Origin of the sequence: Arthrobacter sp. 'calajunan' (assembly GCF_046940185.1) — a bacterium.
Classification (GTDB): Bacteria; Actinomycetota; Actinomycetes; order Actinomycetales; family Micrococcaceae; genus Glutamicibacter; species Glutamicibacter soli.
Genome location: NZ_JBKZDY010000007.1, coordinates 1 through 56515 on the forward strand (window position 1 = coordinate 1; position 56515 = coordinate 56515).

At 66.0% G+C, this 56515-nt stretch carries 53 protein-coding genes and 4 tRNA genes; 36 read left to right on the forward strand and 21 right to left on the reverse strand.

The annotated features are described in order from the left end of the window. Window positions 1-307: 307 nt before the first annotated feature. From RF641_RS11875 to RF641_RS11890, 4 genes are read left to right on the forward strand one after another with little or no spacing between them, the layout of a single operon-like run. The gene (locus tag RF641_RS11875) at window positions 308-1177 is read left to right on the forward strand and encodes a glycerophosphodiester phosphodiesterase (protein WP_047118193.1); all 870 of its coding nucleotides are present in this window, start codon (window positions 308-310) and stop codon (window positions 1175-1177) included. Window positions 1178-1182: 5 nt separating this feature from the next. Further along, a complete protein-coding gene (locus tag RF641_RS11880; protein WP_113607554.1) occupies window positions 1183-1866 on the forward strand; it encodes a hypothetical protein in 684 nt (227 codons plus the stop codon). Then, window positions 1847-2578, forward strand: coding sequence for an AzlC family ABC transporter permease (locus RF641_RS11885; RefSeq protein WP_286163629.1), 732 nt, complete (start codon window positions 1847-1849; stop codon window positions 2576-2578). Before RF641_RS11880 ends, RF641_RS11885 begins: the two co-directional genes overlap by 20 nt. Further along, a complete protein-coding gene (locus RF641_RS11890; RefSeq protein WP_047118190.1) occupies window positions 2575-2892 on the forward strand; it encodes an AzlD domain-containing protein in 318 nt (105 codons plus the stop codon). Before RF641_RS11885 ends, RF641_RS11890 begins: the two co-directional genes overlap by 4 nt. A gap of 36 nt (window positions 2893-2928) precedes the next feature. Here RF641_RS11890 and RF641_RS11895 read toward each other — a convergent pair whose 3' ends face one another. Beyond that, entirely contained in the window at window positions 2929-3135 is a 207-nt protein-coding gene (locus RF641_RS11895) for a hypothetical protein (RefSeq protein ID WP_047118189.1), read from the reverse strand. Between the two features lie 190 nt (window positions 3136-3325). On the opposite strand from RF641_RS11895, the gene RF641_RS11900 reads away from it, so the two are divergent. Together RF641_RS11900 and RF641_RS11905 are read left to right on the forward strand one after the other, a co-directional pair. Further along, window positions 3326-3634, forward strand: a complete 309-nt coding sequence (locus RF641_RS11900) for a thiamine-binding protein (RefSeq protein WP_047118188.1) — start codon at window positions 3326-3328, stop codon at window positions 3632-3634. A 289-nt stretch (window positions 3635-3923) separates the two neighbouring features. Continuing rightward, on the forward strand, window positions 3924-4613 hold the full coding sequence (locus tag RF641_RS11905; RefSeq protein WP_424573262.1) for an O-methyltransferase: 690 nt from the start codon (window positions 3924-3926) through the stop codon (window positions 4611-4613). A gap of 9 nt (window positions 4614-4622) precedes the next feature. On the opposite strand, the gene RF641_RS11910 is transcribed toward RF641_RS11905, so the two are convergent. Further along, window positions 4623-5015, reverse strand: coding sequence for a hypothetical protein (locus RF641_RS11910; RefSeq protein WP_047118187.1), 393 nt, complete (start codon window positions 5013-5015; stop codon window positions 4623-4625). Window positions 5016-5153: 138 nt separating this feature from the next. Between RF641_RS11910 and RF641_RS11915 the strand changes: the two genes are divergently transcribed. Continuing rightward, complete coding sequence (locus RF641_RS11915; RefSeq protein ID WP_053797182.1) at window positions 5154-5669, forward strand: GNAT family N-acetyltransferase; 516 nt, start codon at window positions 5154-5156, stop codon at window positions 5667-5669. Continuing rightward, window positions 5662-6489: a spermidine synthase gene (locus RF641_RS11920; protein WP_047118185.1), complete on the forward strand. Its 828-nt coding sequence runs from the start codon at window positions 5662-5664 to the stop codon at window positions 6487-6489. The genes RF641_RS11915 and RF641_RS11920 overlap by 8 nt, the downstream gene beginning before the upstream one ends. Here RF641_RS11920 and RF641_RS11925 read toward each other — a convergent pair. Together RF641_RS11925 and RF641_RS11930 are read right to left on the reverse strand one after the other, a co-directional pair. Next, a complete protein-coding gene (locus tag RF641_RS11925; RefSeq protein WP_424573263.1) occupies window positions 6486-7025 on the reverse strand; it encodes a DUF2087 domain-containing protein in 540 nt (179 codons plus the stop codon). The genes RF641_RS11920 and RF641_RS11925 overlap by 4 nt on opposite strands. A gap of 101 nt (window positions 7026-7126) precedes the next feature. Further along, window positions 7127-8578 carry an NCS2 family permease gene (locus tag RF641_RS11930; RefSeq protein ID WP_424573264.1) on the reverse strand — a complete coding sequence of 484 codons (1452 nt, stop codon included), beginning with the start codon at window positions 8576-8578 and terminating at the stop codon, window positions 7127-7129. 169 nt (window positions 8579-8747) lie between these two features. On the opposite strand from RF641_RS11930, the gene RF641_RS11935 reads away from it, so the two are divergent. Continuing rightward, complete coding sequence (locus tag RF641_RS11935; RefSeq protein ID WP_113607556.1) at window positions 8748-9725, forward strand: universal stress protein; 978 nt, start codon at window positions 8748-8750, stop codon at window positions 9723-9725. A gap of 129 nt (window positions 9726-9854) precedes the next feature. On the opposite strand, the gene RF641_RS11940 is transcribed toward RF641_RS11935, so the two are convergent. Continuing rightward, window positions 9855-11534, reverse strand: a complete 1680-nt coding sequence (locus RF641_RS11940; RefSeq protein ID WP_424573265.1) for an NlpC/P60 family protein — start codon at window positions 11532-11534, stop codon at window positions 9855-9857. A gap of 544 nt (window positions 11535-12078) precedes the next feature. Beyond that, entirely contained in the window at window positions 12079-12450 is a 372-nt protein-coding gene (locus tag RF641_RS11945; RefSeq protein WP_161450005.1) for a metallopeptidase family protein, read from the reverse strand. 135 nt (window positions 12451-12585) lie between these two features. Here RF641_RS11945 and RF641_RS11950 point away from each other — a divergent pair. The 4 genes from RF641_RS11950 (at window position 12586) to RF641_RS11965 (ending at window position 13043) form a co-directional block, all read left to right on the forward strand. Next, window positions 12586-12658, forward strand: a tRNA-Glu gene (locus tag RF641_RS11950). Between the two features lie 55 nt (window positions 12659-12713). After that, window positions 12714-12787, forward strand: a tRNA-Asp gene (locus RF641_RS11955). A gap of 49 nt (window positions 12788-12836) precedes the next feature. Beyond that, window positions 12837-12909, forward strand: a tRNA-Phe gene (locus RF641_RS11960). Window positions 12910-12969: 60 nt separating this feature from the next. Further along, window positions 12970-13043: transfer RNA gene (locus RF641_RS11965), tRNA-Asp, on the forward strand. A 78-nt stretch (window positions 13044-13121) separates the two neighbouring features. On the opposite strand, the gene RF641_RS11970 is transcribed toward RF641_RS11965, so the two are convergent. Next, complete coding sequence (locus RF641_RS11970; protein WP_424573266.1) at window positions 13122-13964, reverse strand: hypothetical protein; 843 nt, start codon at window positions 13962-13964, stop codon at window positions 13122-13124. Between the two features lie 15 nt (window positions 13965-13979). Then, window positions 13980-14780, reverse strand: coding sequence for an exodeoxyribonuclease III (locus RF641_RS11975; protein WP_424573267.1), 801 nt, complete (start codon window positions 14778-14780; stop codon window positions 13980-13982). Window positions 14781-14884: 104 nt separating this feature from the next. Between RF641_RS11975 and RF641_RS11980 the strand changes: the two genes are divergently transcribed. After that, the gene (locus tag RF641_RS11980; protein WP_424573268.1) at window positions 14885-15937 is read left to right on the forward strand and encodes a 3-hydroxyisobutyryl-CoA hydrolase; all 1053 of its coding nucleotides are present in this window, start codon (window positions 14885-14887) and stop codon (window positions 15935-15937) included. Then, a complete protein-coding gene (gene mmsB / locus RF641_RS11985; protein ID WP_047118178.1) occupies window positions 15934-16830 on the forward strand; it encodes a 3-hydroxyisobutyrate dehydrogenase in 897 nt (298 codons plus the stop codon). Before RF641_RS11980 ends, mmsB begins: the two co-directional genes overlap by 4 nt. Here the strand turns inward: mmsB and RF641_RS11990 are convergent. Beyond that, window positions 16825-17328, reverse strand: coding sequence for a MarR family winged helix-turn-helix transcriptional regulator (locus tag RF641_RS11990; RefSeq protein WP_047118177.1), 504 nt, complete (start codon window positions 17326-17328; stop codon window positions 16825-16827). The two genes, mmsB and RF641_RS11990, sit on opposite strands and share 6 nt — an antisense overlap. Before the next feature lie 71 nt (window positions 17329-17399). Here RF641_RS11990 and RF641_RS11995 point away from each other — a divergent pair, with 71 nt between their 5' ends. The 4 genes from RF641_RS11995 to RF641_RS12010 all read left to right on the forward strand — a co-directional run bounded on the left by RF641_RS11995 (window position 17400) and on the right by RF641_RS12010 (window position 19661). Continuing rightward, window positions 17400-18545 carry an acyl-CoA dehydrogenase family protein gene (locus RF641_RS11995; protein WP_424573269.1) on the forward strand — a complete coding sequence of 382 codons (1146 nt, stop codon included), beginning with the start codon at window positions 17400-17402 and terminating at the stop codon, window positions 18543-18545. A 185-nt stretch (window positions 18546-18730) separates the two neighbouring features. Further along, window positions 18731-18928, forward strand: coding sequence for a hypothetical protein (locus RF641_RS12000; RefSeq protein WP_424573270.1), 198 nt, complete (start codon window positions 18731-18733; stop codon window positions 18926-18928). Beyond that, a complete protein-coding gene (locus tag RF641_RS12005) occupies window positions 18925-19365 on the forward strand; it encodes a hypothetical protein (protein WP_047118175.1) in 441 nt (146 codons plus the stop codon). The genes RF641_RS12000 and RF641_RS12005 overlap by 4 nt, the downstream gene beginning before the upstream one ends. After that, on the forward strand, window positions 19362-19661 hold the full coding sequence (locus RF641_RS12010) for a winged helix-turn-helix domain-containing protein (protein ID WP_424573271.1): 300 nt from the start codon (window positions 19362-19364) through the stop codon (window positions 19659-19661). The genes RF641_RS12005 and RF641_RS12010 overlap by 4 nt, the downstream gene beginning before the upstream one ends. 499 nt (window positions 19662-20160) lie before the next feature. Here RF641_RS12010 and nadE read toward each other — a convergent pair whose 3' ends face one another. Both nadE and RF641_RS12020 read right to left on the reverse strand, forming a co-directional pair. Then, the gene (gene nadE, locus RF641_RS12015; protein ID WP_053797191.1) at window positions 20161-20985 is read right to left on the reverse strand and encodes an ammonia-dependent NAD(+) synthetase; all 825 of its coding nucleotides are present in this window, start codon (window positions 20983-20985) and stop codon (window positions 20161-20163) included. Window positions 20986-21077: 92 nt separating this feature from the next. Next, window positions 21078-21515: a MarR family winged helix-turn-helix transcriptional regulator gene (locus RF641_RS12020; RefSeq protein WP_047118172.1), complete on the reverse strand. Its 438-nt coding sequence runs from the start codon at window positions 21513-21515 to the stop codon at window positions 21078-21080. A 39-nt stretch (window positions 21516-21554) separates the two neighbouring features. Between RF641_RS12020 and pyrE the strand changes: the two genes are divergently transcribed. Next, entirely contained in the window at window positions 21555-22112 is a 558-nt protein-coding gene (gene pyrE / locus RF641_RS12025; RefSeq protein WP_181728131.1) for an orotate phosphoribosyltransferase, read from the forward strand. Window positions 22113-22252: 140 nt separating this feature from the next. Further along, the gene (locus RF641_RS12030) at window positions 22253-22465 is read left to right on the forward strand and encodes a hypothetical protein (protein WP_053797192.1); all 213 of its coding nucleotides are present in this window, start codon (window positions 22253-22255) and stop codon (window positions 22463-22465) included. A 50-nt stretch (window positions 22466-22515) separates the two neighbouring features. Here the strand turns inward: RF641_RS12030 and RF641_RS12035 are convergent, their stop codons facing one another. The 4 genes from RF641_RS12035 to RF641_RS12050 all read right to left on the reverse strand — a co-directional run bounded on the left by RF641_RS12035 (window position 22516) and on the right by RF641_RS12050 (window position 25242). Then, window positions 22516-23241, reverse strand: coding sequence for an ABC transporter permease (locus RF641_RS12035; RefSeq protein ID WP_161449994.1), 726 nt, complete (start codon window positions 23239-23241; stop codon window positions 22516-22518). Next, on the reverse strand, window positions 23238-24020 hold the full coding sequence (locus RF641_RS12040; protein ID WP_368733750.1) for an ABC transporter ATP-binding protein: 783 nt from the start codon (window positions 24018-24020) through the stop codon (window positions 23238-23240). The genes RF641_RS12035 and RF641_RS12040 overlap by 4 nt, the downstream gene beginning before the upstream one ends. Window positions 24021-24098: 78 nt before the next feature. Beyond that, the gene (locus RF641_RS12045) at window positions 24099-24338 is read right to left on the reverse strand and encodes a hypothetical protein (protein WP_113607562.1); all 240 of its coding nucleotides are present in this window, start codon (window positions 24336-24338) and stop codon (window positions 24099-24101) included. A 106-nt stretch (window positions 24339-24444) separates the two neighbouring features. Further along, on the reverse strand, window positions 24445-25242 hold the full coding sequence (locus tag RF641_RS12050) for an HAD-IIA family hydrolase (protein ID WP_113607713.1): 798 nt from the start codon (window positions 25240-25242) through the stop codon (window positions 24445-24447). 197 nt (window positions 25243-25439) lie between these two features. Between RF641_RS12050 and RF641_RS12055 the strand changes: the two genes are divergently transcribed. The 5 genes from RF641_RS12055 (at window position 25440) to RF641_RS12075 (ending at window position 31130) form a co-directional block, all read left to right on the forward strand. Continuing rightward, complete coding sequence (locus RF641_RS12055; RefSeq protein WP_082123777.1) at window positions 25440-26093, forward strand: TrmH family RNA methyltransferase; 654 nt, start codon at window positions 25440-25442, stop codon at window positions 26091-26093. 122 nt (window positions 26094-26215) lie between these two features. After that, window positions 26216-27469 carry a peptidoglycan DD-metalloendopeptidase family protein gene (locus tag RF641_RS12060; RefSeq protein WP_424573272.1) on the forward strand — a complete coding sequence of 418 codons (1254 nt, stop codon included), beginning with the start codon at window positions 26216-26218 and terminating at the stop codon, window positions 27467-27469. A 145-nt stretch (window positions 27470-27614) separates the two neighbouring features. Further along, window positions 27615-28637 (forward strand): class II fructose-bisphosphate aldolase, encoded by a 1023-nt coding sequence (fbaA, locus tag RF641_RS12065; RefSeq protein ID WP_047118166.1) that lies wholly within the window; start codon window positions 27615-27617, stop codon window positions 28635-28637. A gap of 2 nt (window positions 28638-28639) precedes the next feature. Then, on the forward strand, window positions 28640-29053 hold the full coding sequence (locus RF641_RS12070; RefSeq protein WP_053797195.1) for a DUF3151 domain-containing protein: 414 nt from the start codon (window positions 28640-28642) through the stop codon (window positions 29051-29053). Between the two features lie 100 nt (window positions 29054-29153). Then, window positions 29154-31130 (forward strand): serine/threonine-protein kinase, encoded by a 1977-nt coding sequence (locus RF641_RS12075; protein WP_424573273.1) that lies wholly within the window; start codon window positions 29154-29156, stop codon window positions 31128-31130. Between the two features lie 21 nt (window positions 31131-31151). Here RF641_RS12075 and RF641_RS12080 read toward each other — a convergent pair whose 3' ends face one another. From RF641_RS12080 to RF641_RS12090, 3 genes are all read right to left on the reverse strand, one after another. Continuing rightward, window positions 31152-35429, reverse strand: coding sequence for an FtsK/SpoIIIE domain-containing protein (locus RF641_RS12080; protein WP_424573274.1), 4278 nt, complete (start codon window positions 35427-35429; stop codon window positions 31152-31154). Between the two features lie 63 nt (window positions 35430-35492). Beyond that, a complete protein-coding gene (locus tag RF641_RS12085) occupies window positions 35493-36779 on the reverse strand; it encodes a hypothetical protein (protein ID WP_424573275.1) in 1287 nt (428 codons plus the stop codon). Beyond that, entirely contained in the window at window positions 36776-39670 is a 2895-nt protein-coding gene (locus tag RF641_RS12090; protein ID WP_424573276.1) for a hypothetical protein, read from the reverse strand. Before RF641_RS12090 ends, RF641_RS12085 begins: the two co-directional genes overlap by 4 nt. A 334-nt stretch (window positions 39671-40004) precedes the next feature. Here RF641_RS12090 and RF641_RS12095 point away from each other — a divergent pair, with 334 nt between their 5' ends. From RF641_RS12095 to RF641_RS12130, 8 genes are all read left to right on the forward strand, one after another. Continuing rightward, on the forward strand, window positions 40005-40286 hold the full coding sequence (locus tag RF641_RS12095; RefSeq protein WP_047118162.1) for a hypothetical protein: 282 nt from the start codon (window positions 40005-40007) through the stop codon (window positions 40284-40286). 127 nt (window positions 40287-40413) lie between these two features. Next, window positions 40414-45837, forward strand: a complete 5424-nt coding sequence (locus tag RF641_RS12100; RefSeq protein ID WP_424573277.1) for a DUF6531 domain-containing protein — start codon at window positions 40414-40416, stop codon at window positions 45835-45837. A gap of 1 nt (window position 45838) precedes the next feature. After that, on the forward strand, window positions 45839-46645 hold the full coding sequence (locus tag RF641_RS12105; RefSeq protein ID WP_424573278.1) for a hypothetical protein: 807 nt from the start codon (window positions 45839-45841) through the stop codon (window positions 46643-46645). Window positions 46646-46757: 112 nt separating this feature from the next. After that, entirely contained in the window at window positions 46758-47672 is a 915-nt protein-coding gene (locus tag RF641_RS12110) for a hypothetical protein (protein ID WP_424573279.1), read from the forward strand. A 186-nt stretch (window positions 47673-47858) separates the two neighbouring features. Then, a complete protein-coding gene (locus RF641_RS12115) occupies window positions 47859-48218 on the forward strand; it encodes a hypothetical protein (RefSeq protein WP_161449986.1) in 360 nt (119 codons plus the stop codon). A 334-nt stretch (window positions 48219-48552) separates the two neighbouring features. Next, window positions 48553-48954 (forward strand): hypothetical protein, encoded by a 402-nt coding sequence (locus RF641_RS12120; protein WP_424573280.1) that lies wholly within the window; start codon window positions 48553-48555, stop codon window positions 48952-48954. Window positions 48955-50248: 1294 nt separating this feature from the next. Continuing rightward, the gene (locus RF641_RS12125) at window positions 50249-50884 is read left to right on the forward strand and encodes a DUF4956 domain-containing protein (RefSeq protein ID WP_161449985.1); all 636 of its coding nucleotides are present in this window, start codon (window positions 50249-50251) and stop codon (window positions 50882-50884) included. Next, window positions 50884-51735 (forward strand): polyphosphate polymerase domain-containing protein, encoded by an 852-nt coding sequence (locus RF641_RS12130; protein WP_047118243.1) that lies wholly within the window; start codon window positions 50884-50886, stop codon window positions 51733-51735. The genes RF641_RS12125 and RF641_RS12130 overlap by 1 nt, the downstream gene beginning before the upstream one ends. A gap of 103 nt (window positions 51736-51838) precedes the next feature. Here RF641_RS12130 and RF641_RS12135 read toward each other — a convergent pair whose 3' ends face one another. Together RF641_RS12135 and RF641_RS12140 are read right to left on the reverse strand one after the other, a co-directional pair. Next, window positions 51839-52507 (reverse strand): response regulator transcription factor, encoded by a 669-nt coding sequence (locus tag RF641_RS12135; protein ID WP_047118157.1) that lies wholly within the window; start codon window positions 52505-52507, stop codon window positions 51839-51841. Beyond that, window positions 52504-53964 carry a sensor histidine kinase gene (locus RF641_RS12140; RefSeq protein WP_424573281.1) on the reverse strand — a complete coding sequence of 487 codons (1461 nt, stop codon included), beginning with the start codon at window positions 53962-53964 and terminating at the stop codon, window positions 52504-52506. Before RF641_RS12140 ends, RF641_RS12135 begins: the two co-directional genes overlap by 4 nt. A 68-nt stretch (window positions 53965-54032) precedes the next feature. On the opposite strand from RF641_RS12140, the gene RF641_RS12145 reads away from it, so the two are divergent. Then, window positions 54033-54281 carry a hypothetical protein gene (locus RF641_RS12145; RefSeq protein ID WP_424573282.1) on the forward strand — a complete coding sequence of 83 codons (249 nt, stop codon included), beginning with the start codon at window positions 54033-54035 and terminating at the stop codon, window positions 54279-54281. A gap of 305 nt (window positions 54282-54586) precedes the next feature. Here RF641_RS12145 and RF641_RS12150 read toward each other — a convergent pair whose 3' ends face one another. Next, complete coding sequence (locus tag RF641_RS12150; RefSeq protein ID WP_047118154.1) at window positions 54587-55072, reverse strand: Lrp/AsnC family transcriptional regulator; 486 nt, start codon at window positions 55070-55072, stop codon at window positions 54587-54589. Window positions 55073-55178: 106 nt separating this feature from the next. Between RF641_RS12150 and kynU the strand changes: the two genes are divergently transcribed. Continuing rightward, a complete protein-coding gene (gene kynU, locus RF641_RS12155; RefSeq protein ID WP_424573283.1) occupies window positions 55179-56459 on the forward strand; it encodes a kynureninase in 1281 nt (426 codons plus the stop codon). Window positions 56460-56515 lie beyond the last annotated feature (56 nt).

The following is a 56515-nucleotide window of genomic DNA, read 5'->3' on the forward strand; positions in this document are numbered from 1 at the left end:
GGCCCATTGCGCCGATGGTACTGCACTCGTGAGGGTGTGGGAGAGTAGGTCACCGCCGGACTTAACTTGAGAAGTGGGAGGCTCCAACAGTGTTGGGGCCTTCTGCTGGTTTAACCGGTGGATCCACCTGGCTGGGTGGTCTGGCCGGGACGGCCTGGCTGGGTGGCTGGTGCGGTTGGCTTGGCCGGCCTGGTGGCCGGCGGGGTGGGGGAGTAGAAGCTCCCCCCTTTTTTGTTTAACGGGGAAAGAAGCAACATACCTGAGAACGTTTGGTGAGAGCAGGGCCATACCGCGTAGCGTAGAGACCATGGATACGCTTTTCTACGCGCACCGGGGCAGCTCCCACAAGTTCTCTGAGAACACTCGGGCAGCTTACCTTCAGGCCATCGACGAGGGAGCTGATGGCATAGAGTGTGACGTCCATCTGACCCAGGATGGGATTGTCGTATGCCACCATGATCCGACCGTGGACCGTACCTCGGATTCGACGGGTCTGGTTTCCGGGTTCACGCTGTCCCAGATGAAGGCCATGGACTTCACCGGAGTCATCCCGAACCTGATTCCCGCGGGCTACGGGCAGGAGAATGAACAGCTCCTGAGCCTGGCCGAACTCTTCGAGATCCTCGAGGAACGGGGACAGCCCATTGGCCTGGCCATCGAGATCAAGCATCCCAGCCCGTTCGGGCACTTGCTCGAAGACGGGGTGCTCAAGGTCCTGGCCGACAACCATTTCGATCGTTCTACCGGTACGGCCGGCAGCAAGAACCAGATTGCCGTCACCCTCATGAGCTTCGAACCGGAATCGCTCCGGTACCTCTCCCGCACGGTGAACAAGGAGCTGCTCTGCCAGCTGATCACCGAGGTGGACGCATCGTGGGTGGACGAGCTGGTCTCCACCGGCCAGATGGGGCGCGCAGCGGTGTATGAGGTGCTGTATCGGTCGGTAGCTGAAGGGATCGAGTTCATCGACCAGGGCGGCGCCGGAATCATCGGTCCCGGGGTTGCGTGGACCCGGGCCAATGAGAAAATCGTGCGCGAGTGGCTTGGGCGTGGCCTGACAGCCAGGATCTGGACCGTTGACCGGCCAGCCGACGCGCAATACCTGGTCAACCTCGGCGTAAGCCAACTGACGAGCAACCGGCCTGCTGAACTGCGCAGGGAATTGGAACAGAACTAGGAAACATGAGCACGGCTACAACGCAAGAAAATCTGTATCTGCAGGACACCTATGCTTTTGAAGCCCAAGCGCAGGTGCTTGCCACCGGTGTCGACGAAGACGGAGCGTGGATCGCGCTCAGTCCGAACATCTTCCATCCGCGAGGCGGCGGTCAACCGGAGGACAGCGGGACGGTAAACGGGCACCCGGTCAGCGTGAGCCGCAACCAGGACGGCCTGGTGATCCTCCACGGCGCACCGGAGCTGGAACCGGGCACGCAGGTGTTCAGCTCAATCGACAAGCAGCAGCGCCTGCTGAACGCGGCACTGCACACCGCAGGGCATGTCGTGGGTTTCGCGGGAGAAGACCGCGGCTGGCAGCACAAGGGCCATTCGCATTTTCCCGGACAGTCCCGTTTGGATTTCGACCCGGCCAGCGTGGACCTGCCCTTGGCGGATGACACGCAGCGTGCAGCCGCCAGGGACTGGCTGCAGGAACGCGTGGATGAATTGCTGTCCGGCGGCGGGGCCGTCATATGCACCATGGACGCCGACGGGCTGCGCACCGTGCGCATCGAGGGAATCAACGCCGAACCATGCGGTGGCACCCATGTCAGCCACGTGAGCGAACTGGCGGACGTGGTGATCAAGGAAGCCAAGGTCAAGCGCGGCGTTTACAAGGTCCGGTACGATGCCCGGCACGCGGAGTAGCCGGCTCACCCCCGCGACGAAGATGGGCCTGTCCATCGCCATTGCGACGGGCCTCTACGGAATCTCTTTCGGTGCGTTGTCCATCGCCGCGGGGCTGAACCTCTGGCAGACCGTTACCCTGAGCGCGCTGATGTTCACCGGCGGTTCGCAATTCGCCTTCATCGGGGTGATCTCGGGCGGCGGCGCCGCGTCGGCAGCGTTCTCCGCCGCATCCCTGCTGGGCATCCGCAACGCCGTCTACGGGATGCAGATCAAGCAAGCGCTGCGTCCCCGGGGCAGGCATGTGCCATGGATGGCGCAGGTGACCATCGACGAATCCACCGCCGTCAGCTTGGGGCAGGCCGAGGTGGACGAAAAACGCCGCGGGTTCTTCAGCGCCGGGGTCGGGGTGTATGTCCTGTGGAACTTCTTCACCATTGCCGGGGCGCTGCTCGGAGAGCGCATGGGCGATCCCGCGGCCTGGGGGCTGGACGGGGCAGCGGTGGCGGCGTTCATCGGACTGCTGTGGCCGCGTTTGAAAGCCATGGAGCCGGTGCTCATCGCGCTAGCCGCCGCGGTGGTCACCGCGATCGCGGTTCCGCTGACGAGCCCGGGACTGCCGATCCTCATCACCGCCACCTGCGCCGCGGTCTATGCCCTGACGACCGGACGCCGGAGCAAGCCGGCAACCGAGCACGGAGAGCTGCAGAACGTCCAGGAGGACCGGGCATGAGCGAACTGAGCTGGTGGATCCTTGCAGCCTGCCTGACCGCCTATGCGATCAAGATCTGCGGTTACTTCGTACCGCGCAAGGTCCTGGACTCGCCGACGATGTCCCATGTCGCAGCCACCTTGACCATTGCACTGCTGGCCTCGTTGGTCACCGTGAATGCGTTCACCTCCGGCCAGGAGCTGGTGATCGATGCGCGCATCGGCGCGCTGGCCGCCGCCGTCGTCGCGCTGGTTTTCAAGGCCCCGTATCTGGTGGTGGTGATTGCCGGCGCACTGGCGGCGGTTCTGCTGCGGGCTACCGGATTGGCCGCCTGACACCCCGGCCCGGCCGAGGGGTGCCGTGCAGGCGGATCAATCCGGAGTCCGGGTGGTGCGCCAGTAGCTGTTGATGGCGATGCCCAGAGACACCAGCAGGCAGAGCCCGCCGAAAGCCGCGAACGCGCCGGATAGGCCGGCCAGCGCCGGGGTGATGGCCAAGGCGAAGGCCGCGATGGCCAAGAAAACCAGCAGGAGTATGGTGATCCGCTGCCTCCGCATGACCTGTTCTTCGTGTGTCATTTCCTGCCCCTTCCCGGTAGTTTCCACCGCAAACTGCAAGGAGTAGTGGCTTTGCCGAAGGAAGTGACGCAGTCACCGCATCCTTCTTTCACCATAACAGCGCGGGCGGCTTGCGGACAGGGCACCCGGATCTCCCGGCAGCGGCGCAACACGTTAGGAGTTTCCCCGTGTCCGGTGGGACAGTGGACTCATGATCGTAGCTTTCTCAGTTGCCCCCAGTACCGACAACCCCAACGGCTCCGTGCACGACGCGGTCGCCGAAGCCGTGAAGATCGTCCGGGAATCGGGTCTGCCCAACCGCACCAGCTCCATGTTCACCGAAATCGAGGGTGAATGGGACGAAGTCATGGACGTCGTCAAGCGGGCCACGTTCGCCGCTGGCCAGTTCGGATCCAGGGTGTCCCTGGTTCTGAAGGCGGACATCCGCCCCGGATACACCGGTGAGATCGACGGCAAACTGGAGCGCCTGGAACGCGCCATCGACGCATCCGGGGCGTAGCCGGAGTGCCGGGGCAATTGCCCCGCCATCGCTCCACCCTGCCGCGGCTGTGCATGGGCAAGGTCATTGGCGTGACCCCTGCACTTCCTGGAGCATCAGGAGTACCCTGAACTCGACAGACCTGTACCGGCCGGTCCGGAAAGCCGCCCGCCGATCACCAGCTGATCTGCGAGGCGTTCCCGGGCGCGCCGGAGGGCCGGCTCCTGCGCGGTTCGCCCCAACGGGTGGCCGGTTCGCAGGGGCGGTGTGCTGCATCAGGCAGCCGGGAACGTGAGGAGAACCAGAGACGATGATCCACCATCTGGCAGACCGTGAGAGCCCTGCAGTCGATGACTACTTGAATGTAGCTCTCGGACTGGAAGTTCCGGAGCTGGAAGCCGGGCGAGAGCATGCCCGCAATGCCGGGTTGCCGCGCATCGAAGTGAGCACCGCGCAGGGCAAATTCCTGCAGCTCCTGGTGGAAATCTCCGGCGCAACCCGCGTCCTGGAAATTGGTACGCTCGGCGGCTACTCGACCAGCTGGCTGGCCCGGGGCGTCGGAGCCCGGGGCAAGGTGGTCTCCTGCGAATTCGAGCCGCTGCATGCATCCATCGCGCGCGAGAACCTGAAGCGTGCGGGGCTGTCGGACCGGGTGGAGATCAAGCTCGGCGCCGCGCAGGGGACCCTGGAGCGGCTGATCGGCTCGCGCAGCGCGCCGTTCGACCTGATTTTCATCGACGCCGACAAACGGAACAATGTGGTGTACCTGGAGCGCGCTGTGAGACTGTCCCGCTCCGGAACCGTGCTGGTGCTCGACAACGTCATCAGGGCCGGGAAGATCCTCGACGATCCGGCGCAGCACGGGCTGCAGGAAGCGGATCTGCGAGGGGTGCAGGAGTCGCTGCGCTGGCTGCGTGACGAGCCGCGGGTTTCGGCCACGGCGCTGCAGACCGTCGGGTCCAAGGGATGGGACGGTTTTGCGCTGGCCCGGGTGCTTTAGCTTCGCCGACTAGCTGCGCGAAGATTCGCGGACGTTCAGAAAGTAATTCTCGTCCGCCTCTTCATCGGCTCCCGGTTCGGCGAATGGCGGGGACTTCATGATCAGCAGGTAGGCGGCCAAGCCGCAGAGCAGGCCGACAGCCGCGCCGGCCCAGCCCGCATACTGGGTATCGCGCAGCAAGCCGCCGGCCGCCGGGCCAACGACCATGGGCGCGACATAAAAATAGGACCCCGACGAGGCAGGACCCCAGAAACGCTCCAGCTTGGCCAGGGTGCTGAATCCGATGACCAGGACCAGGCTTCCCAGCAGGATGACCCAGAAACTCGGGGACAGGCTGACCACCACGGTAAGGCTGGCAATCACTCCACCGGTCAGCGCGGCGAACGACTGGTTCCGATGCACGGACTGACCCCTTTTCCATCAATGAGCTGTAGTTATCCGGCCATCATTTCAAAAACCAGCTGCGACCGCAATCGTACTTAAGTAGGAGGGGTGGTGCGTTCCGGGGCTGGGCCGCCGCCCTGTCGTAGGGTTGGTAGCGTGCCTGAACTGAAAGATTATCGAATCCGCGCGGCAACCGCCGCGGATGTGCGCCCGGCGCTGGAAATGAAGCTGGCTGCCTGGCGGCAAGCCTACAGCGGGTTCCGCGGTGAGGAATTCTTCGCCTTCCACGAGGAACAGCTCGAGGCCCAAGTAGCCTGGTGGGAACGCGGCCTGGCCGGCGGCGCCCAGTTCTACATCGCCGAGAACGCCGAAGGGCGGATCATCGGACTGGCCGGCGGGACGCCGGTCATCGACGAGGACCAGGACGCCGGCGTCGAGATCGAGCTGGGCATGCTCTACATCCTGGCCGACTTCTACGGCTCCGGCCTGGGTGCCCATCTGCTCCAGGTGGTGCTGGGCCAGCGTCCGGCGCTGGTCTGGGTGCTGCAGGGCAACGAACGAGCCATCGCCTTCTACCGCAAGCACGGCTTCGAGCTCGACGGCGTCAGCGAGGAGCTCACCGGGTCGTGGAACGGGCTGACCGAGCTGAGGATGGTGCGCCGCAATGGCTAGGGACGCCGCGCCGACGCTCGTGGGAAGCTACCCGATCGACACCGGGCTGGCGGAGATCGAATCCGACCCCTACGGGGCCAACCGCTACATCCTCAAGGTCAACGGGGTGCCCTCCTCGCATGTGGACCTGGACGACCCGGGCTACCTGGACTTCGAGTACATGCGCTGGATGGAGCCGATCTTCCTGACGGGCTACCCGCCGGAGGACTACGACGGCCGCGCCCGCAAGCTGCGGGTGCTGCACCTGGGCGGCGGGGGCTGCTCGATGGCCCGCTGGGTCGCCTCGCGCTACGAGAACGCCCGCCAGGTCGTGGTGGAGCTGGATGCCAAGCTGGCCGAGCTGGTGCGCACCAACTTCCAGGTGCCGCGCGCCCCGCTGGTGCGCCTGCGCGTGGGGGATGCCGGGCAGGTGCTTCCCACGCTGAGCGAGGACAGCCGCGATATCATCATCCGCGACGTGTTCGCCGGCAGCACCACCCCGCGCCAGCTGACCACCGTAGGCTACGCCCGCCAGGCCCAGCGCGTGCTGGACGCGGGCGGGGTGTACATCCTGAATTGCGGCGACACCGCGGACCTGGCCGGGGCGCGGGCCGAGGCAGCCACGCTGCTGTCGGTGTTCAAGCACGTGGCGCTGATCGCCGATCCGCCCATGCTCAAGGGCCGGCGCTACGGGAACATCGTGTTCCTGGCCGGCGACGAGCCGCTGGCCCTGGGCCCGGCCTTCGAACGCAGCCTGCGCACCGCGCCGTTGCCCGCGCAGCTGGTGTCCAACTCGGCCGTCGCGCGGTTCGCCGGCTCCGCGGCACCCATCGAGGACTAGGCTTCCGGCAACCGGTCGCCGCGGCGGTAGCTGGATCCGTCGGCGGCGCGCAGCAGCAGGCCGTGGTCCACGAGGTAGCGACGGATCAGCGCGGTATCCGGGTGGAATACCCGCAGCCGCTCGTTGAGCTGCTCCTCGCGCAGCTGCTCGTCCCCGTCGATGACCGCGTCGCGCAGGTACGCCATGACCTGCAGCCGGTCCGCCGGCTTGGCAGGCAGCGTGTGCAGCTTCGTGCCGGTGAAAAAGCGGTTGATGCCGCTGCGGTCGGCCTTGGCGGCTCCCGCCGCGGCCAGGGTGTCGGCCAGCAGCTGCTCGTTCAGCTCCCAGGTCCCGCCCGCCCCGCGGCGCAGCAAGCCGATCTGCTCCCAGCGGGCCAGGTCCTTGGGCCTGCGGGCCCCTGCCGCTTCCTGCTCGGGGTCCTGCCCGGTGAGCACCTGGCCCAGCAGCTTGCGCATCGCCGGGTTCTTCAGCCCCGCCGCCACCTGGATCCAGGCTCCCGCCGGGGAAGTCCCCGGTGTTTCGTTATGATCTGCCATGCCCCCATGCTAGCGAAGCGGCGCGGGCCCGTCCGGGAACGGCGGCGGCCCGCCCCGAAGGAATCGGGACGGGCCGCCGCGCGTGGCTGGAAGGGGTATGCCTACTTGACCCCGGCCCAGTCCTCGATCAGTCCGATGCCGAAGAACAGCACGAAGGCGGTAGCCACAACCCACATCAGCGGGTGGATTTCCTTCGCGCGGCCCTGGGTGGCGCGGATGAAGACGTAGGAGATGAAGCCTGCGCCGATGCCGTTGGCAATGGAGTAGGTGAACGGCATCAGGGTGAAGGTCAGGAAGGCAGGCAGCGCTACGCCCCAGTCGTTCCAGTCGATCTTGGTGATCTGGGTGATCATCATGAAACCGACAACCACCAGGGCCGGGGCCACTGCCTCGAATGGCACCAGGTAGATCAGCGGGCTGAGGAACATCGCCACGATCATCAGCAGGCCGGTGAAGACCGAGGCCAGGCCGGTGCGGGCGCCCTCGCCGATGCCGGCACCGGATTCGACGAAGATCTGTGCCGAGGAGCTGGAGGTGCCGCCGCCGACGATAGCGCCGGCCGCATCGACCAGCAGCACCTTGTCCACGTTGGGGATCTGGTCGTTCTCATCCACCAGGTCCGCCTCTGCGGCCAGGCCCACCATGGTGCCCATGGCGTCGAAGAAGATGGACAGCAGGATCACGAAGGCCAGCAGCGAGGCGGCCGTCGGGCCGATCTTGGCGAAGGCGCCGAACAGGCTCACCTCGCCGATCAGCGACAGGTCTGGCAGGTGCCAGTCGGGCAGCGAGGGAACCACCAGCGACCAGCCGTTGGTCTCGGACTCGCTGACGTGGAACACTGCCTCGAAGATGTTGGCGACGATCGCGGAGACGACGATGCCGATCAGGATCGCGCCCTTGACCTTGCGGACGACCAGGGTCATGGTCAGCAGCAGGCCGATGATGAAGACCAGGATCGGCCATCCCATCAGCTGGCCGTCGAAGCCCAGGCCCACCGGCACGGTGGTGTGCGCGGCATCCGGGACGCGCTGCACGAAGCCGGCGTTGACCAGGCCGATCAGGGCGATGAACATGCCGATGCCCACGACGATGGCGGTCTTCAGCCCCGCGGGGACCGCGTTGAACACCGCGGTTCTAAACCCGGTGAGCACCAGGATGAACATCACGATGCCGGCGATCACCACCAGACCCATGACGTCGGCCCAGGTCAGTTCCGGGTTGGTGGTCACGGTGATGGCCACGAACGCGTTCACGCCGAGGCCCGTGGCCATGGCGAACGGGCTGCGGGCCCAGATGCCCATGATGATGGTCAGGATGCCGGAGGCCAAGGCGGTCACGGCGGCCACGCGCTGGATCCCCAGCTCGCCGCCGGAGGAGTCGGCGCCGGAGAGCACCAGCGGGTTGAGCACCACGATGTAGCTCATCGCGAAGAACGTGGCGATGCCGCCGCGCAGTTCGGTGGAGAAGGTGGAGCGCCGCTCCGAAATCTTGAAGTAACGGTCAAGGCGTTCGCGCATACTACTGGCAGGCGCTGATTTTGTGGAGGAGGACATAGGAAAATTCTAGGTGCTTTCGGGCTCATTCCAATACCCAATTCGAATCTGAGTAGGCTCTGCGTGAAATCTTTAGATCCAACTCACATGATGGCGCACCAACGAAGTACATTGGGTGTAAGGGGCATCACGCCCACGTGAAACCGGAAGTAGTTGAGGAGCGGGTCTGATGAGTGACGAAGCACCAGTCGCAGCTGAAAAAATCGAAGGCATCGTGGTCGGCGTCGACGGATCGCAGCAGAGCAAGTGCGCACTGCGCTGGGCCGAACGCGAAGCGGTGCGCCGCGGAAGCGTGCTGAACATCGTTTCGGCCTACACCATCCCGGTTTTCGCCGCCTCCTCCATGGATGCGGGCTACTCGACCCTCGACGACGACCTGATCCGCGGCGGCGCCGAGGACATCGTGCGCCAGGCGCGCAAGGAGCTGGAAAACAGCGAGGCCACCATCCGCACCTACATCGAATCCGGCGACCCGTCGGGTGTGCTGCTGGACCTGAGCAAGGACGCCGAGCTCGTGGTGGTCGGCACCCGTGGCCGCGGCGGATTCGTGGGCCGGCTGCTCGGCTCGGTTTCCTCGGCCCTGCCGGCGCACGCCAAGTGCCCGACGGTGGTTGTTCCGCTGGCCGTGGCCAAGGAGCAGGAAGGCGACGCAGCGGCTGCAGCCGCCGCGGCGCGCAAGTCGATCGTGGTCGGCGTCGACGGCTCGGACCGCGCCCGCGCCGCGGTGCTGGCCGCAGCGGACGCCGCCATAGCCAGCGACCTGACCCTTCGCCTGATCTGCGCGGTCGCCCCGGTGGGCGCCGCGCTGGCCTGGATGCCGGCGACGGTGGACCAGGAGGCGGTGCTCGAGGACGTGCGCTACCAGATGAGCGTCGGCGTGGCCTGGCTGTCCTCGCACTACCCGACCCTGAAGATCGAGACCGATGTAATCAGCGGCCCTCCGGTCGAGGTGCTGATCCGTGAATCCGAGCACGCGGTGCTGACCGTGACCGGTTCGCGCGGCCGCGGCGGCTTCGCCGGCATGCTGCTGGGCTCGACCTCCCAGGGCGTACTGCACCACTCCAAGGGCCCGGTCATGGTGGTTCCGGATTCCGACGACCCGCGCCTGGCGGACCGGAAGAACTTCGACACCCGCGCCAACGACTAGCATCCAGGCCGCCGCGCAAGCCTGACGTGCCCCCGGGGAGCGATCCCCGGGGGCACGCTGCTGTCTGCGCCGGAAAACAGCAGAGCACCCGCGGGGACTTCCCTGCGGGTGCTCTGCTGTGGCCTGCTCCTAGTAGCGGGCAGCCTTCGAGTGGAGGTTGTTCACCCAGCTGAGCGGGGTGACCGAGATGCCTGCATTCGGGTTGCGTGCGTGGACCACTTGGCCGTTGCCGATGTAGATGGCCACGTGGTAGAACGAGGATCCTCCGTTTGAGGAGGAGAACACCAGGTCGCCGGGGCGCAGGTTGTTCAGCGACACGTACTGCGGTGCAGCGAAGAACTGCTGGGTCGAAGTGCGCGGCAGGCTGATGCCCGACTTGCCAAATGCCCGCTGGGAGAAGCTGGAGCAATCGAAGGCGTTCGGGCCGTTGGCGCCGTAGACGTAGTACTTGCTGTTGTCACTGGCGGTATTCAGTGCCCAGGAAATTGCAGCGCCGTAGCTGCGTCCGCTGCTCTGGGGAGCAACTTCCTGCTCCTGCTTGGGAGCTTCGGTCTTCTGCGGCTTCGGCTTGGGCTTCGGGGTTTCCTTCGGCTTTTCGGTGGCCTTGGGGGTTTCTTTCGGCTTCTGCGTTGCCTTCGGGGTTTCTTTCGGCTTTTCGGTGGCCTTCGGGGTTTCCTTCGGCTTTTCGGTCGCCTTCGGGGTTTCCTTCGGCTTCTGGGTTTCCTCGGCCTTTGGAGTCTCGGCAGGCTTCTGGGTTTCTTCGACCTGCGGGGTTTCGGTCTTCTGCGGCTTCGGAGCGCTCTCCGGCTCAGGAGCCAAGGTCGGAGTGACGGTATCCACTTCGTCCAGCGGCTGCGCTTCAGGCTTTGGCTTCACGGTTGGCTCGGCGGTCGACTCGTCGACTTCCAGTTCCTGCGGCGCATCCACGGCCAGCGGCTGGATCGTGCCGGTCTGGCTTGGCTTGACGACCGGTTCGTCGTCGGCGCTGAGGGTTTCCTGCAGGGCGGTTTCGCGTTCCGCCTCTTCCTGCTTTTCGACCTGCTTGCGGACCTCGGCTTCTTCCTGGTCCTTCAGGCTTGCCAGGTTGCTGATCAGCTCGTCGCGCAGGTCCTGCTCTGGCTTGATGGCGGCCTGGTAGGTGGCCAAGGTGCTGTTGGCGGTCGACGCGGAGGCATCGTAGTTCGCCGCGGCTTCTTTCGCTGCGCTTTGCGCGGCGTCTGCGTAGGATTCCCAGGAAGAGACCAGAGCCTCGGCCTCGGTGGCCGAATTGACCGACTGGACCTGCTGCTGGCTCAGGGTGTCAATGGTGGCGGCCTTGTAGAAAAGGTCGTTCGAGTCGTCGCTGTTCAACAGGATGCCGAGCGTGGAGTTGCCGGCGCCGTTGCGGTAGATGTCCGAAGCGATGGCGCCCAGATCGGTCTGGCTCTGTTTGAGGTACTGCTTGGCATACTCCAGCTGCTTGACGGCCTTTTCGGCGTCGGCGGTGCGCAGATCGCGCTCCTCGCCTGCGGTCAGCAGCGACTCCTGGGCCTCGGCGGCCGCCGTTTCGGCCTGGAGCAACTCGGCACGGCTGGAGGCCAGCGAAGCTTCCAGGCGCGCGATCATCGCATTGGTGGAGTCCTTGTCCTTCTTGGCTGCCTCGATCTCCGCTGCACTAGGCAGGCCGGAAACCGAACGCTCGGCTGCGATCGACACGGTGGTCGGGAATGACGTAGTGGTTGCTGCTGAAGCGGGTGCTGCTCCGGCAAGGCAGGTGACTGCCAATGCAAGAGTGCTCGCTGCAACGCCGAGCGTGTGGCGGTAAGCCATATCGTTCCTCACTGATTCCAAGAGATGACATTGGGGCAGTTTCAATCCGTGATCATCCAACGCGGTTAGGTCACGATTTGGATAAGCCCCAAATAGCACACTATGCCAACATCGGTACCGTTCGCAACAGTAGTCACACCAGTCACACGAATTACATTGATGGAATTATGAGACTGAAAATGCCTGTGATGTGGAGCGACGTGAAAACGGGGGCTGGGTTCGCGGCCGATGGAAACTCTCGAAGATCACCGGTCCCCTTTGCCAGTTCGTGGTTGACGGGGCCATCGAGTGACGAAAATGTAACGGTCGATCACTGCTGACCGCGACACCGATTTTTTGACCTCTTAAACGTGCGGGCGAAATCCGCCGCGTGACCCGGTTGCGGCGCTCCGCTGACCGCGCGATGAGCCGGGCACGGACCGGGTGACTTGCAAACACAGAAGGGGTTTCTCTGTGAGGTCGGACACCGCCGCTGGGGCGGGTGGCTGCAATCTCACCGTAATTTGTGATGCACATCTCAGAAAGACTTTTTCGGATAATGCGCTCATGACCACCCTAATTCGTGCAGTCTGGCGTCGTCGATGCCGAAGTGGTGGGCTACTTCGTGCATGACCGTAATCTTGATTTCGCGGACAACATCCTCTCGAGTTTCGCAGGCCCGGAGCGTGGGATTTTTGAAGATGGTGATGCGGTCGGGAAGGGCTCCAGCCTCCCATCCCTGATCTCGTTCGGTCAGCGCCACTCCATCGTAAATCCCCAGAATCTCGGTGTTTTCAGGCTCTCCGGGGAGTGGCTCGTACTCGTCTTCAATAAAGAAAGCGACGTTATCCATCATGTCCAGGGCCTGCTGCGGAATGGCGTCAATAGCCTCCTGAACCAGGGCGTCGAACTCGTCGTCGGGCATCTGTAGATCCATGCCTCCAGCCTAGGTCGACGACCCGCTTTTGGGGTGGTTCGAGAGGTCGCGAATGCCGATTTTGCGAAAACAAAAAAGCCCACGTATAGTTATTGGAGTCCGCAGCGGAGACGAAAGAAACCGCAGCTGATATAGGCCCCCATCGTCTAGCGGCCTAGGACACTGCCCTTTCACGGCAGCGGCACGGGTTCGAATCCCGTTGGGGGTACAAGCAACCACTTTGTGGTTGTCAGATGGAGAAATCCATTGGCTTGCGAAAGCAAGGCCCTGTAGCGCAGTTGGTTAGCGCGCCGCCCTGTCACGGCGGAGGTCGCGGGTTCAAGTCCCGTCAGGGTCGCTCAATTTACTAGCAATAGTAAATTAGGTGTCCAAATATTGTGACGCCAGGCTCTGTAGCTCAGTTGGTAGAGCGTTCGACTGAAAATCGAAAGGTCACCGGATCGACGCCGGTCGGAGCCACGCAGGCCCTCGGGTAACCGAGGGTTTTACTGTGTGAATTGGGATTATCCCAAAACACCAGGCCCTGTAGCGCAGTTGGTTAGCGCGCCGCCCTGTCACGGCGGAGGTCGCGGGTTCAAGTCCCGTCAGGGTCGCAGTACATGAAAGCTCCAGTTCAAGCGAACTGGAGCTTTTCCCTTTCCCGGAACGGGCCCGGTTTCGCTTGGGTCCGGTTAGTTGGCCCGGCCCAGCTGGCGCGGGCCGATCCATCGATTGCTCAGGCGCCGGTAGGCCGCCGCGGCCATGGTCATGTCGCCGTCCTCCAGGGCCTGGATTCCGTGCATCAGGTCGTTCACGGATTCATCGGGCCAAACGATGTCCGCAAGCAGCCCGTAATCCAGCTCGATCACCGACTGCGGGTCGAAGGATTCAAGCCAGCCGCCCAGTGACCCCAGTTCTTCGAACAGCGGTGCCTGCGGCGCGTGGGTAGCCATGGTCTGCACCGCCCAGGCCAGGCGCTCGATGGCCTGCTCAAGCGGAACCAGCAACCGAACTGTCCGCAGCCGCTCCCCGACGTAGAGGACCTCGCACTCGTCGTCATCGCGGAACAGCGCGAACCAGCTCAGCGGGATGCCCCAGGTGGAGGTCCGGGTGTGCAGGTGCGTCAGGTCAGCGGCAAGCTTGTCCGTGTCCACGCGCTGCCCGTTCGCGCGGCGGGCGGCCGGCGGGATCAGCAGATCGAAAACTTCGGCGCGCATGGCTTCCTCCGCCTGCTCCGCGGCCAGCAGGCTCCGGGCCTGGATCTGCGAGGGGCAGTACCGGGTATGCTCGGCGCCCTGGTAGTCGAGGATCTTGACGGTGCGGAAGGTTTCCTGCTCGGTGTGGGGGAACGGGTCGGAGACGCCGCGCAGGGTTCGCTCCCACAGCTGCTGGTTCTCCAGTACGTCGAGCTGGTCCGCGCTGCGCCCGGGGGTGTTGATGATAATGGACTGGGCCCAGTCCTCGAACGCGGACAGCGGTTCGTAGACACGCAGGTGCGCGGTCGCTGCCGTCAGGTCGTACAGGGGCCCAGTCATCTTCATTCCCCTAATCTATCCGTTCAGCTCCACAATTACCGGCGCATGGTCGCTCGCGCCCTTGCCTTTGCGCTCTTCGCGATCAATGCTCGCGCCGGTGACCCGCGCGGTGAGGGCCGGCGAGGTCAACGAGAAATCGATGCGCATGCCTTCGCCCTTGGGGAAGCGCAGCTGGGTGTAGTCCCAGTAGGTGAACTGGCCTTCGGTGTGCGGGCGGACGACATCGGTGAATCCGGCGTCCTCGAAGGCCGCGAAGGCCGCGCGTTCGGGAGCAGAAACGTGGGTCAGCTCGTTTTCCAGGAAGAAGTTGATGTCCCAGACATCTTCGTCCTTCGGGGCGATGTTCCAGTCGCCCATGAGCGCAATCTGCGCCTGCGGATCGGCTTCCAGCCAACCGACGGTGTCCTGCTTGAGCGCGTCGAGCCAGCTGAGCTTGTAACCCATGTGCTCGTCATCCAGGGCGCGGCCGTTGGGGACGTAGAGGCTCCAGATGCGCACACCGCCGCACGTCGCGCCGATGGCACGCGGCTCTAGGATCGGGTTCTTGCCGCCCTTGCCGAATTCCGGCTGCCCGGCGAAACCGCGCTGCACGTCATCCAGACCGACGCGCGAGGCAATGGCCACGCCGTTCCACTGGTTCACGCCGCAATGCGCGACTTCGTAGTCGTTGTTCTCGAACAATTCCCACGGGAAATTGTCGTCCTTGCATTTCGTTTCCTGGATGGCCAGGACATCCACGTCGGTGCGGCGCAGCCAGTCCTCAACACGGTCGGCTCGGGCACGCAGCGAATTTACATTCCAAGTCGCAATCTTCACTTCTTCAACCTATCAAGTTTGACCGAGCGAGCCACTTCAATTTACTTGGAAGTCCGAGTATATTCGTCTCTGAAGGTGACCCCAATCACTCAAAGGAGAGGCCCTTGCCTGAGATCCTGACCCAGCGCCGCGGACATCTGGGGCTCATTACCCTGAACCGTCCGAAATCCCTGAACGCACTGAATACGGACATGTGCCGCGCCATCCTGGACGCGCTGCTGCAGTGGCGCGATGATCCGGAGATTGAACACGTGGCTGTTGTCGGGGCCGGCGACCGGGCCTTCTGCGCCGGCGGGGATATCGTCGCCATCTACCAGGACATCCTGGAGCGCAATGGTTCCTCGGAAGAATTCTGGCGGGTCGAATACCAGCTCAATGTCTTGATCGACGAGTACCCCAAGCCGTATATCGCGTTCATGGACGGAATTGTGCTGGGCGGAGGCATCGGCATCTCGGCTCACGGGAGCCATCGCATCGTGACCGAAACGAGCCGGTGCGGCATGCCGGAGGTGGGCATCGGATTCTTCCCGGATGTCGGGGGCACCCACCTGCTATCCCGCGCCCCGCGGGCGGCAGGACGCCTGGCGGCGCTGACCGGCATGAAGTTCGGCGCCGCGGACACCATGGCGCTGGGACTCGCCGATACCTACGTACTGCAAAAGGATCTGGCGGCCCTGCTTGAGGCGCTGCGGACCGAGCCGGTGGACCGCGCGGTGTCGCGCTTCGCGGGAATCCCCGAGGCCGGGTACCTGCACGAAGAGTGGGTCCAGTCCTTCTCCGAGCCGAGCATTCCGGCGGTCGCGGCGGAACTGTCCGAGTTCGAGAACCCACGGGCTGCAGCGGCCCTGGCGGCGCTGGAAGCCGCGTGCCCGAGCTCGGTGCGGCTTGTGGACGAGCTGCTGCGGGACGCCGGGGCCGACTTGCGCGCGGACTTGGCCCGCGAGTTCCGGGCGGCCGTGCATCGGCTCGACGACCCGGATTTCGCTGAGGGCATCCGTGCCGCGGTGATCGACAAGGACCGAAAGCCGCAGTGGAACGAACCGCTGGAAAACCTCAGCCCCGAGCAGCGCACGGCCAGGCATTTCAGACCGCTGGCCGGCTCCGAATTGAATTTCACCCTGATTGACCAGGGACTATGCGAAAAGAGTGGACGATGAGCAATCTGCCAGTTATTGGATTCCTGGGACTAGGGCACATGGGACTGCCCATGGCCATCAATCTTCACCGGGCCGGCTACAAGCTTAAGGGCTTCGATGTCGTCCCTGCGGCGGTGCAGGCCGCGGCGGATGCCGGCATCGAAACGGTCGACAGCGGAGCCGACGCGGCGAAGGACGTCGACATCGTGCTGACCATGTTCCCCTCGGGCCAGCATGTGCTGGACGCCTACCGGAGCTACCTGCTCGACGCCGCGGCGCCGAATACGCTGTTCCTCGAATGCTCTACCATCGATGTCGCTCAGGCCCGCGAAGCGGCTGAGCTGGCCGTCGCCGCCGGGCATCGCAGCGCGGACGCGCCGGTCTCCGGCGGAGTGGTCGGAGCCGAAGCAGGGACCTTGACCTTCATGCTCGGAGCCGAGGCCGCGGACCTGGCGGAGATCACTGCCGTGCTGGAGCATATGGGCAAGCGGATCGTGCACTGTGGCGGCCACGGTTCGGGGCAGGCCGCGAAAATCTGCAACAACATGCTGCTGGGCGTTTCAATGATCGGCGCGGCCGAGGCCTTCGTCCTGGGCGAGCGCCTGGGTCTGGAACACCAAGCGCTCTACGACGTCATTTCCACTGCCTCGGGCCAATGCTGGTCGGTGACCACCAATTGTCCGGTCCCCGGGCCGGTGCCCGCGTCGCCGGCGAACCGCGACTACCAGCCCGGCTTCGCCGCGGCGCTGATGGCCAAGGACCTTGGGCTGGCGTCCAGCGCGCTGGAGCATACCGATACCGATGCGCGAATGGGCGCCCTGGCCGCGGCGCTCTACCGCAAGTTCAGCGACGAGGGAAATGCCGGCACGGACTTCTCGGGAATCATCAACGCGGTGCGCGAAGGAACGTTATAGGAAGTCGCCCGAGGCCCTGCGGAAGCGCGAGAGGATCTGGAACAGCTCCCGCGCATCCGCGACCGGCAGGCCGCTGTCGGCGAACAGCTGCTCGTTGAGATCGTCGCGGGCCGCGGCCAGGACATTCGCCCCCTCGGCGGTCAGTTCAAGCAGCCGGGTGCGGCCGTCGGTGGGATGCTGAATCCGGCGGACTAGGCCGGTGGCTTCCAGCCGGTCCACGGAATTGGTCAGGCTTGTCGCATGCACCTGCAGCAGGCGGCTGGCGTGGGTCATGGGCAGCGAACCTCGCTTGGAGAAGCCGAGCAGCGCGAGCACCTCGAAGCGGGCGAAGGTCAGGCCGTGCGGCCTGAGTATTGAATCCGCGCGCTGAAGAAAGATCGAGGCGGTGCGCATGACTGCGGTAATCGCGGCCATGGAGTCCGCCTCGGCATCCCAGCCATGGGAGACCCACTGGTCGCGGGCCTGGGCAATCGGGTCGCGCGGCAATGGTGACGACATTTTCTACCCCCAAAATAAGACCTAGTCCAACAATATACTTGGACATCCTAAGGTTTGGAAGGAGATCCCGGATGGACCTCATGACCGACATTTCGGCGCAACTCACCCAGTCCGAGCGCGCGCGCCTGGCCCAGGTGCGTGAACTCGCCCAAGACAGGATCCGCAGGCAATCCATCGAGTACTGGAACCGCGAGGACTTCGCTCCCGGGCTGGTGGCGGAGCTCGGCGCCGCGGGCCTGGGCGCGGTGCAGCTGGAGGACTGCTCGCATCTGGCGCGTGGGCTGATTCATGCCGAGCTGGCCCGCGCTGACATCTCCCTCTCCTCGGTGGTGGGAATCCACAATGAACTTGTGCTCGGAATGATCAACGAATTAGGCTCCGAAGCGCAACGCCGAGAGTGGCTGCCGCGTTTGGGCAGGCTTGGGGCATTCGGAGCGTTTGCCATGACCGAGCCGGAGCATGGATCGGACATTGCAGGGGGAATGGCCACCAGCGTGCGCCGGGAAGGCGACGAGTACGTCCTTACCGGGCGCAAGCGCTGGATCGGCATGGGAACCATCGCGGACTTCGCGCTGGTCTGGGCCAGGGAACCGGAATCCGGGGACATCGGCGCCTATCTGGTGGAATCCGGCAGGCGGGGATTCAGCGCCTCCAAGATCGGAAACAAGATCGGCCTGCGCATCATGCAGAATGCCGACATCGAACTGCACGAGGTGCGTATTCCGCTGGAAAACAAGCTTCCCGGAGCCACAGGCTTCGCCGCAGCGAACCACCTGCTCATGCAATCCCGGGCGTGGGTCGGCTGGCAGGCTGCCGGCGCGATGCTGGCGACCCTGGACGTCTGCACGGCCTACGCGGTCAGCCGTGGGCAGTTCGGCAAGCCGCTGGCATCCTTCCAGCTCATCCAGCAGGCCCTTGCCGAAATCGCCGGCAATGCCCGGGCCGGGCTGTCCATGATGGGCGACATCGCGCGCAAGCAGGAGGCGGGAAAGCTGACCATGGCCGATGCAGCGCTGGCCAAGTCGACGGCAACCCGGCTGGCGCGGGATGCGGTGGCCAAGGGCCGTGCACTTCTTGGCGGCAATGGGGTGTCCTCGGAATACGAAATGGCCAAGATCTTCTGCGATGTTGAAATCCTCCATACCTACGAAGGCACCTATGAGATCAATTCGCTCATTGTGGGGCGTGCGTTGACTGGAACGGGCGCCTTCGTCTGATTACATGGGCGCCGCTCGCCGTCTCCTCCCGTTTTGCACGCGCGCCGCGGCTGCCGGCCCTGGAAGATCCGGGGTTGGCAGCCGCTAAAACAAAAACTGAGAAAGTACTTTCCAATACAGAAAGTACTTGTTAGTCTTTTGGTACATCGGAGGAACGGAACCGCGGGAGCAGGATCATGAACAAGATGTCCAATGCCACGTACTCGATCATCATCAGCCTTGCGGGCGTGCTCTTCGCAGCTCTCGCGCTCTTCGCCTACTTCAGCGGCCGCAACGCGCTGATTTTCGTGGGAATGGGAATCTTTTTCGCCGTGACGATGACCATGAGCTCATTGCACGCTCGGCAGCAGGCCGCGGCCCGCGCGGAAGAGCGCGCGTCATGAGCGCCGAAAACAACCTCAACCCGGAACAGCAGCTGGCAGCGCTGGCGCAGGCCCAAGCCGACATGGACCGTGCCGTTGGCTACGGCTCAAGGCTTCTAGGCTGGTACAGCATCATCGTTTCGCTGGTCATCGGCGCCCTCGCTTTCCTGCTGCAGCTGTATCCACCGCAGAAGCACATGGCCGGCTTCATCGTGATCATTGGACTCTACGTGGTGGCGATCCTCGCCGCGTCGCTGGCCTACCGTAAGCTCTACCGTTCGCTTCCGATCGGCGCGTCAAAACGCTACACCTGGGGGTTCACCCTGACCATCGTCTTCTATGCGGCCTCGTTGGCGCTCCTTCCGCAGCAGCTGAGTTCCTGGGCCATCCTAGGACTGATTTGGATCGTTGTATCGGCCCCGCTACTGATTGTGGGAATCGGCATGGTGCGGAAATGACCACGCATGCCCGGAACCGACTCAATGACGACTTCTCCAATCCCGTCCGCCTGTCCATCATGGGCGCGCTGAACATGGTGGAGGAGGCGAATTTCACGTCGCTCAAGGAAGCGCTGGGAATTTCGGATTCTGTGCTGTCCCGCCATCTGAGCGCCCTGGAGGAAAAAGGCCACGTCAAAATCCGCAAGGGATTCGTGGGAAAACGTCCTCGGACCTGGGCCAAGCTGAGCCCCGAAGGGCGCAGTGCCTTCACGGAGCACGTCCAGGCCCTGAAGGAAGTCACCGGCCTGGCCTAGCCGCCGTCATTTCGCGGCGGGCCGTGGTGACCGGGCGGATTTTCCTGCTTGGCTCCACATCCTCCCTGCCGCAGCGATGAGCAACGGCACGGCCAGCACGGCCCAGAAGGGATCGGCTGGAAGGCCGGTCGGGAGGGCGGCCCCTGCGGCCATCGCCGCAGTCCAGGCCAGCCGGCGCGGGACGCGTGCGGCCCCAGCTACCGCTGAGGACTGGATCAAGCTCAGGTTCGAGACGCTCACCGCCCACAGCGCGAAACTCAGAGGGCTTGCCCAAGCCCTGCCCGAGGTGAGCAGCTCCATCCGGCGTAGCCGATGTAGATGCCGAGGAGAATTCCCAGCACCGGCCGCCAACCGGCGGCACCCGCCGTGCGGTGTTCGGATCCAGCTTCCATGGATGCGTCCTCGTTTGCCGTGGGGCGGTGCCGTAGCGGCACCGTGGCCGCAGCCTAGCGCCCGAAGTCGGTGAAATCCATGAAACCCTCGCCTGGGAGGACTTCCTCTAGGCTCTCCACCATTTGTCGAGGTTGGTGGCGGGAACGGTCCGCTTATGTCGCGAGAGAACGAAGCGCCGTTCGATCGACAGCGCGGCGGCCTCGTCGATTTCGCGGCCCTCGAGGTAGTCGTCGATCTGCGCGTAGGTCAGTCCCAGTTCGTCCTCGTCGGTACGCTGCGGCTGGCCGTCCAGCAGGTCCGCGGTGGGAGCCTTGGCCCAGAGCAGCTCTGGGGCGTCCAACTCGCGCAACAGGGCCTGGTTCTGCCGCTTGTTCAGCCCGGCCAGCGGCAGCAGGTCTGCGCCTCCGTCGCCGAACTTCGTGAAGAACCCGGTCACGGACTCCGCCGCATGGTCGGTGCCGATGACCAGCATGCCGCGGTCCCCGGCCACCGCGTACTGGACGATCATCCGCATGCGGGCCTTGGCGTTGCCTCGGTTGAAATCGCTGATCGCAGGATGCCCGGCATCGGCCAGGGCTTCATCCAGTCCCGCCACGGGCTTGGAGATATTGACCTCGAACTCCTGGTCGGCGGCGACGAACTGCATGGCCGCCGCGGCATCCGCCGCATCATGCTGGACCCCGTGGGGCAGGCGGACGGCGATGAATTCGGCGGTGCCGCCGGCTTCGCGCACTTCCTGGACGGCAAGCTGAGCCAGGCGTCCGGCGAGCGTGGAATCGATGCCGCCGGAAATGCCCAGCACGAAACCCTTCGCGCCGGTCGCGGCGAGGTAGTCTTTCAAGAAGTCGACTCGGGATCGCACTTCCTCGGCCGGGTTGATGGAAGCCTTGACGCCCAGCTCTTCAATGATTGCTGCTTGAAGTTCACGCATGTAACTAATCCTAGGTATATCGGAGGCAGGATGCGGTCGTAACTGCGGAAGGGCGGCGAAACTTAACGAGTTCTCAACATTCGCCGCAGCTCCTAGCTTTCTTCGGCGTCCGGGTCCCATCCGAGGTTGCGCGCCATCTTCTCCAGCGTGGCGACCACTGCAGCGTATTCCGAGCCGTCGAGATCCTGTCCCGACTGCGTCCGGATCTTCTCGATCAGTTCGCTGAGCTTCATCAACGAGACGTGGCCGCGGTCGGTGATGGAGAACTCGCCCTCGTCGTGCGAAATCCATCCAGACTCCACCAATTCCATGAGGTGCTCGGAGACCGACGTCGGTTCGTCGGGCGACGCGAAGAATGGCGAAAGTCCGGCGGTCAGTTCCGGCTCGGTGGCGGGTTGCTGTTCCAGGAGATTCAGCACCTGCCATTGCCGGCGTGTCACGCCATGCTCTTCCAGCGTCGCAGCAAACTGCTCGTCAATCAGCGAATCCACCAATTTCAACCAGTAACCCAAGGGGCGTGTAGCGTTCATGGGATCAGCCTAGCGAGGATGCCGACTAGAATCGAGGGTATGAGCGAAACCAGCGCCCGCGGGCGGCTAAAAGAACTGATCCAGGAATTTGCCATTGTGCGTGGCAAGGTCATCCTCTCCTCTGGCAAGGAAGCCGATTACTATATCGACCTTCGCCGGGTCACCCTGCAGCAGGAAGCTTCAGGTCTGGTCGGCCAGGTCATGCTTGATCTTCTGGATGAAGCCGGTCTGGAGTTCACCAACGTGGGCGGGCTGACCATGGGCGCTGACCCGGTGGGCACCGCCATCATGCACACTGCGCGCGAAAAGAACCGCGCCATCGACGCTTTCGTGGTGCGTAAGGCGCAGAAGTCCTACGGCATGGGCCGTCAGGTTGAAGGCCCGAGCGTTGAGGGCCGCAACGTCATCGTGCTGGAGGACACCTCCACCACCGGCGGCTCCGCGCTGACCGCGGTCGAGGGTGTCCGCAAGGCTGGCGGCAACGTCATCGCCGTGGCCGTTATCGTGGATCGCGACACCGGTGCCAAGGAGCGCATCGAGGAAGAGGCCGGCGTGCCTTACCTCTTCGCCTACGGCAAGGACGAGCTGGGTCTGTAGTCTGTAGCTTTCCCGTCACTCTCTTCGACCGCAAGGGCTGGGCGAACCTCAAGGTTCGCCCAGCCCTTGCGGATTTTCCCGACCCTGAATTCCGTCAACTTTGATTGACTTGCAACATGCCGTCAACTAAAGTTGACCCCATGGATGAGGGGATTCGAACAGCCATCGACTCCGAGGACCACGGAGGTCCCTTGGCGGAGCTTCGGCGTCTGACCGAGGGGCAGCGGGAACTGGCCCGGGCGCAAACCGCCGAGGTGCGCCGGGCGCGCGCCAACGGGTATTCCTGGCAAGCCATCGCATCTGCCCTGGAGATTTCGAAGCAGGCGGCGCACAAGAAGTACGGCCGGGTCTAATGGAGCAACCGGCCGTGGGGCTGCCCGGCTGGTTCAAGCAAAGCGAAGCGCTACGGCGTCCGCCGACGCAGGGTCAACGATCCGACCAGCAGGGCGCCGAGAATCCACGCGCCGATGACCAGAAGGCTGGCCCAGGTGCCGCTGTCCTCGGTGCCCGCAGCGACATCGCCCAGCGCGTCGATGGCATGCGACAGCGGCAGCCAATCGCCGATGACCTCCAGCGTCCCCGGCAGCTGCTCGCGTGGCAGGATCAGCCCGGACAGCAGGAACTGTGGAAAGATCAGCAGCGGCATGAACTGGACGACCTGGAATTCGGTGCGGGCGAAGGCGCTGGCCATCAATCCCAGACTGGTTCCGAGCAGGGCATCCAGCGCCGCCACGCTGAAAAGCAGCACCAGGCTTCCGGAGATCTGCAGCCCCAGTACCAGAAGGGCGAACGAGACCGCGATGACGGTCTGCAGCACCGCAACCAAGGTGAACGCCAGCGCATAGCCGAAGATGAACTCGCCCTTGGCCAGCGGCATGCTGAGCAGCCGCTCCAAGGTGCCGCTGCGCCGTTCGCGCAGCGTCGCGATGCTGGTCACCAGAAACATCACGACAAATGGGAACAGCGCGATCATCGCCGGGCCGATGCGCTGGAACACCTCGGTATCGGTGAAAATCCAGGCCATCAAGCCGATCAATAGGCTGGGGACTACCAGCATCAACGCGATGGTGCGCGGGTCGTGCCGGATCTGGGTCAGGACCCGGGCCGCGGTGGCCGCGGTTCGTTTCACGATCCCTCTCCTTCCGCCCGGTGCCGTGCGGTGGACGGGTCGCGCGGTGGCGCGGACCCCAGTCCGCCGGAGGCGATGAGCCTGAGGAATGCGTCTTCCGGGTCGCTGGCGCCGGTGCGCCTGAGCAGTTCGCCGGGGGAGAGCTGGGCCAGCAGCTTTCCGTTGCGCAACAGCAGCATTTCATCGCAGCGCATGGCCTCGTCCATGACGTGGCTGGAAACCAACAGGCAGATTCCGGTCTTCGCCAGCTTGGCGAACAGGGCCCAGAGCTCCGCGCGAAGTACCGGATCCAGCCCGACCGTCGGCTCGTCGAGGATGACGATGTCAGGAGACCCGAGCAGCGCGATGGCAAGGGATACGCGGTTGCGCTGCCCGCCGGATAAGTCCAGCGCCAGCCGCTTGGCCTGGTCCTGCAGGTCGGTGGCTTCGATGACTCGGGTGGCTTCGGCATCTGGCAGGCCGAGGACCTTGGCGAAATAGGCGACGTTTTGCTGCACCGTCAGGTCGTCGTAGACGCTGGCAGCCTGCGTCATGTAGCCGACCCTATGCCGCAGGGACTTGTGCCCGGCCGGCTGCCCCAGGACGGTGACCGTGCCGCCGGCGGTGATCTGGTTGCCCACGATGCTGCGCAGCAGCGTGCTCTTGCCGCTGCCGCTGGGCCCCAGCAACCCGACGATGCGGCCCGGGGCCAGCTCGCAGTCGATGTCCTGGAGAACCAGCGATTTGCCTCTCTTGACGCTCAACCGCTGGACCTGGATGCATGCAGTCTTGTTGGTCACACAATGAATTAGAGACCCCTGCCGTGGCAGGGTCAATGCTTGGCGGCGAATTGCCGCCCCGGCGGCCTCGGGAACGGATCAACGGCGCTTGGCCCACAGTCCGACGACCAGCACCAGGTAGACCAGCACGATGAAGCCGAACAGCTTGTGCTCGCCCCACACCACGGTGTTGCTCATGGAGCAGTGCAGTTCCGCCCCGGCGCCGAGGCATGAGCGCATCGCGTAGTTCACGGCGATCAGCAGCGTCAGGCCCAGATAGAGTCCCACGGCGATGAGCACGAACTTCCAGACCCGCCGCCGGGAACGATAGTTCTCCATGGCACCTAGTATCCGCCAGTGTTCCGTCCCTGCCTAGGGTGTTGGTGCGACAAAGAAAAATGCCCCGGCAGCCGGTTCAACGGCTGCCGGGGCATGGGAAACTAGGCTACTTGGAAGCGGCCTTGGTTTCGGCCGGATTGGCGTCGGACGGGACGCGCCCCTTGACGAGTTCGGCATGCAGGTTGGCAACCGACGGGTACTGCAGGTCGGGGCGGAACGGGAAGGTGTCCATGTCCTCGCGCGCGGTGATTCCCGAGTAGACCAGCGCGGTCAGCAGGCCTGCTTCCATGCCCGCGACGATGTCGGTGTCCATGCGGTCGCCGATCATGGCAGTGGTCTCCGAGTGCGCGTCGATCCTGTTCAAAGCCGAGCGGAACATCATCGGATTCGGCTTGCCCACCACATACGGATCGCGGTTCGTCGCCCGGGTGATCAGCGCGGCAATCGCGCCGGTGGCCGGGAGGCTGCCCTCGGCAGATGGGCCGGTGGCATCCGGGTTGGTGGCGATGAACTTCGCGCCGCCCTCGATCAGGCGGATGGCCTTGGTGATGGCCTCGAAGGAATAGGTGCGGGTTTCGCCGAGCACCACGTAATCGGGGTTCTGGTCGGTCATGATGAACCCGGCGTCGTGCAGGGCCGTGGTCAATCCCGCCTCGCCGATCACGAAGGTGCGTCCGCCCGGGCGCTGGCGCGCCAGGAACTCGGCGGTGGCCATGGCGGAGGTCCAGATGTTCTCCTCCGGCACGTCCAGCCCGGAGGCCAGCAGGCGGGCGCGCAGGTCGCGCGGCGTGTAGATGGAGTTGTTCGTCAGCACCAGAAAGCGCAGGTTGTTCTCGCGCCAGTACTGCAAGAGCTCCGAGGCGCCCTTGAGTGCGTGGTTTTCGTGGACCAGGACGCCGTCCATGTCGGTCAGCCAGCATTCGATATCGTGGACGGTGCGTGCGGCGCGGTTACTGAGGGTCACGAGGTGTCATTCCTCCATTGGCAGTAGGTGGCGGGAGCTATCTGCGCTGAAAGTTTCCCTGTAACCCAAAGCCTACACAGCATCCGCGGGAGGTGCAGTGAACGGCGGCACTCCCGCGACCTACTACCCTTAAATGTGTGAGCCACGAAGTGAACGAAGCAACCGAGAACACCGCCGAGCACGTCATCGGCGTAGGGCCCTGGGAAGGCGAGCTGCCGCAGGACGAAAAATATGATCCGCAGCTGCTGGCCGAAGGCGACCGCCGCAACGTCGCCGACAAATACCGCTACTGGACCATGGATGCGATCATCGCCGACCTCGACGAGCGCCGCCACGACTTCCACATCGCCATCGAGAACTGGCAGCACGACATGAACATCGGCACCGTGGTCCGCTCCGCCAACGCCTTCTTGGCCAAGGAAGTCCACATCATTGGACGCCGCCGCTGGAACCGCCGCGGCGCCATGGTCACCGACCGCTACCAGCACGTGCGCCACCACGCCACGGTCGAGGAATTTGTCGCCTGGGCCGAAGCTGAAGGGCTGACCATCCTGGGCATCGACATCTTCCCGGATTCGGTGCCGCTGGAAACCTACGACATCCCGCGCAATTGCGTCCTGGTGTTCGGCCAGGAAGGGCCGGGATTGAGCCCGGAAGTCCACGCCGCGGCAAAGGACACGCTGTCCATCGAGCAGTTCGGCTCCACCCGGTCGATCAACGCGGCCTCGGCCGCAGGCATCGCGATGCATGCTTGGATCCGCCGCCACGTCTTCGGGCAAAAAGTAGGTTAACAAGGAATTTATTAATAAGCTCTTTAGTCGAGCATCTGGATTAGTTGCCATTGAACCCCTAGGCTTGGAAACGATATGAATTTGTGATCCGGGGGGATTAATCCGTGCGTCGACGTCATCAGGTGAACCATGACCTTCTGCTGCCCGGGCTTCCCCGACGCAAAAAACCGGTGGTGATCTGGGGGATATCGACTGCCGCAGCACTGACGCTGTCCAGCGCCGTGGCGATTCCCCTGGTGGCCCAGTCGGCTGATCCGCGCAACGGCGACATCCCTGTCGCCATCAACGCGTTATCCGAGCCCGGGCTGTATAACGATCCGATCCTCGTTAGCCAGGACGCCCCGCTTCATGCATTCGGCGGCTCCGGCAAGGAGCTGGCCATCGACGGACGCCCGCTGGGCATGCTGGCCGGCGCCGACGAATCCCCGGTAGATGAGCAGTCCGAATCGGAGGAGAACTCCACGCTGCTCGCCGGCGAGGTGGGCCAGGTCGGCGAACTCCCCGGCGGCCTGCAGCTGATGCACCCGGTCACAACCCGCCGTATCTCCAGCCCCTACGGCTGGCGGTCGAACCCTACCGGCGCCGGCAACCAGATCCATATCGGCCAGGACTACCCGATCGCCTGCGGCTCCCCGGTGTATGCCGCCGAGGCGGGGACCGTGACGGTGTCCGGCTGGGCGGGGCACTCCGGCATGCGCGTGAGCATCGACCACGGCAGCGACGTGCAGACCGGCTACAGCCACAATTCAAAACTCATCGCCTCGGTGGGCCAGGAGGTCAAGCAGGGCGAGCTGATCGCCCTGTCGGGAACCACCGGCAACTCCACCGGATGCCATGTGCACTTCGAGGTCATCGTGGACGGCCGCTGGCACGATCCGCGCAACTACCTGCCGATCATCCCGGGCCAGGGCCAGGCGATGATCGATTCCTCGCGCCTGACAGTTAATGCCAACAGCGCGCCGAAGGGCGATGGCGGCAAGACGCCGGTGCGCGACGAATCCGATCTGAGCACCGATCCGGATGTCGTGGTGCCGAAGGATGACACCCCGGTGGTCCCCAAGCCGAAGCCCGGTGCCAAGCCCAAGCCTTCGCAGTCCCAGAAGCCCGCGCCGTCGCCGAGCCAGACCCAACGCCCGGGATCCTCGGCTCCAGACTCCGAATCGCCAAGCGCCAAGCCCTCGCCAAGCACTGCGCCGTCCGAATCCGAATCCGAGTCGCCCAGCGGATCGGCGAAGCCCACCGGCGAGGCGACGCCGCCAACCGAAGCCCCCTCGACCGGACCGGCCCCGAGCAAGAAGCCAACCTCGGCGCCAACCCAAAAGCCGGGCTCGCAGAGCCCGTCCGGGTGCGGCTCCGGCGCCGCCGAGTCGAGCTAGCCCGCGATGCAGCCGGGGCAGGGGCAGAAGTTGGCGTGTCACGAAGACAGATTTAGGTCTGCCGGCCCCTGCAAACCGATAGGATGGACACGAACTGCCGTCGACGGCGACGCGTGAACCCCGCCAATCCTCACAGGAGTGAAGCATGCCTATCGCAACCCCCGATAAGTACAATGCAATGATCGATGCCGCCAAGGCTGGCGGCTACGCCTTCCCAGCGGTGAATGTCACCAGCTCGCAGACCTTGAATGCCGCCATCCGCGGTTTCGCCGAAGCCGAATCCGACGGCATCATCCAGGTTTCCACCGGCGGCGCCGCCTACTGGTCCGGCGCCTCGGTTAAGGACATGGTTGCCGGCTCGCTGGGCTTCGCAGCCTTCGCCCGCCAGGTCGCCAAGAACTACGGCGTGAACATCGCGCTGCACACCGACCACTGCCCTGCAGACAAGCTCGACGGCTTCGTGCTGCCGCTGCTGGCCGCCTCGGAGGCAGAGGTCGCCGCCGGCCGCGACCCGTTCTTCAACTCGCACATGTGGGACGGATCGGCCGAGACCCTGGAAGAGAACCTGCGCATCGCAGCCCAGCTGCTGCCGCGCACCGCCGCCGCCAAGCAGATCCTCGAAGTTGAGATAGGCGCCGTGGGCGGCGAAGAGGACGGCGTGGAGAACGCCATCAATGACAAGCTGTACTCCACCGTCGAGGATGCGCTGGCCACCATCGACGCCCTGGGCGCCGGCGAAAAGGGCCGCTACATCACCGCTTTGACCTTCGGCAACGTCCACGGCGTCTACAAGCCGGGCAACGTGAAGCTGCGTCCGGAGCTGCTCAAGGACATCCAGGACAAGGTCGGCGCCAAGATCGGCAAGGCCAACCCGTTCGACCTGGTCTTCCACGGCGGCTCGGGCTCCACCGACCAGGAAATCGCCGACGCGGTGTCCTATGGCGTGATCAAGATGAACATCGACACCGACACGCAGTACGCCTTCACCCGACCGGTGGCTGGCCACATGTTCGCCAACTACGACGGCGTGCTGAAGGTCGACGGCGAGATCGGCAACAAGAAGACCTACGACCCGCGCGTCTGGGGCGCCAAGGCCGAAGAATCCATGGCCGCCCGCATCGTGGAAGCCGCCCGCCAGCTGGGCTCGGCAGGAAAGAGCCTGAAGTAGCCATGGTCGGAGAGAACCTGCTGGGCATCCCGGCCACGCTGCTGCCGGAGGAAACCGACGTGCTCGCCCGCCTTGAGGCCGGCGACGAAGCGGTGGATCTGGCTGCGAAGTTCCCGTCGTCCTCCCTGGTGTGGGCGCTGCTGGCCGACGAAGCACACGCCGAAGGCCGCACCGTGGAATCCTACGCGTACGCCCGCGTGGGCTACCACCGCGGCCTTGACGCGCTGCGCAAGGCCGGTTGGCGCGGACAGGGTCCGGTGCCATGGAGCCATGAGCCGAACCGCGGCTTCCTGCGCTCGCTGTACGCGCTGGGCCGCGCGGCCGCAGCCATCGGCGAAGCCGAGGAAGTCGAGCGGATCGGGAAGTTCCTGAACGATTCGGATCCGAGCGCCCGGGCGGCCATCGAGGCCAAGTAGCCCGAGAAGCAGCATCCTCGCATCATTGCCCGGGCCGGTCCCGCATCGGCCCGGGCAATCGTGCGCTTCGACGCGTCCGTAAACGGGCAGGGGAGAAACCATGAGCAACGTGCAGCCGGGCCAGGCGCTGGGCGCCTCCTACAGTTTTGTCGAGCCGCTGGGCTCCGGGGCCGTTGGCGAGGTCTGGCGGGTCCGCCCCCACGATCCGGGCGCGGACCTGGCCGCCAAGATCCTGCGCGAGGAGCACGCGCAGGACGCCGGGCTGGTCGAACGGTTCGTGCGGGAACGCTCGGTGCTGCTGGCGCTGCGCCACCCGAACATCGTGGCGGTGCGTGACCTGGTGGTCGATGGGGGCCGGCTGGCCATCGTGATGGACCTGGTCCCCGGCGGCTCGGTGCGCGAGTGGCTGCTCGAGGTGGGCACCCTGCCGCCGTCCCAGGCGCTGGAACTTGCCGCCCAGATGCTGGACGCGCTCGCCGCGGCGCACGCGGCGGGCACCACCCACCGGGACATCAAGCCTGACAACGTGCTGCTGGCCGCCCCCGGGGATGCTGCCGGCAACGTGCGGGTCTCTGACTTCGGCATCGCCTCGGTGATGTCCGGGCAATCCCGGCGGACCACCGAGATCATGGGCACCCCGGCATACATGCCCCCGGAACTGACCAGCCGGGGCGAGGCCGGACCGGCCGGGGATGTCTACTCCGCGGGCATCATGCTCTACGAGCTGCTGTCCGGGCGCACCCCCTTCGCCGGGTCCGGCACCGACTTCACGATCGCCTTCCGCCACGTCAGCGTCATGCCGCCGCGGATTGACGTACCGGGCCCACTCTGGGACGCGCTGGCCGCCATGCTGCACAAGGACCCCACGGCTCGCCCGGCCGCCGCCGAGGCCGCAACCACCCTGCGCGCGCTGGCCGTCGCACACGCCTCCCTGCCGGCGCTGCCGCCGGTGGTGGACCCGGAACACTTCGAGGACCTGCAACGTCCGGCCACCGTGCTGCGCGGAATCCAGCAGGCCGACCCCGAGCCCACCGACGCCGCCGCCGCGGTTGGACAGCTGACCTCGCCAGAGGCGCCCGATCTGGGGACCAGCGCCCGGCACACGGTCTTCCGTCAGCGCCGCAGCGACCTGCCGACCCCCGCGGCACCACCCACCGAGGCCACGGAGAACGCCGGGAACAGACGGCGCCCAAGCTGGCTCAACGCCAAGTCCCTGGGCCTGCTGGCCGCCGCGGTGGTGCTACTGGCCGCCGTCATCGCCGGCAGCATCGCGCTGTTCGGACGCACCGAACCGCAGGCCGTCCCAGCCCCGGATGCCACCGCCAGCTGGCAGGGCCAGGCTACACCAAGTGGGCTGGCCACCGCACGCTCGGTACGCTACGACGCGCAGGCCAAGCAGGTGCACCTTGAATTCACGTATTCGGCACAGAAGGCCCCGTTGACCGGGCCGTTCCTGGAGGTGCTGCCGGCGGCACCAGGTACCTCGGGCTGCCCGGCGGTGGACTTCAGCCAGGCGCAGGGCGAACGCAACCAGCCCAGTCTCACCGGGATTTCGGTCGAGTGCGGGTGGAACCTGTCAGGGATCAGCATCCCGGCTCGCGGCCAGGTGACAGTCCAGGCCACGCTGCCGCTGGCGCTGAGCGGGGATGACGCGCTGGATCAATGGCTGCAGCAGGCCGCGGCCGCCACCGAGCAGGCGCTCGCCGACGATCGGGTCGAGGGCTCGGCCTACCCGGCGCAGCGGTTGCAGGACATCGTGGTGCAGACTCCCGCCCGCACGGTCAGCGGCACCACGCTGCCGGTGACCCTGGTACCGGTGTGGCCCGCGGGCCCGGACGTGCTCAGCCCGCTGTATGCCAGCCCCGCCACCGGCAAGCCCTCGGCGACGTTGCGCTCGATTGCCGGCGGCGAGGCAGGGGTGCGCTTCTCCGACGCCTGCTCCGGGGCGGTGGCCGTCTCCGGGGACGGGCTGGTGGTCACCGCGCTGTCGGTGACCCCGCAGTGCACGCTGCGCGCTTCGGTGGGCAACTTCACCGACCTGGCCAGCGAGCCGTTCGGCATCACCACCCGGCAGTAGCCGGGAGTCGGATTCGCCTGGTCAGTTCTCGGAGGGCCCCATGGCCTGGATGAACGCCGGGGCACCGCCCACGCAGAGGTAGCCGCGCGCGGTGGTCACCGCCACCGGGGCGCGCCGCGGCAGGTTCACGCCCAGCAGCTCCCCGTCGAAGTCCGCATCAGGCTGCAGCAGCACCCCGCAGCGGGACTTGCGCAGGGTCTTGGTCCAGTGCGCGTAGAGCCCGCGCAGCTCCGCGGCCCGCCCGGCGGCGATCACGCACAACCCCGCGGGTGGAGAGTTCAGCAGCCCGGCCAGGGCCTGGTCGGTGTCCTCGAACCGCTCGGCGTCATCGACCAGCAGCACCACCGGCCCGCGCTCCAGGCGTAGTGAGGCCAGCAGCGCGGGCAGGTCCGCGGAACCGACCGCCACCCGGTCAAGGTCCGCATCCGCCAGCGGCGAGCGGCGATCGCACACGCCCCACACCGCCACCGGGGTGCCGTCCGGGCCCGGGATGCCGCGCAGCGAGTCTGCCAGGGCCAGCAGCAGGCTGGACTTGCCGGAGCGGGCCGGGCCGGCGATGAGCACGTGCTCGCCCTCGTAGATTTCCAGGCAGCCCGGGGCCAGGTCCTCCTCGCGCAGTCCCACTGGGATCCGCCACGGCTCGGCCGCCAGTCCGGGTGCCGGCAGCTCGCCGGCCGCGACCCGGGCGGGCAGCTGGCCGATGACCGGCGCCTTGGGCCGTGCCTCCGGCCAGCGGGCGGCGGCCTCGGCGACCGCCTGTTCGAGCTCGGTGCCAGGGGTGGCCACGTGCATCTGGCGCAGCTGGGCGGCGGCTACGCAGCGCCCGGGTACGGCGGCGGGGATGTTGCTTCCGCGCACCCCGAGCGTGGAATAGTCATACGGGTCGGCCAGCCGGAAGAGCCACCTCTGTGTGGTGACCTCGTCAATGGCGGTGGGCACCGCCTTGGCGCGGGTGCTGCTAACCGCAAAATGCAGACCCAAGGCTGGGCCGTCCGCGTACGCGCGGTTCAGCGCGTCCATCAGCGCCAGCCCGTCGTAGTCGGAGAATTCATCGCGTAGGGTGGCCAGCCCGTCCAGCAGCACCAGGGTGCGCCGCCGGGCGGCCGGTTCGGCACGGCGGCGGGCCAGGTCGTTGCGCAGGTGGCGCAGGAACCGGGCCTGCTGCTCCGCGGCGCCCGCGCCGGTGCCCACGTACGCGGCGGTGTGCGGCAGTCCGGCCAGCGGGGCCAGGGTGCGCGATCCCAGGTCCAGGATGAGCAGGTCCAGCTCCCCGGGCGAATACGCGGCGGCGGCCGTCAATGCGATCGAGGCCAGGGTTGTGCTGGTGCCCGAGCCGGCGATTCCCAGCAACAGCAGGTTGCCCTCGGACAGGTCCCAACCGGCGGGCACCTGGCGCTGGAACTCCGGCTCATCGCGCAGCGCCACCTCGATGATCTGCCCGCGCACCGCGCCGACCGCGGGCAGGGAGGCGGAACGCCGCGAGGCCGGGGTGTAGCCCGCCAGCTGCACCTGATCGCCCAGCGCCCCGGGCCACACCGGCCGGGGCTCGCCCAGCCCACGTTGCGCGTGGGCCTGGCGGATCGCGGCGATCAGCAGGTCCAGGTCGCTGTCATCGCTGGTGCTCTCGGGCTCGGCTACTGGTGCCGGGGCGGGGGCGCCGAAGTGTCCGGGTTCGCTCACCCGCAGCCCGCCGCCGCTGGCGGTGCTGGCCCGCCCGGTGACAAGGGCGGTCTGCACGGCGCTGATGTCGTCCTGGCCCAGCTTGATGAAGCCGCGGCCGGTCTGCGCCCGGCCGATGGCCGCGGCGTCCGGCACGCCGATCACGTTCGAGGAGTCCTCCCGGCTCTGCACGCGCAGCGCCACCCGCAGGTTCGTGTTGGCCAGGATGTCGTCATTGACCACCCCGGCGGGGCGCTGGGTCGCCAGGATCATGTGCACGCCCAGGGTTCGGCCCACCGCCGCCACCGAGACCAGCGAGGAGAGCACCTCGGGGAAGTCCTTGGCCAGCATCGCGAATTCGTCGACCACCAACAGCAGCCGCGGCATCGGCTCGGCCGGGTTGGTGGCCAGGTAGGCGTCCAGGTTGTCGATGTCCTCCCCGGCGGCGGCGAAGATCCGCTGGCGCCGGGCCATCTCCGCCTCCAAGGCGCGCAGCGCGCGGTCGGCCAGCTGCTCGTCCAGGTTGGAGATGGTGCCGATGGTGTGCGGCAGCGCCTCACAGGCGGCGAAGGCCGCCCCGCCCTTGAAGTCAATGAGGATGAAGTTCAGCTTGGTCGCGTCGTTGCGGGCGGCGAGCCCGGCCACCAGCGAGCGCAGGAATTCACTCTTGCCCGAGCCGGTGGTGCCGCCGACCAGGCCGTGCGGCCCGTCCTTGACCAAATCCAGCATCATGGTGCCGGCCTCGGTGCTGCCGATCGGGGTGGACACCCCGCGCGCGGTGCGCCACAGCTCGCCGATCGCAGCCTCGTTGATCTGCTCCAGGCCCAGCAGTGCCGGCAGCTTGACCAGGGCGGGCAGCGCCGCACCTGGGACCACCAGTTCGGGGTCGTCGAAACGGGCCAGGTCCAGGGCGGCCCGTTCGGCGCGCTCGACCGGCAGCCCGGCGAGCACCACGTCCTCGACCTCGGACTGCTCGCCCAGCCCGTGCACGGTGCCGGCGGCGTCCGCGCCGACCCGGATCACCGTGCTGCAGGCCGCGGGCAGCTGCTGCTCGGTGGCGGCGATGACGATCCCGGAGACCTGGTGGGCGCGGCGCGTACCGCCCAGCCCGGAGTCGGCGTCCCGCCCGTGCCCCAGCAGCGCGCGGGCCGGGGCGTCGCGGCCCTCGGTGAGCACCTCCGAGTCGAGCACCAGCAGCGTGGCTCCCTCACTGCGCTGGATGCTGTCCTCGCGCAGGGCGCGCAGCAGGCGCGCGCTGCGGCGCTGGTCATCGGACAGCCAGCGTTCCCCGGTGGCCGCCCCGGCGCGCCGGGTGTGCGGCAGCCAGCCGGTCCATTCCCATGCCGGGTGCCGTCCGCGGTCGCAGAATAGGGCGATGCGCAGGTCCGCCGGCCCGGCGTGCACGGCGGCCTGCACCAGCAGGCTGCGGACCAGGGCGAGCGCCCCCTCGCGCTCGCCCACGATGCCAACGACGCCGGCGCCGGTCAGGTCCACGACCACCGGGGCCGCCGGGATGTGGCTGGCCTCGATCAGCTCGCGCACCCGCGGGTCCAGGGTGGGGGTGGCGCGCCGGTCGATCTCCGGCTGCCAGGGCACGTTTCCGGTTCCGGCGTGCAGGGCCAGGAAGTCGTGGTCGCCGGCCCGTCGCTGCCACAGAGCGGTGGTGGGCAGGGCGGGTACGCGCAGCGTGGTGGCCGGATCCGGGATGCGGGTGTGGCGCCGCTCGGCCTCGCGTACGGCCGCCCGGGCGATCTGCCCCTCGAACTCCTCAAGGGCCGTTTCGAACCGCTCCTTTTCCTCCTTCAGGTTCCTGGTGTGGCGGTGCTTCTGCTCGAACCACATGCCGATCGCCATCACCGGGCTGAGCAGGGCGAACATGGCAAAGCGCAGGTCCCCGAGCATCATCACCATGGCGCCGGCCAGCAGCAGCGGGGCCAGCACCGTGATGTAGCTGAACTTGGAGGCCGGGGCCACGTCCTTCGGTGCCGGGGCGGGCAGCGGTTCGGGGGCTGGGTCCAGGCCCGGGCGGGGCGGGCGGTTGAAGGGGGCGGTGGCCGCAGGGGTGAGGTTGTGTAGCGAGCCGGGCCGCGGTGCCAGGCGTTCGGGCAGCTGCGGGCGCAGCAGCAGGGCGGTGCCGCCGACCAGCACGGTGGCCGCCTCGGTGATCAGCTCCCCGTCTTCGGCGACCGGCGTGCCATCCAGCTGGGTGCCGTTGGTTGAGCCGTGGTCGCGGACGCGCACCCCGTCCTGCTCCAGCTGGATGCTGGCGTGGTTCCAGGAGGCGCTCTCGGAGTCCAGCACGATGTCGGCCTGCGGGGAGCGGCCCAGCAGTAACGGGCGGTGCTCGGGGATCGGCTGTACGGCCCCGGCGTGCAGACCGCCGCAGACCGTGACGCTCCAACCGGTGAGCGGTTGTGGCCGGGGGACGGGGGACAGCGAGATCGTGCTGCCCTCCAGCAGCAGCACTTCGCCCAGCGGGGTGCCGGCAGTGGCGGGGACGTCATCCACATAGAGCGTGGTGTCCGGGCCCGGTGCGGTGCCGCCGGCCCGATCGATCAGCTCACCCAGCGTCAGGGCGTCATCGCGCCCCGTCAGTTCGCGGTCCAGTCGCTGGTCGCCCAGCTGGATCAACACGCGCACCCGTGCTCCCTTCCAACAGCTTCATGCGCACTCCTGTGCGCGTAACCGGTCGTGGCAGGTGGCCTAGTTGCCGGCGGGGCCGGCAAACCAGCGCGCCGGGATCCGGGCACCGGACGGTGCCGGGCGCAGCCCCAGGTCCTGGCTGGCCAGATGCAGGACGACCGCCTGCGCCTGGTCCGCGTCGCGGCCCAGATCCAGGTCGCCTCCGGCAATGCCGTGGCCGGCCTGCAGTGACAGTTTATCCAGCTGCCCGGCCACGGCGCCCGGTTCGCCGCTCTTGGCGTGGGCCGCGGCGTGGACCAAGGCAATCACAGCGTCGTGGCTGTGGGCCTCGGCCACGGGGGCCACCTTCGCGAAGGGTTGATCCCCGGTCAGGTTCATGACCTGTGGATCTTCGGCCATGACGCGGACGGCGGCGAGGAAACCGGACATGGCCCGGCCTTCGTCCCCGGGGCGCAGTGCGGCGGCGTCCACGGCACCGGTACCGACGCTCAGCAGCCGGCTGGAGGCGCTGCCCCCGGCCTCGTGCAGGGCCGATTCGAAGCCCGGGCTGGTGGCGGCCGGGCCGAGCACCAGCGGCAGGCTGATGTTGCGCTGCTGCAGGGCGTGCACCATTGCGGCCTGCCGGGTGGCCGGTCCGGTGATGAGCACGGCGTCCACCGGTTCACCGCGCTGGGGGGCGGCCAGCTTCGAGACCTCGACGGCCAGGGTGTTCAGGTCATCGCCCGCCGCCGGTGCGCGACGCTCGGCCGGGTTGATTCCCTCGGGTGCCGGGCCGCCCAGGTCAATGAGCATCACGTGTCCGGCCTCGCCCAGCGCGGACTTCATGGCCGCGGAGACCGGCTGCGGTCCGGGAGTCAGGCTATATGCCGTATCGAAGCCGGACAGCTCGCCGCTGTAGTAGGGCAGCAATACCGGGATCTCTGCCTCCTGCGCGGCCTGCAGGGCCGCGGGCACGTGTTCGCCGGAGGTGGCCAGCACAATGCCGGCCACCTTTTGGGCGGCCAACTCGGCCACGGCGTCGCGGGCTCCCTGGGAGGTGCCCCGATCATCCCGGGTTTCCAGAATCACCGGCGAGCCGCCGGCGGCGAGGCGGTGGGCGGCCACGGCCGCGCCCTGCGCCGCATCCTTCCATTCGGAGCCCTGCGCGGAGCCCAGCGAGAGGATCACCCCGATGCTCGTGTCCCGCGGCAGCCCCTGGGCGGTCAGGGCCACCGGCACGGAGTTGCCCACCGGTTCACCGGTAGCCGTTTCGGGGCGGGAGATCACCGCGGCGATCGCGACGACCAGCACCAGGGCCAGCCCCACCACGAGTACCGGCATCAGGCGGCGCGAGCTGCGGGCGCTCACTTGCCGGCCTGGAGATGGAAGGCGTACAGGGTGCGCACCGAGGTGCCCTCTGACACCTGCAGGTGGAAGCTGGGCAGGTCACCGGCCGCTTCCAGGGCGGCCTTGAACTGGGCCTGGCGGTGCAGGATGGCCGCGATGTCCTCTGCACGCACGTTGGCGTAGCCGTCGGCATGCTCGGTGGCCAGCGCCAGCTGATAGTCGGCGGTGTCGGACATGGCGGCGCTGGTGGCCAGCGCGCCGAGCAGCCCGGATCCGTTGGATGACCGGTCGCCCAGATCCAGCAGCACCTTGCTCAGCGAGGCCGACAGCAGCCCTTCGCCGCCCTCCACGTCGCGGGTCGAGGCTGTGGTGCGCGCGGCGATCTGCTCCAGCGAGGAGGCGGTCTGCTCACCGATCGCCTTGGTCAGTGCCTCGGCCTGTTCGTTCAGCTGCGCGTGCTGCTTGTCCACGGTGGCCTTGGCGTCCGCAGCGACTTCGCCGGAGGTGCCCGACAGGCCGGTGACCGAGCGGTTGAAAGCGGTCAGCACGGCTTCGCGGCTGGTCGCGCCCTGTTCCGAGAGCACCCGAATCTGGCCGTCGATCAACTCGTTGACCTGCTGCTGGGTTTCGGTCGAGGCCTTGCCGAACGCTTCCTCGATGCCGGCTTCAAGGCGCTCCTGCTGTCCCTGCAGATCGGCGAGGGACTTGCCCAGTATCTTGCTGTCGACCAGGGAGACCTGCAGCGCGGCGCGCAGCTCGTCAATGGCGTCTTGGATGTTGCCGCTGCCATTGGTCGCCGCAGTCTCCACTGCGTCGATCTTCGAGGCGATGTCCTTCAGCTGATCCTTGGATGCGGTCAGCTGCTGGCCGAGCCCGGAATCATCATTCTCCAGGTTGCTGAGTGCGGCGACGGAGTTCCAGGCCTTGGCCTGCGCGGCCAGGCGCTCATCCATTGGCTCCTTGGGGCCGCCAGTGATTAGTGGCTTGGTAAACGCAGCCCGTTCGGCGTCCACTTCAGTCGGGCTCGGGGACTCGGCTGGTGCCGAGGTCTCGGTCGGTTCGGTGGATTCGGTCGGCTCGACCGACTCAGCCGGAGTCTCGGACGGCTCCGGGGCAGGAGTGGTCGAATCGCTCGGTGACGGGGAAGTCTCGCCGGTCGGCTCTGGCTCCGGTGTCTCGGTCGGCAGCGGCGGCAGGTCGATGACGCAGGTGTCATTCGCGGTTAGCGACGCGATCAGCTCGCGGGCAGCGGTCTCCGTCACCTGACGTCGGTTTGCCAGTTCGCAGATCTCCTCGACCAGCGTGGCGTTCTGACCGGCTATCGACTTCGAGTCCTCCGGATGGCCGACCAGTGCGGCGTTCTCGGTGGCGATGTCGTGGATTGAGCCCACGGTCTTCTCCACCGCGGCCAGGTTGTCCTCGGAAACCTTCAGCGATTCGCGCAGTGCCTTAAGCGCCACGGTCACCTCGTCGGTGTCGGCGGTGGTCTGCAGCGCGTCCAAGGCGCTCTGCATCTCAATCAGTGACCCGGCAATGGCCTCGTGGCTGGAGATGGCGTTGCCGATGATCTCCGGCTGCAGGGACTGCACCAGCTTGTCGCCTTCGAGCACCAGCTTGATCAGTTCGCCGGTCACGCTAATCGACGAGGCGCGGAAGGCACAGGTCAGCGACGGGGTGTCGCAGTTCTCGATGTCCGGATCGGCCGGGCCCACGATGCGCTGCAGGTTATCGGCCAGCTCGTCGCGGCAGCCGGCGGTGGACTCGGCATACCCCTCAAGCTGGGCGGAGATCAGCATCAGGTTCGAGTACACGCTGGAGGCCTCGCCCTTGGGGGCCACCATGGCCTGGCAGCCCTCGCCCTTCAGGGCCGGCTTGGTTATCTGCGCTGAGGTGTCGCCGAGCATGCGGTCCATGGTGCTCACGGTCTGCATCAGCTGCGCCGTGGTGGCACTGTCCGCGGCGGTGACGGTGGAGCCCAGGTCGGTTTCCAGCTGCCCCAGCTGCTGCTTCAGCCCGCTGAGCGTGCCGGCCAGTGATTCGCTGCTCTCACGCAGGTGCTGCACGGTGCTCACCCCGAGGGTGTCCGAGGTGCTTTCCAGGTTGGTGCGCAGTTCCGTGATGGTGCCGCCGGCACGAGCGAGCACCTCGTTGACGTCGGTGATCAGCTCGATGGTGCGCCGCTGCAGGGCCAGCTCGGAGGTGGCGCTCTCATTAAAGGCGGTATCCAGCACACCCTCGGCCGACAGGTCGGTGTGCATCCCCGGCTGCACCGCCAGGTCGATGCCCGGAACGGTGAAGTCCTGCACTTCGGCGACCAGGCGCAGGGTGGTGGTGGCGGGGGAGACCGGTGGGGCCAGCAGCGTGGCCCACTGGATGACGGTGTTGCCGTTGGTGGCGGCGCTGATGATGCCGTTGGTTCCGGTCTCGTCCGAGCCGGAGGCCGCGACGATGTTGTTCGGGGACAGGCCCGGGATCTCGGCCGAGGCTGCGATGGTCATGGGCGCGCCGACCAGTGCCGGTTCGGTGCGGTTCTGCCCGGCCACGTCGAAGGAGACCTCGCGTGGGGCCACCGTCAGGTTTTCCACCGACAGCTCGATCTGGACCCGCCCGGTATAGCCGGCCAGGTCCTTCAGGTCCGTGCCGCTGGCCTTGTCGGTGCGGTAGTAGGTGCTGACGCGCACCGGCAGGTCTCCGGCCACCTCGGCCGGGGCGAAGGAATTAGTGGTCGTCGAGGATTCGCCCGAGGCGTCGTCCACGGCGATCGCAGTACCGTTCACGCTGGCAATCGAGGCGTTGGACGCGAGCTCGACGTCCACCGACTGCAGCACGCGCGAGGGGTTCTCGATCGCCTGCGGCGCGTTGCTGCAGCTGGTGATGAGCCCGAGCGCGGCGACGGAGAGGAACGCGCCCACGGTACGGGCCAGCCTTCCGGTCCTGGGCGGTCGTGCATGCTGTCTGCGTGGCTGCGAGTGTGCCAATGGGTTCCCTCCGGTTGCTAACTCCCCTTGAGATAATAGGCGGTTTGCGGTGCGAACCGTTAAACGGGCGGTTCGCTCCCGGACTTGCGGTTAAGAAATCGCCGCTTGCTCATCCCGCGGGATTTCGGCGTTTTCCAGCCTTTTGGACGAAATTTTGTCCGCGTCATCGTTTGGGATTTTCTATTCATCTTGTTAGAGTTACTCATGTTCTGGGCTCCCGGACGACACGGCATTTTGCCGGGGGCCACCACGATTTGCGGAGGTTCCCATGTCACGTGTTCTTTCAACCGAGCAGGCCAAGACTTCAATCCAGCAGCTGCAGGCCATCATCAACGGCGGTTTCACCGACCAGATCAACCAGCTCGACGCCCAGGGCCGCACCCTGTCGGACCCGAACGTCTGGGACGGGCCGCTGGCCATCCAGTTCCGCAGCACCACCTGGCCGGAGACCAAAGCGGCCCTGGACAAGGCCCGCACCGAGCTGGAGCAGTTGCGCGGCCAGCTGAGCCAGATCTCGCAGAACATCTTCACCGCCGGTGGCGGCAACTAAGCAGCCAAGGGTGCATCCGGGGCCGTTCGCGGCCCCGGATTTTTTCCGGCGCGTCGCCCAGCGGTGCGCCCGCAAGGAGCAAAGCTGCCGCCGGCCGGGCCGTGCGGCTCGATAATGGAGGACACGCGTGGTCAACCTCGGAGTTTTTGACCGGGATGTGGATTTCGACTTCGGGACAGCCGAGGCGCTGATCACCGCATTCCGCAATGCAGCAAGCAAGCTCGATGGCCAGGCCGGCCCCCGCGCGGGCTTCGTGGCATCGGCCAAGGCCGACTTCGAGGGACACTTCTCCCGGCTCTTCTCCGACAACGCGCGCGTGGCCGCGGCGGACCGCCGCGAGCTGGCCGACCGGCTGCGTGAAACGGCGGACGGCGCCCGGCAGTTGAACGATCAGGCCAAGGCCGAGAACGAGCGGCGCCGGCTGGCCCGCGAATGGAAGCAGCGCAAGGACGAACGCGACGCCAACGTATTCTTGAACGCCTGGGACGCGGTCTTCGGCGAGGAGGACCCGCCGGTCGGCCCGCCCTCGGCCCCCGTCTCCGTCCAGGCCGCGGCACCGCAAACCGGCGTGCGTCAGACCCCGCCGCCGGGGTCCGGAGGCGGCGGCGGGACCGGCGTCTCCGCCGCGCGCCCGGCCGACTTGCGCAGCTTCGCCAACGGCTCGGCCGGGCTCAACTCCGAGCTTTCCGGCACCCCGCGTTCGCTGCGCTCCCACCTCGATGACTTCGCCGCCCGCTGCACCTACGGCCGGCTTTCCGCCGGGGGCGTGGTGCGCGGCTACGACCGCTGGCTGGAGGCCAACGAACAGGACGTCGCCTGGGCGCGTACCATCGCCGGCGCGTTTGCCGCCGCCGGCGGCGAGGGCCAGGTGCAGCGGCTGTCCAACGCCGCCCTGCAGGCTGCCTTGGACGCCCAGGGCATCGGCTCCAGCCGCCAGGACCTGACCATCACCCCGGCCCAGGCCTACGGTGGCCCGCCGACCACCGGCTACTCCGCCGATCCGGTGAACACCTCCACCGGCAACTTCATGGAGCCCGAGGTGGACCTGGGCTTCGCCGGCGCCGCCGCGGCCCTGTCCGCCACCCGCGCCTACAATTCCCTCGCCGACGCTCAGGGGCTGTTCGGCCCCGGCTGGTCCTCGGTGTTTGAGGTGCGCCTTGAGCTGGGCGACGAGGGGGCCGACCTGGTGCTGCCCGACGGGCGGCAGATCCACTTCCCTCGCCTGGGCGAGGGCTGGGACCGGGCCGACGGGGAGAACCTCTGGCTGTGCCGCGCCGAACGCGACGGGCACCCGGTGCTCACCGCGGCGGACAGTACCGGCACCCGCTGGATCTTCACTCCCGCCGGGACCTGGCTGGCCCACGAATCCGGGGCCGGCACCGCACTGACGGTTCGGCGCGACGAGCGACACCTGATCACGCGGCTCACCCATGAGCGCGGCCGCTGGATCGAAGCCGAGTACACCGACCCGGAGGTCGCGGCCACCCGCGTCCTTGCCCTGCGCGCCAGCGACGGACGCCGCGTGGACTTCGGCTACGACGAGGCCGGGCGGCTGTGCTCGGCCACCGGGCCCGGCGGCACGCGCCGCTACGAGTGGAACGAGGACGGGCTCATCCGCGCGGTCACCGACGCCGCCGGGGTCATCGAGGCGCGCAACACTTACGACGAGAAGCGGCGGGTCGCCACCCAGGAGTCCTGCTTCGGACGCAGCACCCGCTTTGCCTACTTGCCCGGACGACTCACCGTGGTCTCCGACGCCGACGGGACGCGCTCCAACAACTTCATCGCCGACGCCCGCGGCCGTCTAGTGGGTGTCGTGGACGGGCAGGACGCCCGACAGTCGATGAGCTACGACCGGCACGGCAACCTGGTCTCGGTCACCGAGCGCGACGGCACGCTGACCGTGCACGCCTATGACGAGCGCGGACGGCGCACCCGCACGCTGACCGGCGAGGGTGCCGAGTTCAGTTACGGCTGGGACGAGCTCGACCGGCCCACCACCGTGGTCACCGGTACCGGGGCCACCGTGGAGTACCGCTACGCGAACGACGAGGAGCGCAACCCGGCGCTGATTATCGATCCGGAGGGCGGGCGTACCGAGCTGGAATGGGCCAACGGGCTGCTGGCTCGGGTCACCGACCCCACCGGTGTCACCCTTCACTTCACCCACGACCGGTACGGCGACCTGGTGGCCGTCACCAACGCCATGGGCGACACCGCCCGGCTGCACCGCGATGAGGCCGGCCGGGTCACCGAGGCGATCAGCCCCGGTGGGGCGCGCACCTCCTACCTCTACGATGCCGCCGGCAACCTGGCCTCCCGGTTGGACGCCGACGGGGCTTTGTGGCGCTTTGAACACGCCGCCGACGGCCGGCTGACCGCCGTGATCGACCCGCTGGGGGCGCGCACCGGCCTGGAGTACGGGACACACGGGCAGCTTGAGCGCACCATTGACCCGCTGGGCCGGGCCATCAGCCGCCGCTTCGATGACCTGGGCCGGGTTGCCGCCCTGGTGCTGCCCGACGGCGCCGAATGGCACTTCGCCCACGACACCCTCTCGCGGCTGACCGCGATCACCGACCCCACCGGCAGCCGGTGGATCCGCGAATACACGGTCAACGGTGAGCTGTCGGCCCAGGTGGACCCCACCGGGGTGCGCGAGGCCTACACCGCGGACCCGGCCTCCGGGGCCCTGAACGTGGCCGACGCCTTCGAGCGCAGCACGCTGCGCAGCGACGAGTACGGCCGTCCGGTGGCCGTGGAAACCAGCGACGGCTCCAGCGAGCTGGCCAGCTACGACCGCTGCGGACGGGTGGTCGAGCTGGTCGACGGCGAGGGCGGGCTGACGCTGCTGCGCCGCGACGCGGCCGGACGGGTCACCGAGCGCATCAGCCCCACCGGGGCGGTCACCTCCTTCGACTACGACGCCGCCGGGCGCCCGGTGTCCGCCACCGACCCGGCCGGGGCGCGCACCGAGCTGCGCTACGACGCCGACTCACGCGTGATCGCCCGCGTCTTCCCGGACGGGCAGGCCGAGCGGATCCGCTACGACGCGATGGGCCGGGTCATCTCCCGCACCCTGCCCGGGCGGGGCACCTGCCGCTACCGGTACGACAAGGCCGGGCGGCTGACCGGTGCCGAGGATCCGGTCAACGGCCTGCGCCGCTTCCGCTACGACGCCGCCGGCCAGCTGATCGAGGCGGTCAACGGGCTGGGCGGGGTCACCCGCTACGGCTACGACGAGCGCGGCCGGCTCACCTCCATCACCGACCCGCTGGGCGCGGTCACCGTGCGCGAATACGATGCGGCGGACCGCGTGGTGGCCGAAACCGACCCGCTAGGGCGGCGCACTACCGCCGGGTACGACGCCGCCGGGCGGCCCACCTGGCAGCAGGACCCGGACGGGCGGCGCCTGGAGTGGAGCTACGACGCGGCCGGGCGGCTGGCCGCCACCGCCAGCGCGGGCAACACCCTGGTCCAGCTGCAGCGCGACGCGGCCAACCGTTGCGTGCGGATCACCGACGCCACGCGCGGCGACGGGCGCACAGTGCAGCACGTGCTGCGCTTCAACCGGCGCGGCCAGCTGATCGAGCGCACCCGCGACGACCAGGGCCTGGCCTGGGAATACGATGCCGACGGGCGGCGGACCGCGCACACCGACGCCACCGGCCGGCGCACCCGCTGGCAGCGCGATGCCGCCGGGCGCGTGAGCGCCGTGCAGCACCCGGTGTTCGGCACCGTCAGCTACGCCTACGACGTCTGCGGCAACCTGGTCGGCGCCGTGGCCGGGGATCTGGTCCAGTACTGGGACTACCGCGACGGCGTCCTGGCCGCGCACCGGATCGCCGGCCCGGACGGGGTGGAAACCAGCACGCTGGAACGCGACGAGGACGGGCGCATCACCGCCATCCATGACGCCGACGGCACCACCGCCTACGCCTATGATGCCGCCTGCCAGCTGGTGCGGATGAGCGGGGCGGATGGCACCGTGACCGAGTGGCGCTACGACGCCGCCGGGCGTCTGGCGCGTGAAACCGTGGACGAGCAGACCCGCGACTACGAGTACGACGCGGCCGGGCAGCTGCGCGTGCGCTCGACCGATGACACGGCGACCAGCTACGACTACGACGGCGCGGGACGGCGCACCGCCGCACACGCGCAGGACGGGACCACCCGTTACCAGTGGTCCGCCATGGGCACGCTGCGCGAGGTCGAGCGCACCGCTGCTACGGGCACCACCCGCCACGAGCTGTGGGTCGACGCGCTGGGCGAACTGGCCGAGGTCGACGGCACCGGCCTGTGGTGGAACACCGCAGAGTATGCACCGCGCGTCCTGTCGGTGGGTGGCCGCTCGGTCACCGCGATGCCCGGCGGGCTGGCCGCGGTGGACGGCACCCTGCTCTCGGCCGGCTGGCGCGGCGAACATCCCACGGCGGCGGCCAACCCCTGGGCTCTGGCAGGACAGTCGCTGCCCGGCCTGTCTGAGGGCCTTAGCCTGGCCGCCAACGGCGGCGTACAGGTTGCCGGGCTGGATTGGCTGGGCGCGCGCGCCTACGATCCGTCCACCCGCGGCTTCCTGTCCGTGGACCCGCTGGAGCCGGTGATCGGCGCCGGCTGGGCGGCCAACCCCTACTCCTATGCGGGCAATGACCCGCTGCACGCCATCGACCCGCTCGGCCTGCGCCCGGTCACCGAGGACGAGTTGACGGCATACCGCGAATCGAACAACGGCGTGCTGGCCGCGGCCGGCGACTGGATGAGCGATAACTGGGAGTACGTCGCCGGTGGCGCAATGGTCGTCGGAGGCATCGCGCTGATGGCCACCGGGGTGGGCGGGCCCGCCGGCCTGGCGCTCATCTCCGGCGGCGCTGACGTCCTCATCCAGAAGGCAACCACCGGCGATGTCAACTGGGTGCAAACCGCTGGAATGGCTGTGCTCGGCGGCGTTGGAGGAGGAGCCGCCATGCTGAGCAAAACTGCATTCTCCGCCGCGACGCCCACGGCACGCATTGTCGGTAGCGTCGGCATTAACATGGGCGTGAACTCCGGAGCCGGTGCCGCTGGTGGTGGTTTTGTCTATCTGACCAAGAACGGATTCCAGATCCGCAACGGCCGCGAATTTGCCGGCGCGATGCTCGGCGGTGGCGTGGCCGGAGCCATCGGAGGCGTAGCTGGACCCGTGGGCGGTTCGATAGCGAAACTGTCCGGTCACACGACGACTTCACTTGTCTCGCGTATGGCAACGATAGGTGTGGGGGCTAGCGGTGGCGTTTCTGGTGTGACTGTTGATAGCCTCGTTTCCGGCAAAGATATCACCGTTGCGGATCTCGGATGGGGTGCGGCGACCGGTGGAATGTTCACCCAATTGCCCGGGGGGCCGACGCAGATGAGCACGCTACGCCAGATGCCGTACTTCCAGCCAAGCACTCTTAACGGTTTGCTTACCGGAGTTAACGGAAGTAGGCTTTTGTCCTCGTCCTTTACGGGTGCGTCGGTTGGAGCAGGCGCAGATATGTCCCGATGGTTCGTCGAGTCCGGAATGGGGGAGTGAAATGGGCCCCGACGCATTAAGGAAGCCTTACTACACGAAGGGTGCTAGCCCGTTGAGCTGGGCTGTCGCCGTCATCGCCCCCATCGTCGCGATCGCGGTGTCCGCGGCTTCCGTCGGAGCGTCCGTTCTTCCGTTTTTGGTAGTCTCGTGCGTCGCTGGCATAGTTTTTGGCACCCTCGTTTTCTACTACTTGTCGCCCAACTGGGCGAAAGTCGCCCTTGCCGTGGTATTTTTTGGCGGGATGGCCGCCTTGTCCCTATCGGGAAGCCGCTGGCTGGGGGGAATGCCGGTGGGACTTTTAGGTTCGATAACTGGTGCCATCCTTGGTGCGCATTTGCGGTACTTTACGGATCACCGCCATGCCCGTCGGCCGAATAGGGGAGCTGCGACCCTGCTGGTTCAGTGGAGTAACGGGCGCAAGGAATACGAAGAACGCGAGGCGACAGCAGAAAGCCTGGAAGAGAAAATCAGCAGCTTGGACGGCAAAACTGCCACCATTGTCAGTGCCCTACGTGGTCCTGCCAGAATGGATTTCTGCGGGGATGCCCGGGGCGCCATGGTGGTCTTCTACAATCCGGACACGACGGATGAGGGCCATTGGAGTTTTCTGGCTTCACCTGGTGTCGTGGGCCCCTCGCTGGACGTCGTCATTGGTGACCTGAAGGGTTCCTATGCGAGGCGGGAAACAACCACCTTGGAACCCGCATTGGTCGCGGCCCGCCGTTTCGCGTCAGCTGGGGACGCCGATTCTTCGCTTTCGTGGAAGACCTCCCCGGACGTCCTCGACCGCCGACCACTACCCATGTGAACTCCGAGGCAACCAGCGCCAATGCGGCTGAGTGCCGCCTCATCGTTGACAGGATAGCTGTTAGGAGCGCGGACCGGGGCAAGGGGCTGATGCCGGGATGAAGGATGTGACTATGAGCAACCCAAAATTCCGGGTTCGCCGAATACACAAACCGGACTGGCATAGGTCAGCCGCGGGAGTTTACGAAGTCGAGGCAACTCCTCGAGGTGCCTCGATCCCAGCCTTTAGGCTCCGCACCCGTTATCCCGCGGATGTCATGAGTGCCAGTCGACAGCCCGGTAGCCTACTTGCCCAGACGAATCACATTGATCCTCGTTTGGCATCAAGGATTGTTGAGGAAGCAGACCGCGCGGCGGGAAAACGCGGCATTCTCTGGGCTAAGTTTGCGAAGACTGAGGAGCCGGGACCCTGGTGCGGCCTGGAGAAGAATCCTTCTGAACCGGATTGGCCCGTATCTTCAGCAGAGGAACGATTGGTTCTGATGCAGTGTCAGTGGATGGCCGAGTGGTTTAGTCGCGAATTGGGTGAGGCCACCCTCCATGAGGCATGTTCACTGCTCGGCCGTGGAACCCCAGGTCCTGCTCTTGAGCGGATCCTTTCGGCGGTTCGGGAAGCAGGAACTCCTGTTCCGCGTCGTTACGCGAACACCTTCGAGCGTCTGGCTCTAGCGTGTGGTCTGCCCGATGATGCGGCCACATCGATCTTGTCATTTGTGCCGCCGACGGATGGAGTGAACTTCTGGTCGGAGCTTTTGCCAGTACCAAGGATTAGGGTGCGTTGGGTACCAGAAGTGGACGATGAGTTGGTGGAAATCGAGTTTACGCCGATTGGATCCTCGGAACCAGAGTGGGTCGCGACGAAAAAGTTTCCGACGGGGTGGGCGCCGGGGCACAACGAAGCCAGAGAGGTCGTCAATGACCTGCTTGATCGAGACTTCGCAAAGAACCTTACGGATCTCATTGAAGACGATCAGTACGCTCCAGGGCACCGCTGGCTTTCGCTATACCGACAAGACGAATTGGATTGACAAAAACTGCGGATGGGATTTTCGTTCATAAGTCCGACGGATTACCGAGCACGTAGGGGTTGCCCGAGGTTTTTGGTGGTAGGCATTTCTGAAATATGACAGCCAAGGATGGGACCCAATTAATCCTGACGGTACGAATAAGGCATGCATCCAGAACCCGTGGGACCGAGGGGAGATCATTGAATCATGGCAGCTGAACGAGAACGCAAATCGTTCGGGCAAGTTGCGGAGCAGTTGCGTGAACTGTCTTCGTACGTGAAACACGAGCGCCTCACGGCAGCCGCCCAGACATTCAGGGCGTTCGCCAGTGAACTTGAGGCGGGTGTCCGTCCTGATCGGCTGCGGCAGATCACCCGGGAACTGCAAGGGGCGCTGCGAGCCGGTCCCATGAGCATCAGCGATCATCCGGTAACGAATTCAAGCGGGGAAGTGGATTCTCAAGCTACGGCAAGATTTGCGGTGCTGATCGGGGAGCTGCGCAGATTCGCCCGGCACAACGGCGGACGGGCCGGTCTATTCGGCTTGCTGGGTAGCCGGAAACGGTAGGTTGTACTTCATGGAGTCCTTCGCGTTGAATTGAATGCCAATCCGCGATCACACAAGCGATATTGCTTGCTCACGGTACCCACCGATGTGTACGCAGAATCCGGCTACGTGAAAATTACGACCAAGTGGATGCCGAATAGGATTAGCGGTCCCGAAGTTCCGTGGCAGCCAAGTTGAAGCGGCTGACGGAACTGGGAGGGTGCTGAGTGACGTTCGGTCGTCAGCTTGTCGCGATGTCTGGAAGCTTCGAACACAGTGGTTGCGTGGAGATTGCAACAGTGAGCATCGAATCGCTGTTCGAGGAAGATGACTGTGATGGAAGTCGGTGGAGACAATGATCGAGAAAGCTGAGCGCAAACCGCGTTATGCCAAGGGGGCCGACGCAGTGTTCTGGGCCGTTGCCATCGCCGCTCCATTGTCGGCAGTTGCGTTGTCTCTGTCCTTCGCGGGGGTGGGTGTGCTTCCACTGCTTTTGCTGGGAGCAGCCGTAGGAGTGCTGTGTGGATCTGCGATGTACTATTTTCTGCGTCCAAATCTGGCTGGTCTGGCGCTTTCACTAGTGGTCTTCGCCAGCGTTGCGCTACTTGGCCTGACCGAAAGCCGATGGCTGGGTTTGTGGCCAACGGAATTGATGAGTGCGGTGTCCGGAGCCATTATCGGGGCACACTTCAGGTTCCTGGCGGATCGGCGCTATTCGAGAACCGGCAATGTGTCGCGTCGTGAGGGAAGAGTTTGAAGAACGCTCGGTTCAGGGTCCGCCGGATCAATAATGGCGCCCGCAATTTTCTTCGCAGTGCGTTGTATGACGTCGAGGCAATCCCGCCGGCGCGATTATGTCAGCTTTCCGTGTAGGGCGAGTAGCTCCCCAATGACTCATGAGCGAAATCTGTAGACATCGGCACGTGGACTCCAATCTTTACTTGTCGTCGTGACGTTATTGGTTCAACAAGCCGATCGAGCCCGCTGGAAAGGCGGTGCCGGGCGCCGGGACAAGTGGCAGTCGCTATTCAGGGGGACGTGATCTCGAGCCAATCACACCGGTCATGTCTTTGAAGGCGGGTTCAGGCCGACGACCCCAAGACATGCCAGACATGTCGCACCGCAAACCGGATTTAAGAGATCATGCTAGTTGCGGGACGCGAACCAACCATGAAAACCGAATTCTCGGCGACTCGGCGACTCGGCGACTCGGCGACTCAGCTACAGGGGAGTGCATAGGAAAATGGCCGCTTAATTAGACGGAGCATCAGGCAAGGAGTTAGCAGGCAAGCTTCAACGGCTTGCGAGGTACCTTGAGGGAATGTGGCAACCAGAAATTGCCCAGAAGTACGAAAGGCTGCGCTTGAACTTGAGCGCAGTGTCACGCCACAACGGCTATATCAAATCTGCAAGACGGTTTTGGGCACGGTCACCTGACACCATGATGGTCTGTTGGTAATTTACGTTCAAAAATCTGACGGATCACCGGACTCCAAAGAAACTGAAAATATAATGTTTTACTTAAAGAAGTTCAAGCTTTCCCACGCCGAACCGTTATTGTTACTACATTCCATTGGGCTCCGCGTGGATTCCGGTGGTAGGCATTAAGAGGGCATTTGACGCACTGTATCTAATGAAAAAGGCGACCGCACTCCTCGGGACGAAGTGCGGAAGGACTACGCACTGGGGGTGTGGGTCGAATCTTCCGATGGGTGCATGAGGCAGATCTGGCTCCTGAAAGGGGCACCGCAACATGGTGAGCTGCCTGGTTCAGCGCTCTAGTTGATAAGAAGACGCTGGAGTTGGTCTATGTTCTGATCGCTTCCGGAGGCACCCGATCCGCCCTTGACCCCTCGTGCGCCGGGGTCCCTTGTTCTCTCGGGTGATTGATGCGGGTTTTTCAGGGCTTCCACTGGTAGAGCCGGAGCGTCAGTTGTTGTCATGCATCCCATGATGCACATGAGAGTCTTCTCATCGGCTTCTTTTATTTCCTTCATTTGGCCTTCCTACTCTTGAAACAAGAAATGAACTTCCGGTGAAAGGTAAATAAAATGTTGTCATTCTGGATGGCGCTGGCCGCCAACGTCGTTGGCATGACCGTGCTGGTGTACTTCGTCTACTTCCGCCGGCACTTCCGCCGTGATCTGGTCCTTGCCTACATCGCGTTGAGCATGGGCATCTTCGCGGTCACCATGCTGCTGTCCGGCTCGGGCGCCGGGGTTGGCCTGGGCATGGGCCTGTTCGGCATCCTTTCGATCATCCGCTTGAGGTCTGACACCCTGACCCAGGAGGAAGTTGCCTACTACTTCATCTCGCTGGCCATCGGCCTGGTCAACGGCCTGCATCCGGACCCGGCCTGGTTCTCCCCGGCGGTGACCGCGGCCCTGGTCGTGGTGATGTTCTTCGCCGACCATCCCGGCTTCGCCCCGCGCACCCAACGCCAGACAGTGACCCTGGAAAAGGCCTACCCGCGCTCGGAAGATCTGGCCCGGGCCCTGGAGGAGCTGCTGGGCGCCAAGGTCCTGCGTACCGTGGTCATCGAGCTGGACATGGTCCGCGACCTGACCATTGTGGACGTGCGTTTCCGGGTCGGCCCGAGCCGCGGCGAGCGGGAATCCGGCGGTTCGTACCAGCTGGCCAACGCGCCCCGGCAGAATGCGCCGGTCGCCCAGGAGACGTGGTCCTGATGCAGCCGCTCGCAGGCCGCGCCAAAGCCGCGCTGGAAGAAGCAGTGGTGTGCCGTGCACCTATCGGCCTGGACGAGGTGATCGACCAGGCGGCCCTGCAGACCCGCGTGGACCGCAAGTTCCTGCTCACCGCCCAAGAGTTCACGGCCCTGGCGCAGCGGCTGCGGGAGGACTTCAAGATCATGGAGATCGACGGTCTGCGGACCTTCCGCTACGAATCGGTCTACTTCGACACCGAGGATTTCGCCCAGTACCGCGCGCACCGCCAGGGGCGCCGGCGCCGCTACAAGGTGCGCAGCCGCACCTATGCGGACACCGGGCTGTCGATGTTCGAGATCAAGACCAAGGGCCTGCGCGGCGCCACCGTGAAACACCGCATCGAACAGGAACTGGACGACGCGGGGCGGCTGACCGACAGCTCGCTGGAGTTCCTGGACCAGGTGGTGTCCAGGGAATACGGCGAAGAGGTGCCCGATTTGATGCCGGTGCTGGACAGCTCCTACATCCGCAGCACCTTCGTGAACCCGCTGGACGGGGAACGGGTCACCTGCGACGTGGAGCTGGAGTACGCCAACGGCCGGCAGCAGGTGCAGGGGCCGGACTTGGTGGTGGTGGAAACCAAGTCAGCGGACGGGCGCGGAGTCAGCGACCAGGCGCTGGCGGCACTGGGAATCCGCCCGGTGAGCATGAGCAAGTACTGCATCGGCATTGCGCTGCTCAATCCGCAGCTTCCTGCCAACAAGTGGAGCCGGCTGCTGGAGCAGCGTTTCGGGTCGTCCCGGCATGCCAGCGGTCCGCGACCCGCTTCGAAGCTCCGGGGCACCGGGCCCTGGCAGGCCGCCGCTAGCTAGCGCGGCCGGCGCCTCCGGCCCCCTCCACGGAAGGCGCTCCTCAATGCCTTGGCCGCCAGCCCCGCAAGGGGACAGGCGGCCAAGGCATTGGTTTTGCGGGATCCTAGGATTCGCGGGCCAGCCTGTAGCCGACGCCGCGCACCGTCTCGAAACGCTCCCCGCCCAGCTTGTTGCGCAGGTAGCGCACGTACACGTCCACCACGTTGGAGCCGGGGTCGAAGTCGTAGCCCCAGACCCTGGAGAGCAGCTGCTCGCGGCTGAGCACCAGCCCCGGGTTGCGCAGGAAGGCCTCGGCCAGTGAGAATTCCCGGGCTGACAGGTCCACCTCGACACCGTCGACAGTGACCAGACGGCGCAGCAGATCCATTTCCATGTTTCCGTGCGAAAGGACCGAGACGTCGGAGGACGAGTCTTCGGTGCGCAGCCGCAGCCGCACCCGGGCCAGCAGCTCGTCGAAGTGGAAGGGCTTGGCCATGTAGTCGTCCGCGCCGTTCTGCAACCCGGCCACGGTGTCGTCCACGCTGTTTCGGGCGGTCAGGATGATCACCGGGACGTCGATGTGCGATTCGCGCATCCGACGCAGCAGGCTGAAGCCGTCCTCGTCCGGCAGCCCCAGGTCCAAGATGATCAGCTCGAAATTCCCGGACCGGGCCTGGGCGTAGCCCTCGCGCGCGGTGGCGCAGACGGTGGGGATGAAGCCGGCGGCCTTCAAGCCCTTGGCAATGAAGGAGCTGATTCGCGGTTCGTCTTCGATGATCAGGATGAGGCTCATACGCTGTGGGCTCCTTCGGCCAAGGGGATGTCGATGTAGAACGTCGAACCGCTGCCGGGCACGGAATCCACCCAGACCGATCCGCCGTGGGAATCGGCGATGGCCGATACGATATTCAGGCCCAGCCCGGAGCCCTTGGCCCGGTCGCTGTTCTGGCCGCGGCCGAAGCGCTCGAAGATCCGTTCAAGGTCTTCGGGGGCGATGCCCACGCCGGCATCGTGCACCCAGAGGCGCAGCACCGGCGCCTTGTCCTGCTCTTCGAGCATGGCCGAGCCTAAATCGATGCGCGAACCCTCGTCGGAGAATTTCACGGCGTTGGCGGCCAGTTGCAACATGGCCTGGGTAATGCGGGCCGGGTCCAGGGTGACGTTGGCTTCCTCGCGGTGGCCGATGCGCCAGTCGCGGTTTCCCAGCGCGCGGACCTTGTCCAGGATTTCGTCCAGCAGGGTGCCGATGTCGGTCGGCTTGGCGGACAGGAAATCCGCGCGATTGGCCCCAGCCAGGGTCATCAGGTCGTTGATCAGCAGCGACATGCGCTTCAGTTCGTCCAGTGCGATGTCCTTGGTCTGGGCGACGTCCTCGGAATCCTGGACATCCATGAGCTCCAGGTGGCCGCGGATGATAGTCACCGGGGTGCGCAGCTCGTGACCCACGTCGTCCAGCAGCTGGCGCTGGGAATTCAGTGCGTCCTGAAGCCGGTCAAGCATGTCGTTGACGGTGACCGTCAACTCCGCGAACTCGTCGTCCCCGGTGACCTCGATGCGCGAGGACTGGTCGGATTCGGAGATCTGGCGGGCGGTGTCGCGCAGCCGGCGGATGGGTTCGAGCATGCGCCCGACAATCAGGTAGGCCGCGCCTCCGGCAAGCAGCATTACCACCAGGCCCACGCCGAAGAACACCATGAACTGCTTGTTGATGCGGCTGACTTCGGCAGTGTAGTCGTAGGCCAGCACGAAGCGTGCTGGCTTGGGGTCGGAGGAGAGCTGGATCGGAACCACGATGGCGCGGTATTCGCTCAGTTCAGTCTCGAAATTCTCGATGCGCACATGCTGGTCCGCGGCGCTGGTCTTGGCCCATTCCAGGAACTGCGGGTCTTCCTCCAGCCGCATTTCCACGGTGGCGGGGGCAGTCCACTGCAGCTGGTCAGCGCTCAAACCCACCATGCCCTGGTAGCGGGCGGGCAGCGTGCGCTGCATGGCGGTGTAGAGCAGGTCCTCGGCGTGCTTGAAGCCGTTGCCGGTCTGCGGATCGATGCCGGTTTCCGCCAGCACCCGGAATTCCTCCACGGTGCGGGTCAGTGAATCATCCAGGCGCGCGTTGAGCTCCTGGCGTTCGTAGACGTAGATCGCGGCACCGGAGACCGCCAGGGCGAAGCCAACCAGAAGGATCATCGAGGCGAGCACGCGGGCTCGGATGGAGACCCGGCGACGCGGCGGTCTGCGAGTCGTCGTCATCATCGTCGTCATCGTAGGCGTCGTCGTCCCAAGCGTCGTCATCATCCACTGGGGCCTTCGGCGGAAGCGGTTTGACCGGACCTTGGGTGGGCTTGGGAGAGCTGGTTTTCGAAGGCCTCGGCTTGCTGGAGGCCGAGGGGCTCGCCGAGGCCGACGGGCTGGCCGGTTCCTTGGGGTCTTTGCTCGGGGTAGGCGCGGCCGACGGGTCGGCAGGTTCCCCGGTACGCTCGGCGAAGCCGGCGTCCTCGCTGGGCACCTCGGATTGGTGGACGACGATGCCCGGGCCCAGATCCCTCTGGGAAGGTCCGGAGACCAACTGAGCCAGAGCCGCGATTCCCGCTCCGATGATGGCGAGAGCCGCGACCAGGCCAATCGCCCGAAGCGCTATGCGTTTTCCCATGTCCTCATTCTCGTCGTGCCAGATGAGACGAACATGAGAAAACGGCTCATCGTGTGGTGTGCTCCCCAATCGCAGCAAGGCTCATGATACGGCCATGTGAAATAAAAATCATCAGGTCATCGAGGGTTCGCAGAATTCTTCGAATGATGTGGTGCGACGGCGCAGTCCGCAGCGCAGGCACCTGGATTTCAGCGGATGTTCACCTGACGTCCACCGGCACCCCGGCTAGCGCAGGTGCTCGAAGATGATATTCGTCTGCGTGGAGGAGAACGCACGGTTAGATCCCAGATGGCTCGCGACGAAAGTGCGCAACTCGTCGATGGACCGGGTGGCGACCCTGATGAGCAGGTCCGGGGTGCCGCCGAGCACGAAAACGTCGCGGACCGGAGGCAGCGCCGCCAGGGCCTTGGCCGCGGGAAGCATCCGGTCCCTGGCCTGCGGGGCGACGATCACGGAGATCATCGCGTTGACCGTGACACCCAGCAGCTTCTCGTTGATCTTGGCCTCGTAGCCCTCGATCACCCCGCGGGTGCGCAGCATCTTGACGCGTCCCAGGCAGGTCGAAGGAGCCAAGCCCACCCGCTGCGCCAAGACGTTGTTCGCCAGGCGGGCATCCCGGCTCAGTTCGACGAGGATCGCCAAGTCAACCTCGTCGATGTGAACGGAATTCGCCGAGTCGGCCCCCGAAACTGCCCATACTGAATCCGGCACGGATCAGCCTCCCTATTATTTGCAAAAATTCGGAACCCAAGAAATTTTCCTGCTTCTGATTCTACGATGGAGGGACATTCATGGCATCCAGGAAGGGAAGCACAGCGTGCAGACGGTACACACCCGCGAGGAATTGGCACAGCTCGACGCGCAGGATCCGCTGCGCCGGTTCAAGAACCGCTTCGCACTGCCCGAATCGGTGATCTACCTCGACGGCAACTCGCTCGGTGCGCTGCCCCATGGCGCGGCCGAACGCGCGGCGCGGGTCGTCACCGCAGAATGGGGCCAAGGCCTGATCCGCTCCTGGAACGAAGCCGGCTGGTTTGAGCTTCCGCTGGTGCTCGGCGACAAGCTGGGCCAGCTGCTGGGAGCGAACCCCCGCGAAACCGCTATCACGGACACAACCAGTCTGAACCTGTTCAAGGCGCTGGCCTCCGCGCTGCGCACCCAGAAGTCTGATGCGCCGCACCGCCGAGTCATCATCACCGAACGGGACAACTTCCCGACCGACATCTACATCGCCGAGGGACTGGCCGACCTGGTCAACTCGCTGTCGCAGGAAACGGGTGTGCCCTACGAGGTCAAGCTCATCGATGACGAGGCCTCGCTGCGCGCGGCCCTGGGTGATGACACCGCCGTGCTGGCGCTGTCCCACGTCAACTACCGGACCGGTTCCATGTGGGACATGAATCAGATCACCGCCGCCGCCCACGACGCCGGCGCGCTGGTTATCTGGGACCTGGCCCATGCCGCCGGTGCGGTCCCGGTAGACCTGAACGGCGCGGACGCGGACTACGCGGTGGGCTGCACCTACAAGTACCTCAATGGCGGGCCCGGATCCCCGGCCTTCATCTGGGTCAACGCCCGCCACCACGACCGCTTCTGGCAGCCGCTGTCCGGCTGGTGGTCGCACAACGCCCCGTTCGAGATGGCCGAGCACTACACCCCGGCCAACGACGTGCGCCGCTTCATGTGCGGCACCCAGCCGGTGACCTCCCTGGCCATGATCGAGGTCGGGCTGGATATCGCCCTGGAAGCGGACATGGACGCGGTGCGCGCCGCCTCGCTGGAACTCACCGACCTGTTCATCGAGCTGGTCGAGACCCGCTGCGCCGACCACGGCCTGGAACTGGTCACCCCGCGCGAGCACGCCCAGCGCGGCAGCCACGTCAGCTTCCGCCACGAGCACGGCTACGAGATCATGGCGGCGCTGATCGCCCGCGGCGTCATCGGCGACTACCGCGAGCCGGAGGTCCTGCGTTTCGGCATCACCCCGCTGTACCTCTCGCGCACCGACATCTGGGATGCGGTGGAAATCCTGCGTGAGATTCTGCACACCGGCGACTGGCAGCGCGAAGAGTTCACGGTCCGAAATGCCGTGACCTAGGCGGTATCCGCCAGACCCCGGATCTTCGGCGAAGATCCGGGGTGAAAGCTCCCGAG

What these genes read in the sequence shown, in the direction of transcription:
- RF641_RS11875 (WP_047118193.1), top strand. Translation starts at nt 308, where the DNA reads ATGGATACGCTTTTCTACGCGCACCGGGGCAGCTCCCACAAGTTCTCT.
- RF641_RS11880 (WP_113607554.1), top strand. Translation starts at nt 1,183, where the DNA reads ATGAGCACGGCTACAACGCAAGAAAATCTGTATCTGCAGGACACCTAT.
- RF641_RS11885 (WP_286163629.1), top strand. Translation starts at nt 1,847, where the DNA reads ATGCCCGGCACGCGGAGTAGCCGGCTCACCCCCGCGACGAAGATGGGC.
- RF641_RS11890 (WP_047118190.1), top strand. Translation starts at nt 2,575, where the DNA reads ATGAGCGAACTGAGCTGGTGGATCCTTGCAGCCTGCCTGACCGCCTAT.
- RF641_RS11895 (WP_047118189.1), bottom strand. Translation starts at nt 3,135, where the DNA reads ATGACACACGAAGAACAGGTCATGCGGAGGCAGCGGATCACCATACTC.
- RF641_RS11900 (WP_047118188.1), top strand. Translation starts at nt 3,326, where the DNA reads ATGATCGTAGCTTTCTCAGTTGCCCCCAGTACCGACAACCCCAACGGC.
- RF641_RS11905 (WP_424573262.1), top strand. Translation starts at nt 3,924, where the DNA reads ATGATCCACCATCTGGCAGACCGTGAGAGCCCTGCAGTCGATGACTAC.
- RF641_RS11920 (WP_047118185.1), top strand. Translation starts at nt 5,662, where the DNA reads ATGGCTAGGGACGCCGCGCCGACGCTCGTGGGAAGCTACCCGATCGAC.
- RF641_RS11925 (WP_424573263.1), bottom strand. Translation starts at nt 7,025, where the DNA reads ATGGCAGATCATAACGAAACACCGGGGACTTCCCCGGCGGGAGCCTGG.
- RF641_RS11930 (WP_424573264.1), bottom strand. Translation starts at nt 8,578, where the DNA reads ATGTCCTCCTCCACAAAATCAGCGCCTGCCAGTAGTATGCGCGAACGC.
- RF641_RS11935 (WP_113607556.1), top strand. Translation starts at nt 8,748, where the DNA reads ATGAGTGACGAAGCACCAGTCGCAGCTGAAAAAATCGAAGGCATCGTG.
- RF641_RS11940 (WP_424573265.1), bottom strand. Translation starts at nt 11,534, where the DNA reads ATGGCTTACCGCCACACGCTCGGCGTTGCAGCGAGCACTCTTGCATTG.
- RF641_RS11945 (WP_161450005.1), bottom strand. Translation starts at nt 12,450, where the DNA reads ATGGATCTACAGATGCCCGACGACGAGTTCGACGCCCTGGTTCAGGAG.
- RF641_RS11970 (WP_424573266.1), bottom strand. Translation starts at nt 13,964, where the DNA reads ATGACTGGGCCCCTGTACGACCTGACGGCAGCGACCGCGCACCTGCGT.
- mmsB (WP_047118178.1), top strand. Translation starts at nt 15,934, where the DNA reads ATGAGCAATCTGCCAGTTATTGGATTCCTGGGACTAGGGCACATGGGA.
- RF641_RS11990 (WP_047118177.1), bottom strand. Translation starts at nt 17,328, where the DNA reads ATGTCGTCACCATTGCCGCGCGACCCGATTGCCCAGGCCCGCGACCAG.
- RF641_RS11995 (WP_424573269.1), top strand. Translation starts at nt 17,400, where the DNA reads ATGGACCTCATGACCGACATTTCGGCGCAACTCACCCAGTCCGAGCGC.
- RF641_RS12000 (WP_424573270.1), top strand. Translation starts at nt 18,731, where the DNA reads ATGTCCAATGCCACGTACTCGATCATCATCAGCCTTGCGGGCGTGCTC.
- RF641_RS12005 (WP_047118175.1), top strand. Translation starts at nt 18,925, where the DNA reads ATGAGCGCCGAAAACAACCTCAACCCGGAACAGCAGCTGGCAGCGCTG.
- RF641_RS12010 (WP_424573271.1), top strand. Translation starts at nt 19,362, where the DNA reads ATGACCACGCATGCCCGGAACCGACTCAATGACGACTTCTCCAATCCC.
- nadE (WP_053797191.1), bottom strand. Translation starts at nt 20,985, where the DNA reads ATGCGTGAACTTCAAGCAGCAATCATTGAAGAGCTGGGCGTCAAGGCT.
- RF641_RS12020 (WP_047118172.1), bottom strand. Translation starts at nt 21,515, where the DNA reads ATGAACGCTACACGCCCCTTGGGTTACTGGTTGAAATTGGTGGATTCG.
- pyrE (WP_181728131.1), top strand. Translation starts at nt 21,555, where the DNA reads ATGAGCGAAACCAGCGCCCGCGGGCGGCTAAAAGAACTGATCCAGGAA.
- RF641_RS12030 (WP_053797192.1), top strand. Translation starts at nt 22,253, where the DNA reads ATGGATGAGGGGATTCGAACAGCCATCGACTCCGAGGACCACGGAGGT.
- RF641_RS12045 (WP_113607562.1), bottom strand. Translation starts at nt 24,338, where the DNA reads ATGGAGAACTATCGTTCCCGGCGGCGGGTCTGGAAGTTCGTGCTCATC.
- RF641_RS12050 (WP_113607713.1), bottom strand. Translation starts at nt 25,242, where the DNA reads ATGGACGGCGTCCTGGTCCACGAAAACCACGCACTCAAGGGCGCCTCG.
- fbaA (WP_047118166.1), top strand. Translation starts at nt 27,615, where the DNA reads ATGCCTATCGCAACCCCCGATAAGTACAATGCAATGATCGATGCCGCC.
- RF641_RS12070 (WP_053797195.1), top strand. Translation starts at nt 28,640, where the DNA reads ATGGTCGGAGAGAACCTGCTGGGCATCCCGGCCACGCTGCTGCCGGAG.
- RF641_RS12075 (WP_424573273.1), top strand. Translation starts at nt 29,154, where the DNA reads ATGAGCAACGTGCAGCCGGGCCAGGCGCTGGGCGCCTCCTACAGTTTT.
- RF641_RS12095 (WP_047118162.1), top strand. Translation starts at nt 40,005, where the DNA reads ATGTCACGTGTTCTTTCAACCGAGCAGGCCAAGACTTCAATCCAGCAG.
- RF641_RS12105 (WP_424573278.1), top strand. Translation starts at nt 45,839, where the DNA reads ATGGGCCCCGACGCATTAAGGAAGCCTTACTACACGAAGGGTGCTAGC.
- RF641_RS12110 (WP_424573279.1), top strand. Translation starts at nt 46,758, where the DNA reads ATGAGCAACCCAAAATTCCGGGTTCGCCGAATACACAAACCGGACTGG.
- RF641_RS12115 (WP_161449986.1), top strand. Translation starts at nt 47,859, where the DNA reads ATGGCAGCTGAACGAGAACGCAAATCGTTCGGGCAAGTTGCGGAGCAG.
- RF641_RS12120 (WP_424573280.1), top strand. Translation starts at nt 48,553, where the DNA reads ATGATCGAGAAAGCTGAGCGCAAACCGCGTTATGCCAAGGGGGCCGAC.
- RF641_RS12125 (WP_161449985.1), top strand. Translation starts at nt 50,249, where the DNA reads ATGTTGTCATTCTGGATGGCGCTGGCCGCCAACGTCGTTGGCATGACC.
- RF641_RS12130 (WP_047118243.1), top strand. Translation starts at nt 50,884, where the DNA reads ATGCAGCCGCTCGCAGGCCGCGCCAAAGCCGCGCTGGAAGAAGCAGTG.
- RF641_RS12135 (WP_047118157.1), bottom strand. Translation starts at nt 52,507, where the DNA reads ATGAGCCTCATCCTGATCATCGAAGACGAACCGCGAATCAGCTCCTTC.
- RF641_RS12140 (WP_424573281.1), bottom strand. Translation starts at nt 53,964, where the DNA reads ATGATGACGACGACTCGCAGACCGCCGCGTCGCCGGGTCTCCATCCGA.